This is a genomic window from Bradyrhizobium sp. SBR1B, assembly GCF_014198205.1.
In the GTDB taxonomy this organism is placed as follows: Bacteria; Pseudomonadota; Alphaproteobacteria; order Rhizobiales; family Xanthobacteraceae; genus Bradyrhizobium.
Map to the genome: position 1 here is coordinate 199399 of NZ_JACIHC010000012.1, position 49481 is coordinate 248879.

At 64.2% G+C, this 49481-nt stretch carries 52 protein-coding genes (1 of these 52 running past the window's edge); 35 read left to right on the forward strand and 17 right to left on the reverse strand.

All coding sequences use genetic code 11. The features are described from left to right. The 4 genes from GGD61_RS26785 to GGD61_RS26800 all read right to left on the reverse strand — a co-directional run. Positions 1–80, reverse strand: the 5' end (the start) of a protein-coding gene (locus GGD61_RS26785) for a beta-ketoacyl-ACP synthase (protein WP_018320950.1). The gene continues 1126 nt to the left of window position 1, outside the view; 80 of the gene's 1206 nt are visible here — the first part of the coding sequence; the start codon lies at positions 78–80; its stop codon lies beyond the left edge, outside the window. Next, positions 77–547 (reverse strand): 3-hydroxyacyl-ACP dehydratase FabZ family protein, encoded by a 471-nt coding sequence (locus GGD61_RS26790; RefSeq protein ID WP_018320951.1) that lies wholly within the window; start codon positions 545–547, stop codon positions 77–79. Before GGD61_RS26790 ends, GGD61_RS26785 begins: the two co-directional genes overlap by 4 nt. A gap of 10 nt (positions 548–557) precedes the next feature. Further along, positions 558–845 carry an acyl carrier protein gene (locus GGD61_RS26795; RefSeq protein ID WP_007592476.1) on the reverse strand — a complete coding sequence of 96 codons (288 nt, stop codon included), beginning with the start codon at positions 843–845 and terminating at the stop codon, positions 558–560. Positions 846–1068: 223 nt separating this feature from the next. Further along, a complete protein-coding gene (locus GGD61_RS26800) occupies positions 1069–1410 on the reverse strand; it encodes a hypothetical protein (protein WP_018320952.1) in 342 nt (113 codons plus the stop codon). 336 nt (positions 1411–1746) lie between these two features. On the opposite strand from GGD61_RS26800, the gene GGD61_RS26805 reads away from it, so the two are divergent. Both GGD61_RS26805 and GGD61_RS26810 read left to right on the forward strand, forming a co-directional pair. Then, positions 1747–2376 (forward strand): ParB-like protein, encoded by a 630-nt coding sequence (locus GGD61_RS26805; protein WP_183231573.1) that lies wholly within the window; start codon positions 1747–1749, stop codon positions 2374–2376. Positions 2377–2400: 24 nt separating this feature from the next. After that, positions 2401–3087: a hypothetical protein gene (locus tag GGD61_RS26810; protein ID WP_092252453.1), complete on the forward strand. Its 687-nt coding sequence runs from the start codon at positions 2401–2403 to the stop codon at positions 3085–3087. Positions 3088–3111: 24 nt separating this feature from the next. Here the strand turns inward: GGD61_RS26810 and GGD61_RS26815 are convergent, their stop codons facing one another. Next, positions 3112–3267 (reverse strand): hypothetical protein, encoded by a 156-nt coding sequence (locus GGD61_RS26815; protein ID WP_177236918.1) that lies wholly within the window; start codon positions 3265–3267, stop codon positions 3112–3114. A gap of 267 nt (positions 3268–3534) precedes the next feature. On the opposite strand from GGD61_RS26815, the gene GGD61_RS26820 reads away from it, so the two are divergent. The 6 genes from GGD61_RS26820 to GGD61_RS26845 all read left to right on the forward strand — a co-directional run bounded on the left by GGD61_RS26820 (position 3535) and on the right by GGD61_RS26845 (position 10502). Beyond that, positions 3535–3678, forward strand: a complete 144-nt coding sequence (locus tag GGD61_RS26820) for a hypothetical protein (protein ID WP_177236919.1) — start codon at positions 3535–3537, stop codon at positions 3676–3678. Between the two features lie 197 nt (positions 3679–3875). After that, on the forward strand, positions 3876–4043 hold the full coding sequence (locus GGD61_RS26825; protein ID WP_177236920.1) for a hypothetical protein: 168 nt from the start codon (positions 3876–3878) through the stop codon (positions 4041–4043). Beyond that, positions 4040–6616 (forward strand): HAD-IC family P-type ATPase, encoded by a 2577-nt coding sequence (locus GGD61_RS26830; RefSeq protein WP_092252457.1) that lies wholly within the window; start codon positions 4040–4042, stop codon positions 6614–6616. The genes GGD61_RS26825 and GGD61_RS26830 overlap by 4 nt, the downstream gene beginning before the upstream one ends. 452 nt (positions 6617–7068) lie before the next feature. Then, positions 7069–9138, forward strand: coding sequence for a TonB-dependent siderophore receptor (locus GGD61_RS26835; protein ID WP_312012741.1), 2070 nt, complete (start codon positions 7069–7071; stop codon positions 9136–9138). 5 nt (positions 9139–9143) lie between these two features. Then, entirely contained in the window at positions 9144–10289 is a 1146-nt protein-coding gene (locus GGD61_RS26840) for a PepSY domain-containing protein (RefSeq protein ID WP_183231574.1), read from the forward strand. 45 nt (positions 10290–10334) lie between these two features. Then, positions 10335–10502: a hypothetical protein gene (locus GGD61_RS26845; RefSeq protein WP_312012742.1), complete on the forward strand. Its 168-nt coding sequence runs from the start codon at positions 10335–10337 to the stop codon at positions 10500–10502. A gap of 3 nt (positions 10503–10505) precedes the next feature. On the opposite strand, the gene GGD61_RS26850 is transcribed toward GGD61_RS26845, so the two are convergent. Both GGD61_RS26850 and GGD61_RS26855 read right to left on the reverse strand, forming a co-directional pair. Further along, on the reverse strand, positions 10506–11021 hold the full coding sequence (locus GGD61_RS26850) for an MgtC/SapB family protein (RefSeq protein ID WP_183231575.1): 516 nt from the start codon (positions 11019–11021) through the stop codon (positions 10506–10508). A gap of 291 nt (positions 11022–11312) precedes the next feature. Beyond that, positions 11313–13052: an ATP-binding protein gene (locus tag GGD61_RS26855; protein WP_026202466.1), complete on the reverse strand. Its 1740-nt coding sequence runs from the start codon at positions 13050–13052 to the stop codon at positions 11313–11315. A gap of 417 nt (positions 13053–13469) precedes the next feature. Between GGD61_RS26855 and GGD61_RS26860 the strand changes: the two genes are divergently transcribed. Further along, a complete protein-coding gene (locus tag GGD61_RS26860; protein WP_092253046.1) occupies positions 13470–14438 on the forward strand; it encodes a catechol 2,3-dioxygenase in 969 nt (322 codons plus the stop codon). Here the strand turns inward: GGD61_RS26860 and GGD61_RS26865 are convergent. Further along, positions 14435–17956, reverse strand: coding sequence for a molybdopterin cofactor-binding domain-containing protein (locus GGD61_RS26865; RefSeq protein WP_183231576.1), 3522 nt, complete (start codon positions 17954–17956; stop codon positions 14435–14437). The two genes, GGD61_RS26860 and GGD61_RS26865, sit on opposite strands and share 4 nt — an antisense overlap. Further along, positions 17956–18438, reverse strand: coding sequence for a (2Fe-2S)-binding protein (locus GGD61_RS26870; RefSeq protein WP_183231577.1), 483 nt, complete (start codon positions 18436–18438; stop codon positions 17956–17958). The genes GGD61_RS26865 and GGD61_RS26870 overlap by 1 nt, the downstream gene beginning before the upstream one ends. A gap of 251 nt (positions 18439–18689) precedes the next feature. Between GGD61_RS26870 and GGD61_RS26875 the strand changes: the two genes are divergently transcribed. The 9 genes from GGD61_RS26875 to GGD61_RS26915 all read left to right on the forward strand — a co-directional run bounded on the left by GGD61_RS26875 (position 18690) and on the right by GGD61_RS26915 (position 27543). After that, positions 18690–20147 (forward strand): 6-hydroxynicotinate reductase, encoded by a 1458-nt coding sequence (locus GGD61_RS26875; RefSeq protein WP_183231578.1) that lies wholly within the window; start codon positions 18690–18692, stop codon positions 20145–20147. After that, positions 20144–21040, forward strand: coding sequence for a UPF0280 family protein (locus tag GGD61_RS26880; RefSeq protein WP_183231579.1), 897 nt, complete (start codon positions 20144–20146; stop codon positions 21038–21040). The genes GGD61_RS26875 and GGD61_RS26880 overlap by 4 nt, the downstream gene beginning before the upstream one ends. 15 nt (positions 21041–21055) lie before the next feature. After that, complete coding sequence (locus GGD61_RS26885) at positions 21056–21640, forward strand: amino acid synthesis family protein (protein WP_018320970.1); 585 nt, start codon at positions 21056–21058, stop codon at positions 21638–21640. Positions 21641–21719: 79 nt separating this feature from the next. Next, complete coding sequence (locus tag GGD61_RS26890) at positions 21720–22922, forward strand: ABC transporter substrate-binding protein (protein WP_183231580.1); 1203 nt, start codon at positions 21720–21722, stop codon at positions 22920–22922. 190 nt (positions 22923–23112) lie between these two features. Continuing rightward, entirely contained in the window at positions 23113–25002 is a 1890-nt protein-coding gene (locus tag GGD61_RS26895; protein ID WP_092252474.1) for an ABC transporter permease, read from the forward strand. Further along, the gene (locus GGD61_RS26900) at positions 24999–25790 is read left to right on the forward strand and encodes an ABC transporter ATP-binding protein (RefSeq protein WP_018320973.1); all 792 of its coding nucleotides are present in this window, start codon (positions 24999–25001) and stop codon (positions 25788–25790) included. Before GGD61_RS26895 ends, GGD61_RS26900 begins: the two co-directional genes overlap by 4 nt. Then, positions 25787–26491, forward strand: a complete 705-nt coding sequence (locus GGD61_RS26905; protein ID WP_018320974.1) for an ABC transporter ATP-binding protein — start codon at positions 25787–25789, stop codon at positions 26489–26491. The genes GGD61_RS26900 and GGD61_RS26905 overlap by 4 nt, the downstream gene beginning before the upstream one ends. 14 nt (positions 26492–26505) lie before the next feature. Further along, positions 26506–26961, forward strand: coding sequence for a MarR family winged helix-turn-helix transcriptional regulator (locus GGD61_RS26910; protein WP_092252476.1), 456 nt, complete (start codon positions 26506–26508; stop codon positions 26959–26961). 192 nt (positions 26962–27153) lie between these two features. Further along, the gene (locus tag GGD61_RS26915; RefSeq protein ID WP_092252478.1) at positions 27154–27543 is read left to right on the forward strand and encodes a hypothetical protein; all 390 of its coding nucleotides are present in this window, start codon (positions 27154–27156) and stop codon (positions 27541–27543) included. 10 nt (positions 27544–27553) lie between these two features. Here the strand turns inward: GGD61_RS26915 and GGD61_RS26920 are convergent, their stop codons facing one another. Together GGD61_RS26920 and GGD61_RS26925 are read right to left on the reverse strand one after the other, a co-directional pair. Next, the gene (locus tag GGD61_RS26920) at positions 27554–28243 is read right to left on the reverse strand and encodes a hypothetical protein (RefSeq protein ID WP_092252480.1); all 690 of its coding nucleotides are present in this window, start codon (positions 28241–28243) and stop codon (positions 27554–27556) included. Positions 28244–28368: 125 nt separating this feature from the next. Beyond that, positions 28369–29565 (reverse strand): amidohydrolase family protein, encoded by a 1197-nt coding sequence (locus GGD61_RS26925; RefSeq protein ID WP_018320978.1) that lies wholly within the window; start codon positions 29563–29565, stop codon positions 28369–28371. Between the two features lie 157 nt (positions 29566–29722). On the opposite strand from GGD61_RS26925, the gene GGD61_RS26930 reads away from it, so the two are divergent. The 6 genes from GGD61_RS26930 to GGD61_RS26955 all read left to right on the forward strand — a co-directional run bounded on the left by GGD61_RS26930 (position 29723) and on the right by GGD61_RS26955 (position 33131). After that, positions 29723–30496 carry a ferredoxin--NADP reductase gene (locus GGD61_RS26930; protein WP_092252482.1) on the forward strand — a complete coding sequence of 258 codons (774 nt, stop codon included), beginning with the start codon at positions 29723–29725 and terminating at the stop codon, positions 30494–30496. A 105-nt stretch (positions 30497–30601) separates the two neighbouring features. After that, positions 30602–30928, forward strand: coding sequence for a hypothetical protein (locus GGD61_RS26935; RefSeq protein WP_092252484.1), 327 nt, complete (start codon positions 30602–30604; stop codon positions 30926–30928). Between the two features lie 88 nt (positions 30929–31016). Continuing rightward, positions 31017–32285 carry a cytochrome P450 gene (locus GGD61_RS26940; RefSeq protein ID WP_183231581.1) on the forward strand — a complete coding sequence of 423 codons (1269 nt, stop codon included), beginning with the start codon at positions 31017–31019 and terminating at the stop codon, positions 32283–32285. 140 nt (positions 32286–32425) lie between these two features. Then, on the forward strand, positions 32426–32611 hold the full coding sequence (locus GGD61_RS26945) for a hypothetical protein (protein ID WP_092252488.1): 186 nt from the start codon (positions 32426–32428) through the stop codon (positions 32609–32611). A gap of 13 nt (positions 32612–32624) precedes the next feature. Beyond that, entirely contained in the window at positions 32625–32825 is a 201-nt protein-coding gene (locus GGD61_RS26950) for a hypothetical protein (protein WP_018320983.1), read from the forward strand. Positions 32826–32888: 63 nt separating this feature from the next. After that, on the forward strand, positions 32889–33131 hold the full coding sequence (locus GGD61_RS26955; protein WP_183231582.1) for a hypothetical protein: 243 nt from the start codon (positions 32889–32891) through the stop codon (positions 33129–33131). 37 nt (positions 33132–33168) lie between these two features. On the opposite strand, the gene GGD61_RS26960 is transcribed toward GGD61_RS26955, so the two are convergent. Beyond that, positions 33169–34419 carry a DUF763 domain-containing protein gene (locus tag GGD61_RS26960; RefSeq protein WP_092252492.1) on the reverse strand — a complete coding sequence of 417 codons (1251 nt, stop codon included), beginning with the start codon at positions 34417–34419 and terminating at the stop codon, positions 33169–33171. 128 nt (positions 34420–34547) lie between these two features. On the opposite strand from GGD61_RS26960, the gene GGD61_RS26965 reads away from it, so the two are divergent. Further along, on the forward strand, positions 34548–35690 hold the full coding sequence (locus GGD61_RS26965; protein WP_092252494.1) for a mechanosensitive ion channel family protein: 1143 nt from the start codon (positions 34548–34550) through the stop codon (positions 35688–35690). A 12-nt stretch (positions 35691–35702) separates the two neighbouring features. Here GGD61_RS26965 and GGD61_RS26970 read toward each other — a convergent pair whose 3' ends face one another. The 3 genes from GGD61_RS26970 to GGD61_RS26980 form a co-directional block, all read right to left on the reverse strand. Further along, positions 35703–36626: a PepSY domain-containing protein gene (locus tag GGD61_RS26970; protein WP_092252496.1), complete on the reverse strand. Its 924-nt coding sequence runs from the start codon at positions 36624–36626 to the stop codon at positions 35703–35705. A 189-nt stretch (positions 36627–36815) separates the two neighbouring features. Further along, a complete protein-coding gene (locus GGD61_RS26975) occupies positions 36816–37616 on the reverse strand; it encodes an ABC transporter substrate-binding protein (RefSeq protein WP_183231583.1) in 801 nt (266 codons plus the stop codon). A 10-nt stretch (positions 37617–37626) separates the two neighbouring features. After that, positions 37627–38607: a tripartite tricarboxylate transporter substrate binding protein gene (locus GGD61_RS26980; protein WP_092252500.1), complete on the reverse strand. Its 981-nt coding sequence runs from the start codon at positions 38605–38607 to the stop codon at positions 37627–37629. Between the two features lie 116 nt (positions 38608–38723). On the opposite strand from GGD61_RS26980, the gene GGD61_RS26985 reads away from it, so the two are divergent. From GGD61_RS26985 to GGD61_RS27020, 8 genes are all read left to right on the forward strand, one after another. Next, positions 38724–39434 carry a TetR/AcrR family transcriptional regulator gene (locus GGD61_RS26985; protein ID WP_092252502.1) on the forward strand — a complete coding sequence of 237 codons (711 nt, stop codon included), beginning with the start codon at positions 38724–38726 and terminating at the stop codon, positions 39432–39434. Positions 39435–39508: 74 nt separating this feature from the next. Continuing rightward, on the forward strand, positions 39509–40468 hold the full coding sequence (locus GGD61_RS26990) for an amidohydrolase (RefSeq protein ID WP_092252504.1): 960 nt from the start codon (positions 39509–39511) through the stop codon (positions 40466–40468). Continuing rightward, a complete protein-coding gene (locus tag GGD61_RS26995; RefSeq protein WP_092252507.1) occupies positions 40468–41352 on the forward strand; it encodes an amidohydrolase in 885 nt (294 codons plus the stop codon). The genes GGD61_RS26990 and GGD61_RS26995 overlap by 1 nt, the downstream gene beginning before the upstream one ends. Beyond that, complete coding sequence (gene dctA / locus GGD61_RS27000; RefSeq protein WP_183231584.1) at positions 41349–42653, forward strand: C4-dicarboxylate transporter DctA; 1305 nt, start codon at positions 41349–41351, stop codon at positions 42651–42653. Before GGD61_RS26995 ends, dctA begins: the two co-directional genes overlap by 4 nt. A gap of 64 nt (positions 42654–42717) precedes the next feature. After that, entirely contained in the window at positions 42718–43431 is a 714-nt protein-coding gene (locus GGD61_RS27005) for a PIG-L deacetylase family protein (RefSeq protein WP_092252510.1), read from the forward strand. Next, the gene (locus GGD61_RS27010) at positions 43428–44111 is read left to right on the forward strand and encodes a 4-carboxy-4-hydroxy-2-oxoadipate aldolase/oxaloacetate decarboxylase (protein ID WP_092252512.1); all 684 of its coding nucleotides are present in this window, start codon (positions 43428–43430) and stop codon (positions 44109–44111) included. The genes GGD61_RS27005 and GGD61_RS27010 overlap by 4 nt, the downstream gene beginning before the upstream one ends. A gap of 19 nt (positions 44112–44130) precedes the next feature. Next, positions 44131–45000: a hypothetical protein gene (locus GGD61_RS27015; protein WP_092252514.1), complete on the forward strand. Its 870-nt coding sequence runs from the start codon at positions 44131–44133 to the stop codon at positions 44998–45000. Beyond that, positions 45000–45914 carry a DUF1932 domain-containing protein gene (locus tag GGD61_RS27020; RefSeq protein ID WP_092252516.1) on the forward strand — a complete coding sequence of 305 codons (915 nt, stop codon included), beginning with the start codon at positions 45000–45002 and terminating at the stop codon, positions 45912–45914. Before GGD61_RS27015 ends, GGD61_RS27020 begins: the two co-directional genes overlap by 1 nt. Here the strand turns inward: GGD61_RS27020 and GGD61_RS27025 are convergent. Together GGD61_RS27025 and GGD61_RS27030 are read right to left on the reverse strand one after the other, a co-directional pair. Then, positions 45904–46251 carry a hypothetical protein gene (locus tag GGD61_RS27025; RefSeq protein ID WP_177236921.1) on the reverse strand — a complete coding sequence of 116 codons (348 nt, stop codon included), beginning with the start codon at positions 46249–46251 and terminating at the stop codon, positions 45904–45906. The two genes, GGD61_RS27020 and GGD61_RS27025, sit on opposite strands and share 11 nt — an antisense overlap. A 204-nt stretch (positions 46252–46455) precedes the next feature. Then, on the reverse strand, positions 46456–47697 hold the full coding sequence (locus GGD61_RS27030) for an amidohydrolase family protein (RefSeq protein ID WP_092252520.1): 1242 nt from the start codon (positions 47695–47697) through the stop codon (positions 46456–46458). Positions 47698–47840: 143 nt separating this feature from the next. Between GGD61_RS27030 and GGD61_RS27035 the strand changes: the two genes are divergently transcribed. Together GGD61_RS27035 and GGD61_RS27040 are read left to right on the forward strand one after the other, a co-directional pair. Continuing rightward, on the forward strand, positions 47841–48260 hold the full coding sequence (locus GGD61_RS27035) for a nuclear transport factor 2 family protein (RefSeq protein WP_092252522.1): 420 nt from the start codon (positions 47841–47843) through the stop codon (positions 48258–48260). A 160-nt stretch (positions 48261–48420) separates the two neighbouring features. Beyond that, positions 48421–49329 (forward strand): amino acid ABC transporter substrate-binding protein, encoded by a 909-nt coding sequence (locus GGD61_RS27040; RefSeq protein ID WP_018321001.1) that lies wholly within the window; start codon positions 48421–48423, stop codon positions 49327–49329. The last annotated feature ends 152 nt before the right edge of the window (positions 49330–49481 follow it).

Genomic DNA, 49481 nt, shown 5'->3' on the forward strand with positions numbered 1-49481 from the left:
CCCTCGCCGAGCGAGGTCGCGAGTCCAATGCCGGTGATCCAGACTTCGGTCTGGCCGGGCTTCGAAGCAGTGTCAGTCATGGCGATACGGCCTGTTGCGGAAAGCCGACGCGCTCGGCGACTTTCGTCATGTAGCCGCGCATATCCGCATTGGGGAAGGGGATCAGCGTGAAGGTCAGCGCCGAATTCGCGCGCAGCTTGCCGCCGACCCTGATCTTGGCTTCGGTCATGGCATAGCCGGAGCCTTCATGGACGAGGCTCGCCTCGATGCTCATGAGATCGCCTGGGAAGACCGAGCCGCGGACCTTGGCCTCCTTCACGGCGGCAAGGATCGGCATGCGCTCGAACTTGAACACGCCGAGTTGAAGCCAGCCCGAAGCCTGCGCCATCGATTCGATCAGGAGCACGCCGGGCATCAAGGGGTAACCCGGGAAGTGCCCCTCGAAGATGGTGCTCTCCTGCGGGACCTGCGCTTCGACGACGATCGTCTTCTCGTCGACCTTGAGGTCGACGATGCGATCAATCATGTGGAAGTATTCGAGTTGCATGACCGCGCGCTTAGGCGCTCGCGCCCTTGGCCGCAACCAGTTCGTCGATGCGGGCGCACAGATTCTTCAGCACGAAATACTGCTCGGTGGTCGCCTTGCCGTCGTTGACCTCCTGGGTCCACTTTTCCAGCGGGAGCTTGATGCCGAACTGCTTGTCGATCGCAAACGCGATATCAAGGAAATCGAGGCTGTCGATGCCGAGATCGTCAATGGCATGACTATCCGGCGTGATCGTGTCGCGCGGGATGTCGCAGGTTTCAGCGATGATCGTGGCGACCTGATCGAATGTGGAAGACATCACTAAGCCTTTGATATATTGCGGATATTTGTCAGATTATCCAGAGTGGCACGGTGGGTGGGCATCGCGCCCCTGATGACGCCCTCAAACCCCCCTCTGGCCGGGTCGAAAGCCCGTATATCGGAGCGCCGCCCTGAGTTCAATGGAGCCGGGCAGGCGGCGAGAGAGGGCTGGGGATGCCCCGCTGGAGTCCCTTGCCCGCCGGGGCCGGGGCGAGGCGGGCCTAGATATGTGGCGTCGTGATCTTGACGCAGTCGCGACGGCCCATCAGCACGCAATCCTGGGTCCGGCGCAGATCGGCGATGCTGACCGCGAGCCAAATTCCGATTGCGGTCAGCGCGATGGTAAAGGCCAGCGCCGCGATGTTGGCGAGCATGCGATGGCGGAAATCGTCCGGCTCGGCGCGGGGCTTCTCGTAGCGCGACAGGTCGAGTGGTTCGGGGGCGACTCGCAACGGCTGCACGGTGCCGCTACCGCGGTGGACCGTCGGGGAAGGCGAGGTGCGCGGCCTGAACTGGAGCACCCGGTGCTCGTCGTCAGAGCTTATGGGCCGCTGGGTAGTCATGGGGCGGGGATCACTCCGAAGCAGCGATTTTAGATAGCACACGGGATGAACGTGTTGCAGAAAATCTTCGCAATGCCAGCGTGCATTTGTGCGCTCGCACTATTTGTGCATGGACGGTGGGAAGCAACCGCGGAACCAGCCGTCGTGTCGGCGGCAGAGATGCAGGGGTTGCGCTGCAACACAGAGGTAGCAAGCCAAGGACTTCACGCCTTCGTTCCCCTCTACATCGGCTTGTGATCTCCGCGTCCTTCCGAACACGTTTTGCCGCCGCAAGGCCCATGTCATAGTCGGGGGAACCTGAACCGTCAGCTGCATCCATGCGAGGGGCCTTCGACCATGACCACGACCAACGCGCGTGAGCCGAGAGTGCACCCGGTCCCGATCCTGTCGCTCCGGCCGACGCAGATGACGGTCGGCATGCGCGAGGTCAAGGAGAAGCGCAAGCGCTGGCGCGAGCATGACAAGAAGAAGCAGGCCGATCTTCTCGGCAAGCACATGATCCCCGTCGTCTACGGCCCCGACGCGCGGTACTATGTGATCGACCATCATCATCTCGGCCGCGCACTGCACGACGAAGGCGTCAAGGAGGTGCTGGTGACCATCGTCGGCGACCTCCGCATGGTCGAGCGCGAGGCTTTCTGGGGCGTGATGGACAACAAGCGTTGGGTCTATCCTTACGACGCCAAGGGCGAACGGCGACAGTTCCGCGACCTGCCGAAATCGGTTGTCGATCTCAAGGACGATCCGTTCCGCAGCCTTGCCGGCGAATTGCGCCGCCTGGGCGGCTTCGCCAAGGACACCACGCCGTTCTCCGAATTCCTCTGGGCCGATTTCCTGCGCCGAAAAGTCTCGCGCAAGGCGGTGGAGGCTGATTTCGACAAGGCGATCGAGAAGGCGATGTCGGCGGCCAAGAGCAAGGATGCGATTTACCTGCCCGGCTGGTGCGGTCCGGAGGACGATGATTAGGCGCAGCGGGAATCGCGTGCTGTGATGCCTCAGCAGGGCGTTTTCATCTTCACGATGATGGCGGCAATCGCGCCGCTCATTGCCCTTCTCCGTCGGGATGGGCGGGCGCTGGGCTGGAGCTTGCTGGCCGTCGTTCTGGTGTGCTGGCTGGCCAGCTATCCATACTTGGTGCCAGTTGCGATCCTGCTCATCATTGCGTCGTTCGGATTGGCGTGCGGCGGATTGAGCTTGCGCCTGCCGGCCGTCTCAGCGGAGACGTCTCTCTGGATACGGACCATAGCGCTCTATTCGCTGTTCTTCGCCATTACCGGATATGCGCTGAATCTATTCCTCAGCTACAACTGGGCGCCTCCAAGAATCCTGGCGGAGCCGCTTGCCTCGCCTCTGAATGACCGTGATGGTCCAATGACGGCGACCCTGAATGCGCAGTTCCCGGAAGGGACCGACGAGGCAGTGTTGAGAGCATCCTTGCTGAAAGATGGTTTTTCGGACGTCGCGCGGCCGCGCCCGTTGTGCAGGTTGCCGGAGATACGGCCGGGATCGATGCGCCGCTACGGATCATGCCCTGCGGGTTCACGGGAGATGACTTACGAGTACCGCGGGCCGGTCAATTTCGTCTGCGGATCTACGCACGTCTCGGTGAAGTGGTCGGCCAATCCAGATGGAAAGATCGTGGGGCTCCAGGCGACCGGATATACCCCGTGCCTCTGAACGGAATAGGCGCCTGCGCTCCCGTCAGTCGCGCTGGAAGATCCTGGCGCCGGGATAGGCGCGGCGGGCGTAAGTGACCACGAGCGCGCGGTCCTGGGTGTCCAGGAAGGGCGTTCGGATCTGGTACGACCCGACGATGAGGTGCCACAGGCCATTGAGCTTCTGGATCACGATATTCATTTGAATAGTCCTTGATGACTCCCATTCCAGCGAATGCTGCTGGTCGCCGCAGTGCTCAGGATCGTGTCCGCGGATGTAGAATTCCCAACACGGCCGCGCTCCTCTGCAAAATACGTCGACCATTGTTAGTTGGTTACGGAATGCGTCCAGATAAGCCGGATCCCATCACAGGCGCTTGAGTGAAATCAATTTCCGCGCCCATGAAACCGTCCTGAAACAGAGCCGTCCCATCTCTATGGGGTAGACGAGCTCACACAGGAGGCGAACATGCGCCGTCTGGCTTTCGCAATTGCTTTGCTCGCGGTCGCTTCGGTCGGGATTTCGGCATCGTTTGCCGCAGTTCACCACGCCAAGTCGTTGACGTTCGCGGAGCGCTTTGCTCCGGCGCTCGAGTTGATGGCGAAGCGCTAGCGGCTGATCACTCCGACGTGGACATCAGGTCGCACCCGTCGACCGGCCAGGTGCGGCGATGGCCGAGTGAGGCTTGACCTGCCGCAAGTCTGCGTCGCTGTGACCGGTTAGAGTCTGCCTGCATGGTTGCAGAAGCAGCGTTGTGCCCCGACGTCGCGGGCCCGGGCTCCAAGTCATGCAAGACTGGAGGAACGGCCGTGAGCATCATCTTTCGCATCGTCTTTATCGTCGCCGGCGCGGTCACCGCGCTGTTCGTCGCGCGAGATGCCCTGAACTTCACCATCATCCAGACCTTCGTCGCCGTCCTGCTGGTGACAGCCGTCGTGGGGGCTGGAAGTCTCTGGAGCATGCGGCGGAAGACGTGAGAAAGACAGAAAGCGGCGGTTCGCCCGGGCTCAGCGAAACCGAGGCCGGGCTGCGGCTGCAGCAGGAAGGTTACAACGAACTGCCTCGGCCCGAACGGCGCACGCCGCTGCGCATCGTGCTCGAGGTGCTGCGCGAGCCGATGCTCGCCCTCCTTCTGTGCGGCGGGCTGGTCTACCTGCTGCTCGGCGACCTTCGCGAGGCGCTGCTCCTGCTGGCATTCGGCGCCATCTCCGTCGTGATCACGATCGTGCAGGAAACCCGCACCGAGCGCGTGCTGGAGGCGTTGCGAGAGTTGACCAGTCCGCGAGCGCTCGTGGTCAGGGACGGGGAGCGCCGGCGCATCGCGGGCCGGGACGTCGTCCGCGGCGATCTCCTCGTCCTGGCCGAGGGCGATCGGATTCCGGCGGATGCGGTGCTCGTCAGCGCGCGTGATCTGGCGGTCGATGAGTCCCTGCTGACCGGAGAATCGTTCCCGGTTCGCAAGCAGGCCCTCAACGCGCCGGTCGCCAAAGCTTCCTTGACTGAAAAGGCCGGCTTGGCTGAGCATCGCCCGGGCGGCGATGATTTGCCTTTCGTGTATTCGGGCTCGCTGGTCGTGCGAGGCGAGGGCCTCGCCGAGGTCAAGGCTACCGGCCCTCGCAGCGAGATCGGGAAGATCGGACTGTCGCTGCATGGCTTGCAGCCGGAGCCGCCGCGGCTGCAGCAGCAGACCGCACGGCTCGTCCGGCTTTGCTTTCTCGGCGGCGCGATGATCAGCTTGGCGGCCGTCCTGCTTTACGGAACGCTGCGCGGGGATTGGCTGCAGGCGATGCTCGGAGGCATCGCGATCGGCATGTCCATGCTGCCTGAGGAGTTCGCCGTCGTCCTCACGGTGTTCATGGCCATGGGCGCCTGGCGGATCTCGAAGGCGCGGGTGCTGACGCGGCGCGCGGCCGCGATCGAGGTGCTCGGCTCCGCTACAGTGCTGTGCACCGACAAGACCGGCACGCTGACGCAGAACCGGATGTCGGTTGCGGAGCTGAGGCTACGCGACGGGACGAGCGTGCGCCTCGTGTCTTCGCGACCGGCGTCCGTCGGAGCGGAGTTTTTCGAGCTGGCGCGTTGCAGTGCTCTGGCGAGCTCGCCCCAACCATTCGATCCAATGGAGAAGGCCCTGCACGCGTTCGCGCAGGCGAGCCTGCCGGAGGGTGATGAATTCCCGGGTGCTCGAACCTTGATCCGCACCTACGGCCTGCGTCCCGAGCTGCTGGCGATGACCCAGGTTTGGCAATCGTCCCAGGGATTGTTCGCCTCGGCCAAAGGTGCTCCCGAAGCGATTGCGCGCCTCTGTAAATTGGACGGTGCGGACCAGGACGCGCTGCGGGATGCGGTCGCGGCGATGGCGAAGGACGGTCTTCGCGTGCTCGGCGTGGCCGCAGCGACCTGCGAGGCTGAGATCCTGCCGAGCTCGCAGGAAGGTTTTTCGTTTCGCTTCCTCGGTCTGGTCGGGTTGGCCGATCCGCTGCGTCCGCACGTCCCCGAGGCGGTGGCCGAATGTCGTTCGGCCGGCATCCGCGTCGTCATGATCACGGGCGACTATCCGGCGACCGCCATGGCGATCGCCGGGCAGGCCGGGCTCGACGTCAACGAGGTCGCGACCGGTGAGCAGATCAAGCTCGCGGACGAGAGCGGGCTGGAGGCCCTCGTCGGGAACGTGAACGTGTTCGCGCGGGTCCTGCCGGAGCAGAAGCTGCGGATCGTTCAGGCGATGAAGCGCAACGGCGAGATCGTCGCGATGACCGGCGACGGCGTCAACGACGCGCCGTCCCTGAAGGCGGCCCATATCGGGATCGCGATGGGCGGCCGCGGCACCGATGTCGCCCGCGAGGCATCCTCGATCGTCCTGCTCGACGACGATTTCGGCTCCATCGTTGCATCGATCCGGCTGGGGCGCCGGATCTACGACAATCTCCGCAAGGCGATGGCCTTCATTTTCGCCGTCCACGTTCCGATCGCGGGGCTGGCCCTGCTTCCGCTGGTTTTCGGGCTGCCTCTGATTCTCGGACCCGTTCACATTGCGTTTCTGGAGCTGATCATCGACCCGGTCTGCTCGCTCGTGTTCGAAGCCGAGCGGGAGGAGCGCGATGTCATGATGCGCCCGCCGCGGCGCGCCGATGCGGAATTGTTCTCGTGGGCTTTGGTCGGCTGGAGCATCCTTCAAGGCGTCATGGCATTTGCCTTGATCGCCGTGATCTTCGTCGTTGCGCTTCGTTCCGGTATTCCACCCGACGAGGCGCGTACGCTGGCTTTCATCGCGCTGGTCGTCTGCGTCGTCGCGCTGGTGCTGGTCAACCGGTCCTTCAGCGCGTCGTTCTTGTCAGCCTTCTTCCGTCCGAACCCGGCTTTGCTCTGGATATTCCTGTCGATCGCGCTCGTTCTCGCCGCGGCCCTGTTCTGGTCACCCGCGTCCAGTCTGTTTCGTTTCGGCCCCCTGCACCTGGACGATCTGATGGTCACGCTCGGCGCGGGATTGCTGGTGCTCACGGTGCTCGAACTGCTGAAACCCATATGGGCACGACGCTTGCGATTCTAGATCGTGACGCGGCAGGTCGATCGCTCATCGCGGCGCGCGGCGGAATTCGTTCAGCGTCGGGAATTCGTGCAGCCAACGGAAGACGCCTGCGAGATGCTGACGTCGTTTCATTAGAACAGGTCTAGTCTACATAGATTCTACGACGTGAATGTCCGAAAGACTTTGATTGTGCGTTCGGAGTCTTTGCATGGTCGTCCCCGTAAATTCGGGGACTGGGAATGCTGGAATTTGTGTTTCACGCACGCGCAACGAAGCGCGGATGCGTGTCGACGTTGTGCGGTCTTCTCGTGCTTCCTCCGGCCATCGCCTTTGGCGGCAACGCGCAAGCCCAGGGCGTGAGTGGAGCATCGGATCTTCCGCCCGTCGTGGTCGAGCAAGGCCGCGCGAACAAGCGTCAGGTCACGACATCGCGCAGCTCGCGATCTGCGAGTGTCCGACGTGCGCGATCACACGTGGCAGGACAGGCTGCCGAGGCCGGTTCTCAGCCGGCCTCCGCTGCGGTGGAACGCGGTACGGATCCGGTGAAGGGGTTTGTGCCCGTCGTCAGCTCGGCTGCGATGAAGTCCGACACACCTATTCTTGAGACACCTCAATCCGTTTCGGTGGTCAGCCGCGATCGGCTCGATGCGCGCTCGGCCACGACGCTTGTCGAAGGATTGCAGTATGTTGCAGGTCTCGCCATCCAGCCGGGCGGCAAAGACCCGCGCTTCGACAACGTCTTCATCCGCGGCTTCGACAACAATGGCTACGGTGCCTATCGCGACGGGCTTCGTGAGGTCGGCGATCCCAACTTCTTGTCGCTGTTCCGCAACGAGCCCTACGGCTTCGAACGCATCGACGTCATCAAGGGACCGAGCTCGGTCATGTACGGGCAGGGCGCGCCGGGCGGCCTCGTTGACGTCATCAGCAAGCGGCCGCCCGAACGGGCCTTCGGCGAGATCGTCGGCCAGTTCGGCAATTACGACCACTTCCAGGGCGCTTTCGATTTCGGCGGTCCCGCGACCAAGGACGGTACGCTGCTCTATCGGCTGACCGGCGTGTTCAGGGATTCCGATGCGCAGATCGCGAACTTCTCGAATTTCGTGAAGGACAACCGGACCTATATCGCTCCGGCCGTGACCTGGAAGCCGACCAACGATACGACGCTGACCATTCTCGCCGACTACACGCACGATGTGACTGGAAATGCCTTTCCGCTGTCGATGGTCCATGTGACGGGCGGGAAGGTCACCGGCATCACGGCGTTGCCGGTGTTTCTCGGCGACCCCAGCTTCAACAAATTCGACCAGGAGCAGGAGCGCGTCGGCTACCAGCTCGAGCACCGCTTCAGCAACAACCTGATCTTCGAATCCAAGGCTCGTTATGGTCACACCGAACTCGACTATCGGTATCTGACGTTCATCGGAACTCCGCTCGATACGACCGCGGTTTTTCCGCGACGTTCGATGCGTATCCAGGAGCAGATCGACACACTGTCGACCGACAACCACCTGATCAGCAAGTTCAGCACCGGGCCGCTCCAACATACGGTGGTCTCCGGCGTCGACTATCTGACGTTCAACATGACGGACCGGACCTATTTCGGAGTTGCACCGCCGCTGAGCAAGATCAATCCCGTCTATGACCAGGCCATTGCGGTTCCGACTGCGCTCACTGCCCCCTCAGCGAACCAGACGATCGACCAAGTTGGCGTCTATGCGCAGGACCAGATGAAGATCCAGAACTGGATCTTCACGTTGGGCGGACGTTACGACGCCTCGGAACAGAACACCTACGTCTTGGCGACCAACAAGACCACCGATACCAAGGACACGGCCTTCACCAAGCGAGGAGCCGTCTCCTACGTGTTCGATTCCGGAGTGGCGCCTTACTACAGCTATTCGGAATCGTTTCTGCCGACGCCGGGCACGGACTTTGCGGGCAGCCCGTTCAAGCCGACGAGGGCGCAGCAGCATGAGGTCGGCGTCAAGTACCAACCGTCGCGGACCTTGTTGATGACGGTGGCGCTGTATGATTTGACGCGGCAAAACTCGCTCACGAGCGATCCATCGCATCTCGGCTTCTCGGTCCAGCTCGGCGAGGTGAATTCGCGCGGCTTCGAGTTCGAGACGCTGGCGCAGATCATGCCCGGGCTGAACCTGGTGGCGACCTACACCAGCCAGGATGTGAAGGTGACGCAAAGCACTGGCACCGACCTCGGTAAGGTGCCGACGCTGGTCGCCCGCCAGATGGCGTCGGCCTATCTCGACTACACTGTCCAGGGCGGCACATGGGACGGCTGGGGTCTTGGCGGCGGCGTCCGCTACAACGGGCCGACCTTCGCCGATATCACCAACACCATCGTCAACGAGGGTTACGTGGTGTTCGATGCCGGCCTGCATTATCGCCAGCCGAAGGGCGTCAACCTGGCGCTCAACGTGAAGAACATCGCCGATCGCGTCACGCTTGCCTGCACGGCGAACGGCGGCTGCCAATACACCAGCCCGCGCACCATCACAGGCACCGTCAGCTATCGCTGGTAGAGATCATGGTTCAGGCACGCACGATCCGGCTATGGTCGCGCATTCACACCTGGACGTCGCTGGTGTGCATGCTGTTCCTGCTGATGCTGTGCATGACCGGGCTTCCGCTGGTCTTCCACGACGAGATCGACGATCTGCTCGAGGATGAGATCGCGGCGCCCGCCATGCCGGAGGGAACGCCGCGTCTCTCGCTCGACCGGATGATCGCTGCGGCTCAAGCGCGCTTTCCGGGGCACTACGTCCTGCTTCTCAATCTCAAGCAGACGGAGCCGCTGGTGACGGTTGCGGTGTCTCCGACCGCTGTCCCGGCGCCGGGTAACTTCCATCGTCTAACGTTCGATGCGCGGACGGCCGAAATGCTCGGGGAGGAGGCTCCACATCAGAGCGTCATGGATTTCGTGTTGCGGATTCACAAGGACATGTTTGCAGGCCTGCCCGGCGAATTGTTTCTGGGCACGATGGGTCTTGTGTTCGCCGCGTCGATCATGTCCGGTGTGGTCGTCTATTGGCCGTTCATGCGGCGGCTCGATTTCGGCACGATCCGCCGGCGATCGTCTCCGCGCGCCAAATGGCTCGATACCCATAATCTCTTCGGCATCGTCACCGTGACCTGGGCGATGGTTGTGGGTCTCACCGGCATGATCAACACACTGGCGACGCCGCTGTTCGACCTGTGGCGCGCGCAGTTGATCCCGGTCTTGCTGGCGCCTCATCTCGGCAAGCCCGTGGCTCCGATCCCGTCGGTTCAGACTGCCGTCGAGCTCGTCCGCGCAAGATTTCCGGATCGTCTGGTCACCTCGGTGACGATGCCGACATCGGCACGCTTCGGCAGCCCGCAGCATCTGGTCGTCTGGACCAAGGGCGCGACGCCCTTCACGGCGCGCATGCTCCAGCCGATGCTCGTCGACGCCAATGACGGCAAGACCATCGTGGCCCCCGAGGTGCCCTGGTATCTGAAGACGCTTCAGGTCTCCCGCCCGTTGCATTTCGGCGACTATGGTGGGCTTCCGCTGAAGATCATCTGGGCGCTGCTGGACATCATCACGATCATCATTCTCGTCAGCGGAATCTATCTCTGGGCGGCGCGGCGAAAGTCACCGGCCCGCCGCAAGCCGCTCGACGCGGGCCGCACCGCGGCAGTCGGCACATAGCCCATGGTCACTCCCGTCTCGAACCAACCTCGGGTTCACAGAAGCGTGTGGGACGTCTTCCGCTGGCCTCTCCTCGTCGGCATCGTCTGCGGCGCAGGGCTCGGCCTTGCGCTGGTCGGAGACGATGTCTGGGACGCGCTTTCGTGGCTGGCGTTGTCGCTGCCGGTCGTTCTGGCCATCTTCTGCTGGCGTCGCGCGGATCAACCGCGCTGAGGTCTATGGATGCCGATCGGGCTCTGACAAATCGCGTGCTTCGATGTCGTGGCCGACGTCACGTCTCTCATCCTTGCCGCCAAGCATCCGATGCAGCCAGCGTTCGACGCGGCGGCCGATCGTGAGCAGCACGAAGGTGAACGCCAGCGCGACCACGACGATCTTCCATTGCCCGGCGCCGCACGCAATGCCGAGACAGGCGGCGAGGAAGGTGCAGGCCGCGCTGGTCAGGCCGCGCACGCGAAAACGGTCGCTCTCGTGGACGATGACGCCGGCTCCGAGGAAGCCGATGCCGGTCAGGATGCCCTGGATCACACGGCTCGTCGCATCGGTGATCTTGCCGGGCTCGGCGAACTGGACCGCGAGCAGCACGACGGCCGCGGTGGAGAGCCCGACGATGCCGAGCGTCTTCAGCCCGATCGGCTTGCCGTGCAGGTCGCGGTTCAGGCCGATCGCGCTACCGGCGAGCGTCGCGGTGCCGAGGCGCAGCAGGATTTCGGGCCAGTCCATTTCGGTCATCTAGTCACTTCTTCGGCACGCGTCCCATGCGTTCGAGCGTGGGTTCGTCATGTGTAGAACGTCGGCTTCGTACCGGCAAAACATAGTCGATGCGGGCGAGAGGCTCCAGAGGAGTCGTTACGTCTCGTGCCCCGGACGCAGCGCGGCGCTCCCGGCGATGCGAAGCATCGTCCGTTGCGGTGCCCTGCTGAGCCGGGGCCCAGAATGTCGGAGAGGAGGGTGTGCGCGGCGTGGGTCCCGGCTCTGCGCAGCAGCGTTTCACGCTGCAGCGCGCCCGGGACAGGAGAGTCTTTACCGCAGCGGCTTCTTCAGCAGCGAGAAGCGGTCCGGATCGAGCCCCATCGAGGGCTGCAGCATCGGGGCCTCGACATTGGAGAGCGTCTTGGCGGGCGGCGCCGAGAACACAGGGTCATTCGGCACGTCGCGCTGCGAGGTGGCGCCGCGCCAGCGTTCGAGCACGGCGCTGACGAAATGCATGTCGTGGCCGGAGGTGACCGAAGGCACGCTGCTGATGGTAGCCTCGCCGCGCGGCAATTGGTGCGGTGGCACCTCCTTGAAGCGCAACCGGGTCGGTAGTGCGACGCCTTCGCCGAAGGCCAGCACTTCACGCGTGCCGAGCGAGGGCACGAAGGAGAGCAGGTTCGCGGCGGCGTCCGACACAGCGGCGCGCAGCAGCGCCTGGTCGCGCTCGTTGGCAAGACGCATCGTGAACAGCGTATTGCACTGGGAGATGATGGTGGCGTCGAGCTCGGCCGGACGCTGGGTGATAAGGCCGAGATAGACGCCGTATTTGCGGCCTTCCTTGGCGATGCGCGACACCGCCTTGCGGGTCGGGCCGAAGCCGATATTGCGGTCGGCGGAGGCGTAGCGATGCGCTTCCTCGCAGACGAACAGCAGTGGCGAGACGCCGTCGCTCCACAGGCCGAAATCGAAGGCCATGCGGCACAGCACCGAGACGACGGAATCGATCACCTCGGCGGGGAAGCCGGCGAGCTGCATCACCGTCATCGGCTTGCCGTTCGCCGGCAGGCGGAACAGATGGCTGATGACCTCGGCCATGGTGTCGCCGCCGACATTGGCGTTGTCGAACATGAAGGCGTAGCGGGGGTCGTTGCGCACCGCTTCGATGCGCGAGATCAGCTTGTGATAGATGATGCGCGAGGAGCGGTTCTCGAGCTTGCCCATGCGCTCGTCGATCAGCGACATCAGGTCGACCAGGCGGTACGGCACCGGCGTGTCGACGGTGTAGCCGATCTGCTTGGGATCGATGCGCTTGAGACCGATGCGGTCGGCGTTCTGGTATTGGGTGTAGACGCCCTTGGCGAGCGGGATCACCTCGGCCAGGATGTCGAGCTCCTCGGGCACGCCGGCGCGGCCGCCGAACAGCACGTCGACGATTTCCTCGAAATTGAACAGCCAGAACGGCAACTTCAGGTTTCGCGGGTTGAGCACCAGCGCGCGGTCGCCGAAGCAACGGCCATATTCGTTGTGCACGTCGAGCAGGAAGATGCGCAGGTTCGGGCGCGCCTTCAGGATCTCGTTGAGCAGCAGCGACACGCCGGTGGATTTGCCGACGCCGGTCGATCCCAGCACTGCAAAATGCTTGGACAGCATTTCCTCGACATCGACATAGGCGACGACCGAGCGATCCTGCTGGAGGAAGCCGACATTGATCTGGTCCGAGCCGGTCGGCGCGTAGATCGTGCGCAGCTCCTGGCTGGTAATCAGATCGACGGAATCGCCGATGGTCGGATAGTTGGTGACGCCGCGCTGGAATTTCGGCTTGTCGCTGGCGTTGAGGATCTCGCCGAGCAGGTCGACCGAGGCAACCGCGATGTAACTGTCGCTGCTCGACAGGTTCTCGCAGGACACCTCGGTGATCATCGCGACGATGACCGAGCTGGCGCTGCGAATACTGACGAAGCGGCCGACGGTCGCCCGAACTTCCGAGATCGGCATCTGGCTTTCTGCCAGCAGCCCGACCCGGGCCAGCGATCCGCGAACCGAAATCACGCGTCCAAAGGATGTCACGATGAATGAACCTGGCGAGAGCGAGGGATTTGCCCGGACTATGCGCGGCCGTGGCTGCACAAACGGTTAAGCGCCAGGCGCGGGCACTTCGTTAAATCCACGACAATTCGGCCGGGAAGTTTGTTCCGATTGCATACTTGCGGGCGGAAACGGCGGGAGATCAGCGCTATTTCAGGCCGTTGGAGCCCAAAGACAATTAAGGAACATTTTACCATCCGGCCAGTCAGTCCATCGTTGGGGGAACGTCTTCCTTCGATCCAGGGGTGTTTGATTTGTTGACGGGACTTAATCATTTGTACATTAGTACAAATAGCTGGCGGGGCCTCGTGACCACCTTGGACGCATGAGCGCGTTGCAGCCTTGCTCCCGATGATGCGATTCGGTCGGCGGATCGCCAGCTGTGCCCCGGAGGAAAGCATGCAACCCGAACCGATCTTCGATCTCGCTCATCTCGGCCATATGGAGCTGCTGACGCCCAAGCCCGATGAGAGCCTGAAATTCTTCGTCGACGTCATGGGCATGACTGTCAGCGGCCAGAAGGGTGAGTCGGTCTACTTGCGCGGCTGGGACGATTACGAACGCTATTCGCTCAAGCTGACGGCATCGAAGACGTCGGGCATGGAGCACATGGCGCTGCGCGCGCGCAGCCAGCAGGCGCTGGAGCGCCGCGTCGCCGCGCTCAAGGGTTCCGGTTTCGACATCGGCTGGATCGACGGCGACATGGGGCAGGGGCCGACCTTCCGCTGCCGCGATCCTGATGGTCACATCGTCGAGCTCTATTATGAGACCGAATGGTATCAGGCGCCGCCCGAGCTGATGCCCGCACTGAAGAACCAGGCGCAGCGCTTTCCCGCGCGCGGCGTCAATGTCCGCCGGCTCGATCATCTCAACTGCCTCGCCGTCGACATCAAGGCCAACCGCGAGTTCTTCGAGAATTACCTCGGCTGCCGCCTCACCGAGCAGATCGTGCTCAATGACGGCCGTGAAGCTGCGATGTGGCTGACGATGTCGAACAAGAGCTATGACTTCGCTTATTCGCTCGACCATTCAGGCGTGCCGGGCCGCTTCCACCACGTCACCTACGCGCTCGACAGCCGCGAGGAGATTCTGCGTGCTGCCGACATCTTCCTGGAGAACGGCATCCACATCGAGACCGGCCCGCACAAGCACGCGATCCAGCAGACCTTCTTCCTCTACGTCTACGAGCCCGGCGGCAACCGCGTCGAAGTCGCCAATGCCGGCGCACGCCTGATCCTCGCGCCGGACTGGAAGCCGATCGTGTGGACCGAGGAGGAGCGCAAGAAGGGCCAGGCGTGGGGGCTGAAGACGATCGAGTCCTTCCACACCCACGGCACGCCGCCGGTGGAGGCGAAGAAGCACGGTTAGTGGATTGAATTGCGCACCCGCGCGATCGTCTCGCGGACGCCTGACCATGCCGGCTTGCCCGGCGCGAATTGCTGGCGCAGGAAGTTGACGAGCTCCTCCACCTGTGCGTCGCTCATGCTGTTCCGGAACGCCGGCATGTAGCCCAGATCGCTCGACACGGGCTCGGCGATGCCGTGCAGGATCACCTGCACGAGATTGTCCGATGTGGCGCTGTGCAGATTGCTGTTGAGCGCGAGCGAGGGCCGGCTGCCGAACAACGGCAGGCCGCCGACCTCGTGGCAGACGGCGCAGGCTCCCTGATAGAGCCGCGCGCCGGTGGACGAGGCGACGGTGACTTGCGTTGCGCCCTCGAGTTTTACCGCGAGCGCAGGCGCATCGACCGCGGCATCGTTGAACGAATTGAGATAGACCGCCATCGCGCGGATGTCCTGGTCGGGCAGGGCCTTGAGATCCCTGACAACGGGTGCCATCGGGCCGGCGGCGACGCCGTGATAGCGTGAATGGCCGGTGCGCAAATAGGCGAACAGCTCATCCTCGCTCCACGCGATCGGGGCGTGAGAGAGCGAGGTCAGCGGCGGCGCCTCCCAGCCTTCGGCGAAGCCACCGGCGAGATAGGCATTGCGCTGCTCGACGCCGAGCGCATTGCGCGGCGAGTGGCAGCCGCTGCAATGGCCGAGGCCCTCGACAAGATAGGCGCCGCGATTCCAGGCCTCGGACTTGGTGGGGTCGGGCTTGAATTCCTTTGCCTGGTGGAAGAGCGCATTCCAACCCGCGAGCAGCGGGCGCAGGTTGAACGGGAAGGCGAGCGTGTTCGCCGGCGCCGTCGCGCGCACTGCAGGCTGCGCCATCAGATAGGCATAGAGCGCCTGAAGGTCGGCTTCGCTTGTCTTGGAGAAGTGTGTGTAGGGAAATGCGGGATAGAGCTGCCGCCCGTCGCGATGCAAGCCGTCGCGCATCGCGCGCTCGAAGGCGGGATAGGACCATGCGCCGATGCCGGTCTCGACATCGGGCGTGATGTTGGTTGAATAGATCGTGCCGAATGGCGTCTCCAATGCGCGGCCGCCGGTATTGAGTACGCCGCCGATATTGGTGTGGCACTCCGCGCAATTGCCGAGCGCAGCAAGCTGCTCTCCCCGTGCGATCGTCGCGGTGGAATAGACCGATGCGTCGGGCCGGGCGATCGGCGCAATCGCGCGCCCCGGCAGAAGCGCCGCGCCGATGCCGATCGCGGCGGTGCAGACGGCAGCAATCGCAGCCAAGATGCCGGCGCGTTTGGCGAACGGATTCTCCCAGATGCGCGACGGCGGCGGCGCGGCGGGCGCGGGCAGGGCCTGCGGCACGGGCGAAGTTTCACCGTGCAATCCCCTCAGAATGCGTTCGGGCGTAAAGGGCGGCTCGCGAAAGCGCACGCCAGTGGCATCGAAGATCGCGTTCGCTATCGCCGCCGCGCTCGGGACCGAGGCGGATTCGCCGACGCCGAGCGGCGGCTGGTCCTGACGCGGCAGCATCAGCACGTCGATCTTGGGCACATCGGGGAAGGGGATGATCGGATAGGCGCCCCATTCGCGCGCCGCCACCGCGCCGCGCTCGAACGAGACTTCCTCCATCAGCGCGCGGCTGGTGGACTGGATGACATTGCCGTGGATCTGGTGGCGTACGCCGTCCGGATTGATCATCAATCCGGAATCCTGTCCCGCAACCACGCGCGTCACGCTGACATCGCCGGTCGATTTGTTCACCGCGACGTCGGCAATCCAGGCCGACCACGCCGCGCCGTAGCCGGGAAACTTGCTGTGGACGTAGAGCGCATAGGCAAAGCCGCGGCCGTGCACGATCTCGCCGTCCTTTTCTTCGCGCACCGGTCGCGGCGCCCAGCCCGCGCGTTCGGCCACGGCATTGACGAGATCGACGGCGCGCTGATCCTTGAGGTAGCGCAGGCGGTATTCGATCGGATCGACGCCGGCCTCGGCTGCGGCTTCGTCGATGTAGGATTCGTGGGCAAACGTGTTCGGCAGCGCCGAGACGCCGCGGAACCAGGAGGCGCGCACGATCGGCGGCATGTCATGGGCGACGACGCGCATGTGGTCGTAATCGTAGGGCGGGATCGCCGTGCGGTCGCCCATCTGCAGCACGGCAGGCTCGGATGGAATGCGACCGGTGAGCAGCAGCGCCAGCGTCGGCGCAGCGTTCGAGGGGTAACGCGTGGCGAGATCATACGCTGCGATACCGCCGTTCGCATCCAGGCCGCCATTGACGTCGATGAGCTGCGCGGTGCCCTTGGGCTCCCAGGCGTGCTCCTGCTCGCGTGTCAGCTGTACGCGGACGGGCCGGCCGACGGCGCGCGACAGCAGTAGTGCATCCGCGGTGACGTCGTCAGCGCAATTGCGCCCGTAGCAGCCGGCGGCCTCCAGCCGGATCACCTCGACCTCGCTCTCGGGGCGCTCGATCAGCAAGGCAAGGTCGCTGCGCAGCACGTGCGGATTTTGCGTGCCGGACCAGACACGGATATTGCCGTCCTGGAAGTCGGCAACCGCACAGGACGGGCCGATCGAAGCGTGCATCTGATAAGGCCACACGTAAGTGCGCTGCATCGGCTTGGCCGCGCCCGATATCGCCGGATCGACGTCGCCCTTGTCGATCAGCGTGCGTGGCGTTGATGGATTGGCGCGCAGCGCGGTTTCGATATCGGCGAGATCGGTCAACTCGGGCGTCGGCTTCCAGCTCACCGCAAGCTGCTCGGCCGCCCGAATCGCATTCTCCTCACGCTCGGCGACGACACCGACGAAATCGCCGATGCGCACCACAGCCACGAGGCCAGGAATGTCGCGTACTGACGCTTCATCGACCGCGATCAGGCTGGTGCCGACGAACGGCCCGGCATCGACACCGGCATAGGGCGGTCGCACCACGCGGCCGTGCAGCATGCCGGGGACGCGGATATCGTGCACGAAGGTCAATTCGCCCGTGGCCTTGGCGGGCAGGTCGACGCGCGGCGTCGACTGACCGACGATGGCATAATCGCCGACCGCTTTGACGGTGACGTCGTCGGCCAACTCCAGGCGGATCGTCTCGTCGCCGATCAATTCGCCGTAGCTGACGCTGCGGTTGTCGTGCCCGCGCACCAGGCCGTCTTCGATTCTGAGGTCCGCCGTCGGCAGCTCCAGCCGCTCGGCCGCGCGCGCGATCAGGAAGTGACGGGCTTGCGCCGCGGCCTTGCGCAGGGGCACGGCGGTGATCTGGATGGTCTCGCTTGCGATCGTCGCGCCCTGGTTCGGCACCACCGCAGTGTCGCCGAGCACCACGACGACGCGCGCAAAGGACACTTCCAGCTCTTCGGCGACGATCTGGCCGAGCGCGGTGCGGATGCCGGTGCCGAGATCGACATGGCCGTTATACGCGCTGATCGATCCATCCGCGGTGATGCGGATGAAAGTCTCGGACGTGAGTTCATCCACGGTGCGGACGACGACGAGCGAACCGGATTGGCGCTCAGCTCCATCAGGGGCAGGGGAGGCCATCAATCAACGGCCTCGGTGAGCTGGCCTGAAGCGCGCATCACGGCGCGCAGGATTTCGACATGCGTGCCGCAGCGGCAGAGATTGTAGCGCAGCGCCGCCAGCGCTTCCTGCTCGGTCGGCCGCGGGTTGATCGCGAGCAGCGCCTTGGTGGTCATGATCATGCCGTTGAGGCAATAGCCGCATTGCGCGGCCTGCTCGTCGATGAAGGCCTGCTGCACGAGGTCAGGCTTGTCGCGCGTGCCCAGCCCTTCGAGCGTCACGATGTCGCGGCCGGCGCAGCCACCGACGGGAATCACGCAGGAGCGGGCCGTCGTCCCATCGATCAGGACAGTGCAGGTGCCGCATTCGCCGAGGCCGCATCCATATTTCGGGCCGTTGAGCGCGAGATCGTTGCGCAGCACGTAGAGCAGCGGCGTCTCCGGCGCTGCAGCGACCTCGTGGATCCCCCCGTTCACGGTGAGGCGGATCGGTGTCTGCGTCATCCTCGTTTCCAAGCGCTCGGCCAAAGTCATGGCGAAAATCTACGTCGCGACGATACCGTTTGTACACAAACGTGCAAGCCATGCATGCCGCACTGCAGCGCGACTGCCTTCTTTGTGGACAGAGCGGATAGGCAAATGAGGTTTTATGCAGCAGCCGCATCTTTTGCGCTGCACCGCCGCTTGACAGCCATCCGGGGCGCGCGCAACATCGTTCGTATACGAATGATAACCGCGGTCTCGCTGGCTCTGACATGGTGATGGAAACGACGAGCGCTGCTATCGACAAGATCCGCTGCGATGCCTGTCCGGTGATGTGTTACATCAAGCCGGGCGCGGCGGGAGCCTGCGATCGCTACGCCAACCACGACGGCAAGCTCGTCCGCGTCGATCCGCATGTGATCCTGGAGCGCACCGTCTCGCATGGCGGCAAGCTGGTCCCGTTCAGCCGCACCGAAGATTGGGACGGCAAGATCGTCCACGAACCTTCGACCTTTGTGACCGCGATCGGTGCGGGCACGACCTATCCCGATTACAAGCCGGCGCCGTTCATCGTCTCCGCGGAGGTCGACGGCGTCGACATGGTGACTGTCGTCACCGAGGGCATCTTCTCCTATTGCGGCATCAAGGTGAAGATCGACACCGACCGCTATCTGGGGCCGGAGACCGCGACCGTGCGCGCGCAGGGCGAGGCGGTCGGCCATGTCACCACGAGCGAATACGGCTCGCAGATGCTGTCGCTGGGCGGCGTGCATCATCTCACCGGCGGCTCCAAGAAGGAGGGCCGCATCACCTGTGACACGCTGATGGCTCTGGCCAATTGTAAGGCGGTCGAGCTGACCATCGACGGCGGCGCGAGCGTCGTCGTCCAGGCCGGCCAACCGCCGATCGTCAACGGCATGAAAGAAGAGCGCATGCGCGTCGGCTGCGGCTCGGCGACGATCGGCATGTTCGCCAAGCAATGGCACGGCAAGGTCGACGAAGTCGTCGTGGTCGACGACCACATCACCGGCGTGCTCTCGGAGCATCAGGCTGGCAAGCTGCTCGACATCGCCGACACCGGCATCAAGATGAAGGGCCGCCGCTCGACGCCCGGCCGCTATTTCCAGGTCGCAGATCCCGGCACGGGGTGGGGTGGCACCAACATCTCGGATCCGCTGGCCATCCTCGGGCCGTTCGATGCCAAGGAGGCAAAACCGGGTCTCTCGATGCTGATGGTCTCCACGACCGGCGAGCATTCGTCTTACTACGTGCTTGACGAGGCCCTGAAGCCGGTCGAGACCGAGATGCCTGACGACCTGAAATTCTCGGTCGAGCGCATCCAGGAGAATTGCGAGCCGGCGCTGTGCACGGTGCTGTTCATGGCCGGTGCCGGCGGCTCGCTGCGTGCCGGTGTCACCGACAATCCGGTGCGGCTGACGCGCTCGGTGAAGGACGCGCTGACGCGCGTCACCAGCGGCGGCGCACCGGTCTATGTCTGGCCGGGGGGCGGCATCACCTACATGGTCGATGTGACGCAGATGCCGGCGGGCGCGTTCGGCTACGTGCCGACGCCGGCGCTGGTCGCGCCGATCGAGTTCACGATGAAGCTGTCCGACTACGCCGCGCTCGGCGGGCACATGGATTATGTGAAGCCGCTCTCCGAGGTCCAGAACGGCGACGACGTCCGCCAGCTGCCCTGGCAGAACCCGATCCCGGGGCCTCGGGCATGACAAGGCTCCCGCAAATCGCATTGCTGTCTGATGGCCGGCGGCTGCATTTGCAGGATGGACCGATTGATCTGGTCGTTGAGGCGAGGGGGCGCACGGACGATGTGCGTGCAGCCTATGAGGCGGCTGTGCGCCGCTTCACCGGACTGCTCGACGAGCTCTGCGCCGAATTGCCGGAGCTGCGCACGGCCGCCGGGAATCGGACTTCGCTGAAGGGCGTGGTGGCCCGCCGGATGCATGCCGCTGTCGCACCCTATGCCTCCGATTGCTTCATCACGCCGATGGCGGCTGTTGCCGGTAGCGTGGCGGAGGAGATCATGGTCGCCATGCTGGGCGCTGCGACGCTGGATCAGGCCTATGTCAACAATGGCGGCGATATCGCGCTTCATCTCGGCAAGGGCGAGCATTTTTCGGTCGGCCTAATGGACCGGCCCGATCGCGCCGGCGTGATGCGGACGATGAGGGTTGACGCGGATGACCCCGTGCGGGGCATCGCGACAAGCGGCCGGCACGGCCGCAGCTTTTCGCTCGGCATTGCCGATGCCGTGACGGTGCTGGCGGCAACGGCGTCGCACGCCGATGCGGCTGCCACGATCATCGGCAACGCTGTCGATCTGCCCGGGCATCCCGCCATTATCCGGACGCCTGCAAACGAGCTGCAGTCCGACAGCGATCTCGGCGAGCGTCTCGTGACGCGCGACGTCGGCGAGTTGTCGCAGGACGAGATCGCGGTCGCGCTCGAATCTGGCGCGGAATGTGCACGCCAATTGTTCGATCGCGGATTGATCGAGGGTGCCGTGGTGCGGCTTTGTGGTGATATGCTTGTCATCGGACCTAAGGATATAGAAGAGCAACGAACGCGCCCGCTTGTGCTGGAAAACGCGGTCTGTGCCTGAACGGGGAAGCGAAACATGAGCGCGATCATCCGCAAGATCGTCACCGTCGTCGAAGAGACGCAGATGGAGATGGGCCGCCAAGTCTCGCCGCCGACCCGGCGTGCCGCGGCGATCGCAGTCATCGAAAATCCCTTTGCCGGACAGTATGTCGAGGATCTCTCGCCGCTGATCGCAATCGGCGAGGAGCTGGGCGAGCTGCTGTCGAAGCGCGCCGTGGCGGCGCTCGGCATCGATGGCGCGAAGGCGCAGAGCTATGGCAAGGCCGCGGCCGTCGGCGAGAACGGTGAGCTGGAACATGCCGCCGCGATCCTTCACCCCAAGATGGGCGCGCCGGTTCGCAAGGTGCTGAGCAAGGGCGCAGCATTGATCCCGTCGTCGAAAAAGCGCAGCGGGCCGGGCACGACGCTCGACATTCCGCTGGGGCACAAGGACGCCGCGTTCGTGCGCAGCCATTTCGACGGCATGGAAGTGCAGATCAACGACGCGCCGCGTGCCAACGAGATCATGGTCGCGGTCGCCGTCACCGACAGCGGCCGTCCGCTGCCGCGAGTCGGCGGGCTCACGGTTGCGGAAGTGAAGGGCGAGGACGGTCTGAGATAGGGCTCGAAGCGGGAGGCGGGCACAGCCTCTCCGATGAGATCACGCAGAAGACGTAAAGAGTTCAAAACTGGAGGTTGGGATGCGAGCAAGAAATTACTTCGTCGGCGCGGCCTTCGCGCTTCTGGCGGGCGGCATGGCTCATTCGGCCCTGGCGCAGGACATCAAGATCGGCGAGATCAACAGCTATTCGCTGCTGCCGGCGTTCACCGAACCCTATCGCAAGGGCTGGCAGCTCGCGGTCGAAGAGATCAACGCGGCCGGCGGCATCAATGGCAAGAAGCTCGTTGTGATCTCCAAGGACGACGGCGGCAAGCCGGCGGACGCGCAGACCGCGGCGAACGAGTTGGTGTCGAGCGAGGGTGTCGCGATGCTGACGGGTACGTTCCTGTCGAACATCGGCCTTGCCGTCAGCGACTTCGCCAACCAGAAGAAGGTGTTCTTCCTCGCGGCCGAGCCGCTGACGGATGCCGTGACCTGGTCCAAGGGTAACAAGTACACTTTCCGCCTGCGTCCCTCCAACTACATGCAGGCGGCGATGCTGGTGGAAGCAGCCGCAAAGCTGCCGGCCAAGCGCTGGGCGACGATCGCGCCGAACTATGAGTACGGTCAGTCCGCCGTTGCCGTGTTCAAGAAGCTGATGTCGGAGAAGCGCCCTGACATCCAGTGGGTCGACGAGCAATGGCCGCCGCAGGGCAAGATCGACGCGGGCCCCGTGGTGCAGGCGGTTGCCGCCGCCAATCCCGAAGCGATCCTCAACGTCACCTTCGGTGCCGACCTCGTCAAGCTCGTGCGCGAAGGCAACACCCGCGGCCTGTTCAAGGGGCGCGAGGTCGTCTCCTTCCTGACCGGCGAGCCGGAGTATCTTGATCCGCTCAAGGATGAGACGCCCGAGGGCTGGATCGTCACCGGGTACCCCTGGTACTCGATCAAGACGCCCGAGCATGACGCGTTCCTGAAGGCGTACCAAGCCAAGTACAACGACTATCCGCGCCTCGGCTCGATCGTCGGCTACCAGACCATCAAGGCGGCCGCCGCGATCCTGGCGAAGGCGGGCTCGACCGATCCGGAGAAGCTGATCGCTGCCGCGGAGGGACTGTCGATGCCCTCGCCATTCGGCGCGATCACCTTCCGCAAGATCGACCATCAGTCGACGCTCGGTGCTTTCGTCGGCAAGACCGCGCTGAAGGACGGCAAGGGCGTGATGGTGGATTCGGCTTACAAGAAGGGCGCGGACTATCTGCCCAGCGATGCCGAAGTCGAGAAGCTGCGTCCGAAGGATTGATGTCTTCCTTCTCCCTCGCCCCGCTTGCGGGGAGAGGGGGAGCCTCCGCGAGGGAGGTGACAGCGAGCCTTGCGGAGACTCCCCCTCACCCGAACTTGCGCATCGCGCAAATTCGACCTCTCCCGCGCAAGCGGGGAGAGGTGAACCAAGACCCGCGTGCCGCGGCATGCAACACCAACCCGGACCGCCGATGGCCTTTTACGTCGTACAGTTTCTGACCGGTCTCGCCAGCGCGGCGTCGCTGTTCCTGGTGGCCTCGGGCCTGTCGATCATCTTCGGCGTGACGCGGATCGTGAATTTCGCGCATGGCGCCTTCTACATGATCGGCGCCTACATCGCCTTCACGCTGACGGAGCGCCTGTCGGGTGCCTTCGGCTTCTGGGGCGGCATCGTGCTCGCGGCGATTGCCGTGGCGCTGATCGGTGTGCTGGTCGAGATGGTGCTGCTCCGGCGCATCTATCACGCGCCGGAGCTGTTCCAGCTGCTCGCAACCTTCGGCCTGACCTTGATGGTCGAGGATCTCGTGGTGCTGATCTGGGGGCCTGACGATCTCGTCGGCCGTCGTGCGCCCGGATTCAAGGGGGCGATCGATTTCTTCGGCCAGAACATCCCGAGCTACGACCTGTTCCTGATCGTGCTGGGCCCCGTCGTGCTCGGCATTCTCTGGCTGCTGTTCCAGCGCACGCGCTGGGGCGTTTTGGTGCGCGCGGCGACGCAGGACCGCGACATGGTCGCAGCCCTCGGCGTCAATCAGAAATGGCTGTTCACGTCCGTGTTCGCGGTCGGTGTCTTCCTCGCCGCGCTGGGCGGCGCGCTTCAGATCCCGCGCGATGCCGTGCATCACGCGATGGATCTGCGCATCATCGTCGAAGTCTTCGTCGTGGTCGTGATCGGCGGCCTCGGCAGCATCGTCGGCGCGTTCGTCGCGGCGGTGCTGGTCTCCGAGCTCAATGCCTTCGGCATCCTGATCTTCCCGAAGATCTCCATCATCCTGGTCTTCCTGGTGATGGCGGTGGTGCTGATCGTGCGCCCCTGGGGCCTATTCGGCAAGCCGGAGGCGCCCGCGCGCAAGACGCCCGGTCTCACCGTCAATCCGTGGCGGCCGCTGACGCAGAACGAGCGGCTGATGGCGCTTGCCGCGCTCGTGATTGCAGCGACGCTGCCGCTGTTCGCCGGTAACTACGCGCTGACCGTCGGCTCGGAGATCGCGATCTTCGTCATCTTCGCCGTCAGCCTGCACTTCCTGATGTCGGTCGGTGGGCTCGCGTCCTTCGGCCATGCCGCTTATTTTGGCCTCGGCGCCTATGGCGTCGCTTTCCTCGCCAAGATGGCGGGGCTGCCGATGATCGTGTGCCTGCTGCTCGGGCCGTTGCTCGGCTGCATGGGCGCCGCCGTGTTCGGCTTCTTCGCCGTGCAGCTCTCCGGCGTCTACTTCGCCATGCTGACGCTCGCCTTCGCGCAGATCGTCTGGTCGATCGCGTTCCAATGGGTGAGCGTCACCGGCGGCGACAACGGCATCTTGGGCGTCTGGCCGGAAAAATGGGCGGCGAGCCCGTCGCACTTCTACTGGTTGGCGCTCGGCGTTGCTACGCTGGTGACCATCGCGCTGCGGGCGATGGTGTTCTCGCCATTCGGCTACGCGCTAAGGGCGACGCGCGACTCTTTGCTGCGCACCGAGGCGATCGGCATCAATGCCAAGCGCATCCAGTGGACGGCCTTCGTGATCGCAGGGACGACCGCCGGCATCGGCGGCGCGCTGTTTGCCTACCTCAAGGGCAGTGTCTTCCCAGACAATCTCGGCATTTCGCTCTCGGTCGATGCGCTGGTGATGGTGCTGCTCGGCGGTGTCGAGACGGTGTCCGGCGCGGTGATCGGCGCCATCGTCTACAAGGCCTTGAACATCTGGCTGGTCAGCCAGACCGATTTGTCGAAGCTCGTGCTCGGCGGCTTCATCATGTTGATCGTCGTCGTCTTCCCCAAGGGCATTGTCGGCATGCTGGAGATGCTGGCGCAGCGCCGCAGGAAGGCATCGCCGCCGGGGTCTCCCTTGCTTGCCAAGCCGATCGAGTCTGCCGAATGAGTGTTGCACCTCCACTTCTCGCCGTTGAAGGCTTGACCAAATCGTATGGCGGCATCCACGCCGTGCGCGGCGTGTCGTTCTCGCTGCGAGCCGGCGAGATTCTGGCGCTGATCGGGCCGAACGGCGCGGGAAAAAGCACCTGCTTCGACATGCTCAACGGCCAGAACAAGCCCGATACCGGCCATGTTCGCCTGCTCGGTGAAGAGATCACGGGCAGGAAGCCGCGGGAGGTCTGGCGGCTCGGCGTCGGGCGCACCTTCCAGATCACCGCGACCTTCGCCACCATGACCGTGCGCGAGAACGTGCAGGTCGCACTAATTTCGCACGGCAAGCAGCTGTTCAATCTGTTCGGTTCGGCACCGAAGTTCGACCGCGGCGAGGCCGGCCGTCTGCTCGAATTGGTCGGCATGGGCGGCTATGCCGATCGGCCCTGCGGTGAGCTTGCGTATGGCGACCTCAAGCGCCTCGAGCTTGCGGTGGCGCTCGCCAACCAGCCCAAGCTGCTGTTGATGGACGAGCCGACCGCCGGCATGGCGCCGCGCGAACGGGTCGACCTGATGCGGCTGACCGCGAGCATTGCGCGGGAGAAATCGATCGGCGTGCTCTTCACCGAGCACGACATGGACGTGGTGTTCGAGCACGCCGACCGCATCATCGTGTTGAATCGAGGGACGTTGATCGCCGAGGGCACGCCAGCCGAGGTGCGCGGCAATCCGCAGGTGCAGGCGGTCTATCTCGGCGAGGGCCTGGTCTACGATGCCCGCCATCGCGAGGGAGCATCAACATGAAGCTCACCGTCGAGGGCCTCAACAGCCATTATGGCCCGGCGCATATCCTGTTCGACATCGGCTTCGAGGTCGGCGAGGGCGAGGTGGTTGCGCTGCTCGGGCGCAACGGTGCCGGCAAGTCGACGACGTTCCGCTCGATCGTCGGCCTGGTCGCGCAACGAACCGGCCGCATCATGTTCGAGGGCAAGGACGTCTCGGCCAAGCCGACCCACGAGATCGTGCGCGAGGGGCTCGGCTATGTGCCGGAGGAGCGCCGGATATTCACCGACCTGACCGTCGAGGAAAATCTCGAAGTGGGCAAGCAGCCCAAGCGTCCGAACGCGCCGCATTGGACGCGCGAAAAGCTGTTCGCGCTGTTTCCAAATCTCGGCGAGATGAAGAACCGTCCCGGCGGCCGCATGAGCGGCGGCGAGCAGCAGATGCTGACGATTGCGCGCACGCTGATGGGCAATCCGTCGCTGGTGCTGCTGGACGAGCCCTCGGAGGGCCTGTCGCCGAAGATCGTGGAGCAGATGGTCGACGCCATCCTGACCATGAAGAAGGAGGGCGTCAGCATCGTCGTCTCCGAGCAGAATCTGCATTTCGCGCGGTTGATTTCCGATCGCGCCTACATCATCGAGCGCGGCCGCATCTGCTTCGGCGGCACCATGGCCGAGCTCGACGCGCGTCCGGATATCCGCGACGCGCATCTGTCGTTGTGAGAGGCGGGGGACGGGTGGCGAGAAGTGTCGCGGTGAAGAAGGGCGTCAAACCGGCAAAACCGCCTTATGTGCTCGACGAGCAGGTCGGTTTCATCCTGCGCCAGGTCTGGCAGCGCCACAGCTCGATCTTCTCCCGCGATATCGGCACCAATTTGACGCCGACGCAGTGGGCGGCATTGTCGAAGCTCGCCGAGACCGGGCCGTGCTCGCAGAACCAGCTCGGCCGGCTGACGGCGATGGACGTCGCGACGATCAAGGGCGTGATCGATCGGCTCACGGCGCGTGGCCTGACCGAGACCAGCCAGGATCCCGAGGACGGTCGGCGGCTGCTGGTCAGCCTGACGCGCGCCGGTCAGCAGCTTTCGGAGAAGGTCGCGCCGAACGCGCTCGCCATCACCCGCGAGACGCTGGCGCCGCTCGACACGAAAGAGCGCGAGATGCTGATGACGCTGTTGAACAAGCTGCGGTGAGGGTGCCGTAGGCGGTCTCGTAGGGTGGGCAAAGGCGCGAAGCGCCGTGCCCACCACTTCTCAATGGTGGCACGCTTCCGCCGTCGCTCTTCGAGCTATGGCGGACAAGTCGCTTTGCCCACCCTACGGCAGTTGAACAAGGTGCGGGCACGGGCGACTAACCTCGATAAAGGACTTGTCGAGGTATTAGTTATGAGAGTCGCCACGAAATTTGTAATGCTCCTCACTCTCAGTGCGGCGCTGGCGGGCAGTTGCGCGCCTGCCTTTGCCGCGCAGCCCTACGAGGGCTTCTGGGCGTCCACCAAAAAAGACTGCCGCGATGACGACAGCCCCAACCGCATGAGCATCGAAGGCGGCAATCGCCTCTACTGGTACGAGACGCGCTGCCGCGCCAGCGAGATCGCCGCCGACGGAAAGCTCGGCTGGAAGATGAAGCTCGCTTGCGAAGGCGAGGGCGAGAAGTTTCGCTCCAATCCCCGGGTCTCCATCGCCGTGGACGGCAAGCTGGTGATGGACAACGGACCGGTCGGGCAGGCCAAGCGCCAGACCTATGTGCGATGTGAGATCACGAAGAAGCGCTGATCTTGAATGCTTACGTCTTGCCCGGCCATTTGGCGCGGTAGCGGATTTCGCTGCCGTCGGCGAGCCGCCGCCAGGTCCCGAACCCCGGCGTATGCGGCGCCCGGGCCGTCAAGTCGATCGGATAGATTCGGCTCGGTTGGCCCTCGATATTGACAGCGAGCTGCCGGTGCGAGGTTCGAAACGCGAGCTCGACTTCGCCTGCGATGACGGGCTGGTCGCCGTCACGATAGAAGGCGGCCGGGGTCACTTCGCCCGGCATCGTGTTGAGGTCGGTCTGCAATTCGATGGTGATGCCCTGGGCCGATGTCGGCACCGCGACCCCGGCCGGAAAACGGACCTCAAATACGAGCAGGGGATTGCCGCCGTTCCGGTTGAGCCATGGCGTCGCAGTCGCATAGGCGTAGGCGACGTAGATGCCGATCCCGGCGACGCAGAGCAGGACGACGACGCCGAGAGACTTCAGGCTGTTGCGCGCGATGCTGCCATTGCCTGCGTCGTGGCCTGAACGCCTCACCAGCCAGTTGGCAAACACAGCGCCGGCGATCGCGCCGATGGGGGAGTAAACGAACAGGCCCAATAGACCCGAGGTGATCGGGTCCGCGCGGTTGCCGAAATCGAACAGGGAAAACAGCACAAAGATCGCGACATAGCCCGCCACCGCGCCAGCAACGCCGACGGCTATTCGCGATGAGTTCTTCATGTTTCCCTCGATCGTCCAGCAATGAAATGCCGCCGCCGGGGGCTGCCTGCGTTAGACGCAGCAGGTCGCAGACTTGTTCAACGCCATCGAGGGGCGATGCCGAGCGGTGTGCCGCTCCGTCTGCGTCACTTCGCCACCACCTCCGGCACTTTCCCCGCGGGCGGCGTGTTCCGGCTGCGCTGGGTGCGCACGATGCCGTCGATGATAGTCATGCCGATGCCCGGGAGGTCGCCGAGCTGGACGCTCTCCAGGATGTTCTTGCCTGGCGAGTGTTGGGCCTTGTCCATGATGACGAAGTCGGCGGAACGGCCGACTTCAATGAGGCCGCAATCGAGCTCGCGCATCCGGGCGGTGTTGCCGGTGGCGAGACAGAACGCAAGCTCGGCCGGCAGCTCGCCGAGCGAGGACAGCATCGAGACCATGCGCAAAATGCCGAGCGGCTGCACGCCGGAGCCGGCGGGCGCGTCGGTACCGAGGATGACCCGGTGCAGATCGCCCATCTCGCGCGCGGTGCGCAGCGTGAACAGAGCGGAGCGCTCGTTGCCGTTATGCACGAGCTCGAGGCCGCGCTTGCAGCCCTCGCAGATGCAGCGGATCTGATCGTCGGGCAGGGCGGTGTGACCGCCGTTGATGTGGCCGACCACGTCGGTATCGGCCTCCAGCACCACGTCCTTGTCGATCAGGCCGGAGCCGGGGATCGAGGGGCCGCCGGTGTGGATGGTGCTCTGGATGCCGTATTTGCGTGCCCAGCCGACCATCTTGCGTGCAGTGGGACCGTCCTTGACGCCGCCGAGGCCGACCTCGCCGAGCAGCTTGACGCCGGCGGCGGCCAGCTCCTTGAAGTCCTCCTCGACCATCTCGCATTCGATCACCGGCGCACCGGCGTGAACCTTCACGCCGCCGGGGCGCAAATTCCAGAATGCGCGCTGCGCAAAGATCGCCATCGCCTTCAGCCCGACGACGTCGCGGGGGCGGCCGGGCATGTGCACCTCGCCGGCGGAGATCATGGTGGTAACGCCGCCGTGGAGGTTGCTGTCGATCCACCCGATCTGGTTCTGACGCGGCGTCCAGTCGCCCGCCACAGGGTGGACGTGGCTGTCGATCAGGCCCGGCGCGACCGTGGTCCCGTTGGCCTCGACGATCGTGGTCGCGCCTTCGATGTCGATGTCCTTGAAGCGGCCGATCGCGGTGATCTTGCCGTTCTCGGCGACGATGGTGTCGCCATCCAGGATCGGCTTTTCCAGGGCGCCGGACAGGATCAGGCCGATATTCCGGATCACGAGCTTCGAGGGTCCGGTGGCCTGGGGTGCGTCATGCGCCATGGAAGGGGCTCCTTATTCCTAACTGCAACGCTTTCGATCTTGGGCAGCCTTGACCGCGGGATCAAGCAGGATTATTCATTAGTATACGAATGATCGTGTACAAACGACGCATAGCTGCCCGCCTCGGAACCGCATTGGAAGCGACAGGGAAGGTGAGATGAGCAATTTCAACCAGGAAAGCGTTTTGAGCGTCCACCACTGGACCGATACGCTGTTCTCCTTCAAGACCACGCGCAGCCCGACTTTCCGCTTCCGCAACGGCGAATTCACCATGATCGGGCTCAAGGTCGGCGAGAAGCCGCTGCTGCGGGCCTACAGCGTCGCCAGCGCCAATTACGAGGACACGCTGGAGTTCTTCTCGATCAAGGTGCCGGACGGTCCGCTGACCTCGCGGCTCCAGCATTTGAGGGAAGGCGACGAGATCATCGTCAGCCGCAAGGCCACCGGCACGCTGGTGATCGACAATCTGGAGGAGGGGCGCAACCTCTACCTCATCGGCACCGGCACGGGCCTTGCGCCGTTCTTGAGCGTGATCAAGGACCCCGAGACCTATGAGCGGTTCGAGAAGGTCGTGCTGTTGCATGGCTGCCGGCACGTCAAGGAGCTCGCCTATGGCGAGATGATCACCGAGACGCTGCCGAAGGACGAACTGATCGGCGAGTACATTCAGAATCAGCTGATCTATTATCCGACCGTGACGCGTGATCCCTTCCGCAACCGCGGCCGCATCACCGACCTCATCACCACAGGCAAGCTGTTCGCCGATATTGGCCTGCCGGCGCTGGAGGCCGCCCACGACCGCGTCATGATTTGCGGCAGCCCGGCACTGGTCGCTGATACCCGCGTGCTCCTGGGTGAGCGCGGCTTTATCGAGGGCAATCACGGCGAGCCGGCCCAATTCGTGGTCGAAAAGGCCTTTGCCGAGCGCTAACGCGCAATTCTAGCTTGAGAAGACCGCATTTTCGCCGCGTGGGGCCCGTTGCGGCGCCGATTCGGCGCTTGATACACTGTGGGAACGAATCAGCGGAGTTCCCACATGGTTGCGGACAGCGACAGCAACATCGCCTGGCACCGGGTCCAGTTGAAGAAGAACCGCGCCGAGTTGAAGGCGCTGGAGACGGCGCGCTTTACGATGGGCGAGATCGCCTCCTCGAAGCGGAACGGCCAGACCCAGAAGGCGATCGCGGAACTCAAGCGCAAGATCGTCCAGTCCGAGCGCGTGATCGCCGATCACGACAAGCGCACGCGCCGTCCGCTCGGCACCGACATGCAGAGCCTCAGCAACGGCAGTTGGAGCCATTGGGACGCCTATACCAACCAGCAGCAGCGCAAGACCGGCCAGCGCTCGCCGGGGCGTGGATAGATCGCCGTCTCCTCGCGCGGGTTCCGACTTGCGGGTTGGCCCGCGCATACCATCTGGGTGAGACGCCAACAATCACTCCGGTGATCCCATGACAGCGCGCCTCGATTTTACCAGCGAGGCCTTCTTTCGCGATCCGCCCAAGGCGATCGCGGCGTTGCGCATGTCCGGTCCTCTCGTCGCGACGCGATTTCCTCTGGTCGGCGATGTCTGGATCACCACGACCCATGACGCGACGGCTCAGGTGCTGAAGGACGGCGCTACCTTCACGCTGCGCAAGGAGGATGGCGACGTTGCGGCTCTGCGCTGGTGGATGCCGAGCTTCGTCAGAACCATCGCCAACAACATGCTGACGATGGACGAGCCTGACCATACCAGGCTCCGCAGCATCGTGGACGAGGCCTTTCGCCGTCGTGCCATCGTCGCGATGGAGCCGCGCATCCGTGCCATTGCCGACGGCCTGGCCGACGAGCTGTTCGCGGAGGGACGGCCAGCCGATCTAATCCAGCGCTACGCGCGCATCCTGCCGCTCGCAGTGATCTCCGAGCTTCTGGGATTGCCTCTGGCCGACCGGCCCAAATTCATCGCCTGGGGCAACGCGATGTCCTCGCTGACGAATGTCGTCAGCTTCTTCCGCTTGCTGTGGGCGTTCCGAAAGATGCGGAGCTACCTGGAGCAGCAATTGCAGGCCGCGCGCGTGCAGGGCGGCGAAGGCCTGATCGCCGAACTGGTCCAGGTCGAGCGCGAGGGTGCCCGGATCACGCCGGATGAAATGGTCTCGATGGTGTTTCTGCTGCTTGCAGCCGGCTCTGAGACGACCACGCATCTCATCAGCGGTTCCGCCTACGAGCTGCTCAGAAGTCCTGGCCTCCGCAATTGGCTGGAGCAGGATTGGAGCCGCGCCGGTCTCGCCGTCGAGGAGTTCCTGCGTTTCGTCTCCCCGGTGCAATTTTCAAAACCGCGCTATGTGCGGCGGGACGTCGAGGTCGAAGGCGTGCGTCTGAAGAAGGGCGACCGTGTCATGGTGATGCTCGCCGCCGCCAATATGGATCCGGCGATGCATGATCGTCCCGAAAGCCTCGATCTCGAGCGCAAGCCGAACCGTCACCTCTCGTTCGGGACGGGAATCCATTTCTGCCTCGGCCATCAGCTTGCGCGGATCGAGGCGGCCTGCGCGCTGGAAGCGCTGTTCGTGCGCTGGCCGAAACTTGGTCTGGCCGTCGACCCCTCGCACATCCATTGGCGCAAGCGCCCGGGGATTCGCATGATTGCGAAGCTTCCCGTCACGGCCGAGATCCACGGAACATTTGCCGCTGCGGCGCCAGCGATGGCTGATCGTTCTCCCGTGCGGGCGGAGTGAAGCTCTCTCCTTCGGCAAATCGTCGCTGACCATGATCCGCTCGGAACGGCCTGCGGCGCTTGCTGTTGTCCACCGGGACCTGAGGCACGCGACGGAACAGTTCCGGGCCCAGAAGTCCCATCTCTCGAAGAGGTTGGATCATGACCAGCAAAATGCCGAATGTTCCGCCGGCCAATCAGAGCCGGAAGGGAACTGGCGACACCAAGCAAACATCGGCCGATCAGACTCCGCGCGGTCAGCAGCGCGCGGAAAATCCGGACCAACAGGGACAGCAAGGCAACATCAGGCAGAACACGACCAATCAGGGATACCAGCAAGACCGTTGAGGAGGCGACATTCATGTCGACATCCACCAAGACACCCAACAGTATTCGCCAGGGCGGCCCCGGCGCATCGCATGAGAACGCGAAGGCGCCGCTGGAAGTGAAGAAGCCGCCTGCGGACGATGAGCAGCGAAGCCACAGCCGCGTCTCCGGTGGTGGAGGCGAGCAGGATTCCCATCACCGCCACGATGCGGCCGGCAAGGGCGGCGGCAGATAGACCACAGCAGCCGCCGCGACCAATGCCGGTACAACGGACCTACCGAGCCAAGAGGAGAGACTGATGCCAAGTGGGCACGGCAGCAAGACGCACTTCAGATCCGGCATGCATGGCAAGGGCGACGGCACCGGTGCATTGACCGATGTGCCCAAGGAGAAGATCGGCGATAACATGGTCCTGTCCAACCGCGACAAGGCCCAGCATTCGGACATTCGCGGCATGGACGGCAAGTCCATTCAGACCGAACAGTATCAGGATCACGCAGCCAACCGGCTCTACGAGACGCCGGAGACTGATGAGACCTGAGAGGGGCGTTCCTCCCGCTGAACTCGCGGACCGGTCTTCAGCCGGTCCGCTTTTTTGTCGGCACGAGGTCGCGCTCCCAGCCGAACACGGAGCGGCCGTCGAGGTCGGGTGAGGCCGCACGCTCGCCGGCGATATAGGTCTCGACCGACGGGCCGCGCGCGGTGCGTTCCAGCCGACGCGCCTGGTCGTCGAGGCGCCTGATCGCCTGCATCTCTTCGTCACGTCCGAGCTTGGCGCTCTGGATCGCGCCCTTCAGCACGCGAATGGTCTCGTCGTAGACCTTGATCGGGACAGGGTAGGGATGCCGATCCTTGCCGCCATGGGCGAGCGAGAAGCGCGCGGGATCCTTGAAGCGATAGGGCGCGCCGTGCACGACCTCGGCGACCATCGCCAGTGAGCGCACGGTGCGCGCGCCGACGCCGGGCGTCAGCAGCAGCTCCGGGAAATCGATCGGGCCGCGCTCGGCGGCTGCGGCGAGGGTGCCGTGCAGGCGCCGCGCGAACACATCCTTCGGCCGGACATCGTGATGCGCGGGCATGATCAGATGCGGCAGCATGGCCTGCGCAGGCTCAGGCGCAGTCCCGGTGAGCCGCTCGAATTCAGTGAGGATGCGATCGGGGCCGAGATCGCTGAGGAGCTCGAGCTGCGCGTTGCGCGAGACATCGGCGCGGTGGTCGGTCAGATTGACGATCTCGCCTTGTTGCGGACCGTCGATCGCGCTGTGCGGCGTATCGACAAAGCTCTTCAGCGCCTCGGAATGCCAGTGATAGCGGCGGGCCTGCCGCTTGTCGCCGTTCATGCCCTGCTGCACCACCGTCCATTTGCCGTCGGCGGTCACGAAGAAGCCGTGGAGATAGAGATCGAAGCCGTCCTGCACGGCCGCGCTGTCGACCTTCGCCACCAGGCGGCTGGCGCGGGTCAGCTTTGCGCCGTCGAATCCGACGCGGTCGCCGAGCTGCATCAACTCGTCCGGCGTCTTGCGCGAATGCTGGCCGCGTCCGCCACAGACATAGATGCCAAGCTCATCCTGAAGCGGCCCGAGCCCGCGCTTCAGCGCGCCGATTACGGATGTGGTGATGCCGGAGGAGTGCCAGTCCATTCCCATCACGGCGCCGAACGACTGGAACCAGAATGGATGCGACAGCCGCTGAAGAAACGCATCGCGGCCGTAATGATGCACGATCGCCTGCGTGACGATCGATCCGAGCGAAGCCATGCGGCTCGCAAGCCACGGCGGAACCCGCCCGGTGTGCAAGGGAAGATCGGCGCTGCCGGTACGTCTGGTCATCGTGCCCCTAAATTAGCGCAGTTCGGCGACGGTTGCATCTGCGGAATGCTGCGTTGCACGAGAGAGGGGAGCCAAGCCGGCCGGGAGGCGTTGAGCGGGCTACGCAAATGCAATGACGGGGACAATCGATGAATCTGCAGGCCCTGATGGCCGACATCGACAGGATGTTCGGCTGGATACCGTCGTGGTTTGTCGGCCTCGGTCTGGTTCTCGGCGCGATCTTGCTTGCGCTGTTCGTCTACCGGGTCGCCGTATGGCTGCTCGCGCGCGCCTTCGGAACCCGCCTTCCGCTGCTGAGCGTATTCATCGATCGCACCGCGGGCCCGGCCCAACTGGCGCTTTGCCTGGCGGCCGTCGCATTGGTCCTGCCGCTTGCCCCGCTCGACGACATGATCCGCACGCCGCTGATGCGCCTGTTCGTCGTGGCCGTCATCGCCCTGATCGGCTGGATCTCGATCCGGGTCGTGGACATGAGCGCGGCGCGGTACTTGCAGAATTTCCGCGATGTCACCGAGAATTTCGTCGCGCGCAAGCACGTCACGCAAGTTCGCGTGTTCAAGCGGGTCACCGATACCATCATCGTCGTCATTACGGTGTCCACCGCGCTGATGACGTTCGATTCGGTGAGGCAATACGGCGTCAGCCTGTTCGCCTCCGCCGGCGCGGCCGGCATCATCGTCGGTCTTGCCGCACGGCCGCTGCTCAGCAACCTGATCGCCGGCCTGCAGATTGCGATCACGCAGCCGATCCGCATCGAGGATGCCGTGATCATCGAGAACGAATGGGGCTGGGTGGAGGACATCGCCTCGACCTATGTCGTGATCCGGCTGTGGGACTGGCGCCGCATGGTGGTACCGCTGTCCTACTTCATCGAAAAGCCGTTCCAGAACTGGACCCGCGACACCGCCTCCCTGATCGGCGTGATCGCGCTGCACGTCGATTATCGCGCCGACGTGCCGCGCATCCGGCGTTGGCTGGAGGATGCCGTGAAGCAGTCCAAGCTCTGGGATGGCGCGGTGGTCAATCTCCAGGTGATCGACGCGGACTCCCGGACCATCGAGCTACGTGCGCTGGTCAGCGCAAGAAACGCGCCGCAATCCTGGGACCTGCGCTGCGAGATCAGGGAAAAGCTCGTCGCCTTCATCCGCGACGAGATGCCGGAGGCGCTGCCGCGCGAGCGCGCGATCCTGATCCCGTCGGCCGACGATGATGCCGATCTCCTGCGGCCCGTCGCGCGGCCGGAGAAGATGCGGGCGAGCGCGCATAATTGACCGTCCGAGCGATCAGCGGGCGCCGACCACGGCCGCGCCAGCCTGGCGGTCGGAGCGCGGTCGCCGCTTGCGCAGTTTACGTCGGGCCCAGATCAGGAGACCGGTCGACAGCAGCGTGAGCAGCGCGATCGACGTCACCACATTGAGCGACGAGGCGATCAGGGCCGACCAGTTTCCCTCATGGATCAGGCGCGGCCAATTGCGTGGCAGTGGCGTGACCTCCGATGAATTGACGGCATAGGCGCGTAGTTCTCCTCCGTCATAGATTCGCGCCATCATGTGGCCACCGCGCATACCGATCGAGATCACGTGCGTGAGATCGTGGGAGGCCGCGACCATGCGTATCGCGTCGGGCAGGGCGAGGGGACGGCCGCTGCCGGCCGGAACGCCTCCGCTCTGAAACGTCAGGCCGAACGCCATGCACAGGCCGGTCAGCGGGCTCAACAGGACGAGCGGCAGCGCGAACCAGGCCGTGCCCTTGTGCCATCCGGAGAGCGTGTTGCGCAGCCGCGGCAGTCCCATGAGGCTGCCGAGCAGGATCAGGATGACCATGGCGATGGTCGAGCTTGTCACCAGCCACGCCTGGCCGAGCAGCCGTTCATGCGTGATCCGCGCCCACCGGAAGAGATCGGTCGGGCCGGAGCTGGCCGCAGCGGGTGCGCCGGTCACGAGGTCGATGGCCGGCGCGCCGGAGCCTTGCAGCGTCATCCGCTGGCTAGCCGCATTGATCGAAAGCCCGCGCGCCTTGTTGTGTGCATCGTACGTCTTCACCAGCTCGACGACGCGCGCGGCATCGATCGCCGGACCGCCGATGCCATTGACTTGCATCAGCGGCTCGAACGCCAGGATCAGGCCGGTGGTGATGATCGCGAACAGGGGAAGCGCAAAGACCAGCGTGATCCAGCGATGGAGTGTCAACAACAGGGGTTTGTTCATTCTTCGGTCTCCGGCGATCTTGGCACTGGTCGCCTAGCGCAGCCCCGAAGACAAATGACGCTTTGTCCACCTTGCCGCGTTGATTTGCAGCAAATGGACGCGAGGCTATCGCGATGCTGCGATCGCCAATCGTTCGCAGGTTTTCGAGAGACTGCAGCAGCTGCGTCGTGCGGTCTCGCTCGGCGAGACCTACTCGCGCGTTACCTTCATCGCGCCGCGCAAGCCAGCCTGACGTTGGATCGTCTCCAACGCGCCGGACGACTGTTTCTCCGCAACGAAGCTGTTGAGCAGGGACAGCGCCTCTTCGCGTCCTCTGGGGATCGCGATGGCCATGTGCTCCAGGCCCCAATTGCCGTCGAGAATCCTTGCGCCCGGCATCTGGTCGGACATTTCGAACAGCGTCGGCTTGTTGGTCGCGTAGAGATCGATCTCACTGCTCCCGAACATCGCGATGGCGGCCTTGACGCTTGCGGCGGGAACGATGGTCGCGTTCTTGAATTTTGTCGGCAGCGTGCGCTCGGAGGTCGAGCCTTTGGTGACGCCGATCTTCACACCGGGCTTGTCGATGTCCTCGACCTCTCTGATCGGCGAATACGCCGGGACGAGAAAGCCGAGCTCGATTGCCAGCACGGGCCGGCTGAAGCTCACCTCGTTGGCGCGGGCCGGCGTGGCGTTGGTCACGGTGAAGTCGATCTTGCCATCGTGGATCGCGCTGACGATGTCGGCAACGCGCTCGAACCTGACATAATCGACGCCAACGCCGAGCCGCTGGGCGAGCTCGGCGCCGAGATCATAGGCGAGGCCGTGCGGCTTGCCGACGGCATCCGTCACCATCGAGGTCGGGCTGCCCGGATAGATGCCGACGCGCAAGCTGCCGCTCGGCGCCAGCAGCTTTGCCTCGCCGTCGGCGCGCGCGGACGCGCCGAACAGGCTGATGATTGCGGCCACCAAGAGGGCGGTGCGGGCGAGGCGTCCAGAGAAGGCCCTCATGCAAAGAGCCTCACTGCGCGCGGATGTTGGCCGCCTTCAGCACCGGCTCCCATTTGGTCGCCTCGGCGCGCATGTAGGCGTCAAACTCCTTGGCGGAGGAGCCGACCGGAGCGGCGCCGATCTTGCCGAGCGTCGACAGCACGTTTGGATCCTGCAGCGCCGCCTTCAGATCGGTCTCGAGCTTCGCCACGATCTCCGGCGGCATTTTTGCCGGACCAAGCACGCCCCACCACACCGAAACGTCGTAACCGGCGACGCCGGATTCTGCGACGGTCGGGACGTCAGGTAATGCCTTGGAGCGCTCGGCCGAGGTCACGGCAAGTGCGCGCACCGGACCGCCTTCGAGCTGTCCGATCGCTTCCGCGAGCGGATTGATGCTGAGCGGGATCTCGCCTGCGATCACGGCCGTCAGTGCCGGCGCGCCGCCCTTGTAGGGGATCGCGACGATCTTGCTGCCGGACATGTGCTTCAACAGTTCGCCGGCCAGATGCGCCGAGGTACCGTTTCCGGACATGCCGTAAGATAGCTTGTCCGGATCTTTCTTCGCCGCAGCCAGGAGATCGCCGAGCGTCTTGTAGGGGCTGTCCTTGGCCACCACGATCGCGAGCGGTGAGGAGGCGACTTCGGTGATTGCGGTAAAATCCCTGAACGTGTCGTAGGGCACGCTCGGATAGATGAACTGGTTGAGCGGATGGCCGCTCGCGACCAGGATCAGCGTGTAGCCGTCGGGCGCGGCCTGCGTCAGCGCCTGCGAGGCAACGATGCCGCCGGCGCCGGGACGATTGTCGACTACCGGCTGCTGACCCCAGGACTTGGCCAGCGCCTGGCTCAGCGTGCGCGCGAGCACGTCGACCGCGCCACCGGCCGCGTAAGGTACGAGGATGTGAACCGGCTTGCTCGGATAAGTGTCGGCGGCCTGCGCGGCGCTGCCCGCGAGCAGCAAACCGGCGCCCAGCATCAATCCGCCGATTGTCTTGTTCATACCCAGCATTTTCCCAGCACTCCTTGCGGGCGCACGCATCCTTGCATCGGTCTTCCAGGCCGTCCGGACGCCGCCCATGGTTTTTGTTGACGAGACCTGATCTTTTGTACGATAGTACAAATCACATGGTACGCAAGCCCACCAGCAAGGAAACGGCCCGCAAGCCGAACATGCGCGAGGCAATCCTCGCCGCGGCCGAGGAGCTGTTCGCCATCAACGGCTTCAACGCCGTCTCGGTGCGCGACATCGCGCAGGCTGCCGGAGCCAATCCCGGCAGCGTGACCTATCATTTCAAGACCAAGGACGGCCTGCTGCTGGAGATCTACCGGCGCCATTGCGGGCCGATGAATTTGCGACGTTCGGAGCTGCTCGCCGCCGCCAGGCGGGTGCGCGATCTCCAGGACCGGCTGGAGGCTGTGGTGCGGGCCTACGTCGTGCCGGCTTTCACCTCGGGCAGCGACCTTGCCGGCGGCGGTGCGCGCTTCACGCGGCTGCGCGCCGTGATGTCGGCCGAGGGCAACGAGGTCGCGCGAAAAATCATAGCGCAGACCTTTGACGACACCAGTCACGCCTTCATCGATGCGATCCACGAGAGCTTGCCGCACATTCCGCGCACCGACATCGTCTGGCGCAGTCACTTCCTGCTCGGCGCACTCTATTACTCGTTGGTGACACCGGATCGCGTCTCGCGCCTGTCGCGCGGCGAGGCCGATGGCGGCGATGCCGCCAGCGCTATCGAGCAGCTGGTGCAGGCCACGGTCGCCTCATTCCAGGCGCCGCCGCTCGATCATGCCGCGCCGGCGCGGCGGCGGCCGGTCGTCAGCAGCAAGACTTGAAAGAAGCCACCCGAGGGGAGGCGCGTAACAGCGCTTCCGCTCGCAGGCGGACGGTGTGACAGGGTGTTGGGAACATGAACAGGCGGGAGTGCTTGCATCTCTTGACCGGACTGGCCGGTGCGGCGCTTGCGAGCGAGGCGTGTGCGCAAGGCGCAGAGCCGAAAGCGATGTCGACGATCACGCCGCCGGACCCAAATCCCACGACGCCGTTGTTCAAGCTGCCGGCAAAATCCTGCGACAGCCATACCCACATCTTCGGGCCGGCGTCGCGTTACCCCTTCGCGGAAAAGCGCCCCTACAACACGGCTGATGCGCCACTGGAGGCGTTTCGCAGCGTCCACGAGACAATCGGCGTCGAGCGCTGCGTGATCGTGAATGCGACCGTGCACGGCACCGACAATCGCGTCGTCACCGACGCCATCGCCCAGAGCGAGGGGGCCTATAGGGGCATCGCCAACGTCAATGACGAGATGACCGAGAAGGAGCTGGCGGCGCTCGACAAGGCTGGCATCTGCGGCTGCCGTTTTGCCTTCCTCAGGCGTCTCGGCGGCGTCGGCGATATGGGTAAGTTCCAGCGCATCGTGCACCGCGTTGCCGAGCTCGGCTGGCACATCGACGTCTATTTTGAGCCGGGCACGATCGCCGAATTCGCAGGCCTCCTGACTGCGCTGCCGACGCCTTATGTGATCGATCACATGGGCACGGTGCAGGCCGGGAAGGGGCTTGACGATCCCGGCTTCACCGCGCTGCTCGACCTTCAGAAAAAGGACGAGAAGTGCTGGGTCAAGATCACCGGGCTCGAGCGCGCCTCCGCCGTCGGCAAGCCGTTCCACGATGCGGTGCCGTTTGCCAAGGCGCTGATCGACAACGCGCCCGATCGCGTGCTCTGGGGCACCGATTGGCCGCACCCTAACGTCAAGGTCATGCCGAACGACGGCGAGATCGTTGACCTGATTCCGCTCTACGCGCCCGACGCAAAGGTCCGGCAAAAGCTGCTGGTCGACAATCCCGCACGCCTGTTCAAGTTCACCTGATGACGATGATGTACACTCCCACCATTCCGCCGCCCGATCGGAACACGCGCACGCCGAAGTTCAAGCTGCCAAAACTGTCCTGCGATGCGCACTGCCACATCTTCGGGCCCGGCTCGAAATACCCTTACGCGCCTGACCGATCCTACACGCCGCCGGATGCGCCGCTGGAGGATTTCCGCGCGCTGCATGCCAAGCTCGGTGTCGAGCGCGCCGTCATCGTCAACGCCAGCGTGCACGGCACCGACAACAGTGTGGCGCTCGATGCCATCGCGCAGAGTAGCGGCGCCTATCGCGCAGTCGCCAATATCGACGACACCATCACCGAGCGCGGGCTTCGTGCGCTGCACGAGGGCGGTTTTCGCGGCTGCCGCTTCAATTTCGTCCGCCATCTCGGCGGCGTCCCTGACAAGGGCGTGTTCGATCGCGTCATCGCCATGGTCGCGCCGCTCGGCTGGCACATCGACCTGCATTTCGATGCGATCGACCTGTTTGATTATGCCGACATGCTGGCAAGGCTGCCGCTGAGCTACACCATCGATCATATGGGACGGGTGAAGGCCTCTGAGGGGCTCGACCAGTTGCCGTTCAAGATTTTGATCGAGCTGATGCAGCGCGACGAAAAATGCTGGGTCAAGATCTGTGGCTCGGAGCGGGTGTCCTCCAGCGGTCCGCCCTTTACCGACGCGGTGCCGTTCGCGCGAAAGATCGTCGAGACCGCGCCCGACCGCGTCATCTGGGGCACCGACTGGCCGCATCCCAACGTCAAGGCGATGCCGAATGACGGCGACCTCGTCGATCTGATCCCGTTGTTCGCGCCGGAGCCGGAGTTCCAGCAGAAGATCCTCGTCGACAATCCGGCGCGCCTGTTCGAGTTCGACCGATGACGGCGATCGCGATCGACAAGCCGCGCGGGCAGCCCTGGTGGAGGGAGCTCTGGATCCAGGTGCTCATCGCCATGGCGGCCGGCATCGCGCTTGGGATCGCCAGTCCGGAGGCGGGCGCCAAGATGCAGCCGCTCGGGGATGCCTTCATCAAGGCGATCCGGATGCTGATCGCGCCGATCATCTTCTGCACCGTCGTGCACGGCATCGCGCACATGGCTGACATGGCGCGGGTCGGGCGCGTCGCGGTGAAGGCGATAGTTTATTTCGAGATCATGACCACGATCGCGCTGATCATCGGTCTCATCGCGATCAACCTGCTCAAGCCCGGCGTCGGCATGAACATCGATCCCGCCAGCATCAATGCCAGCGCGATCGAGCCTTACGTCAAGCAGACCAGCGTCATCGGCTTCGTGCCATTCCTGATGAACATCGTGCCCGCGACGTTCATCGGCGCCTTCGCCGAAGGCAACATCCTCCAGGTGCTGTTCATCTCCGTCCTTTGCGGCTTTGCGCTGGTGCAGCTCGGCGAACGGGCCTTGCCGCTGGTCCATCTGATCGATATCGCCGCTAAGATGGTGTTCGCCGTCGTCGGCTTCGTGATGTGGGCGGCGCCGATCGGTGCATTCGGCGCCATCGCCTTCACGGTCGGCAAGTTCGGCGTGGGATCGCTGGCCTCGCTCGGCAAGCTCCTCGGCGGCTTTTATCTCACCTGCCTGGTCTTCGTCGTCGCGGCGCTCGGCCCCGTCGCGCGGCTCTGCGGCTTCTCGCTGCTCAAGCTGATCCGTTACATCTGGGAAGAGCTGCTGATCTGCATCGCTACGACGTCGTCGGAGACGGTGCTGCCGCGGATGCTGACCAAGCTGGAGAAGGCGGGCTGCGAGAAGAGCGTGGTCGGGCTCGTGATCCCGACCGGCTACTCCTTCAATCTCGACGGCACCTGCCTCTACCTTGCCGCGGCCTCGGTGTTCCTGGCGCAGGCGACCAACACGCCGTTCGGGCTTGCCGAGCAGATCGAGCTCTTGCTGATCCTGCTGGTGACCTCCAAGGGCGCGGCGGGGATCGCGGGCGCCGCCTTCGTCGTGCTGGCGGCGACGCTGTCGGCGACCGGCACCATCCCGGTGACGAGCGTGGCACTGGTGCTCGGCATCCATCGCCTGATGTCGCAGGGGCTGACGCCGACCAATCTGATCGGGAACGCGGTCGCGACCATCGCGATTGCCAAATGGGAAGGCGCGCTCGACGGCGAACGGTTGAGGCGCGTGCTCGACGGCGAGGAACAAGCGGCCGCTGCGATCCGATGAATTGGCTTCCGGCGCGACGCAGGCGGCTTATGATGCTTACGAACAAGAGAGGGGAGTTTCTCCCATGAAGACAGGTCTCGTCATCACCGCCCATCCCGGCGATTTCGTCTGGCGCGCCGGCGGCGCGATCGCGCTGCATGCGAAGAAGGGCTATCGCATGAAGATCGTCTGCCTGTCCTTTGGCGAGCGCGGCGAGAGCCAGTTTGCCTGGAAGGAAAAGGGCGCGACGCTGGAATCGGTCAAGGCCGGCCGCAAGGACGAGGCGGAGCGGGCGGCAAAGCTGCTAGGCGCGGAGATCGAGTTCTTCGACTGCGGCGACTATCCGCTGAAGCTCACGGAGGCGCATTTCGACCGCATGGTCGACATCTACCGCGAGCTCAATCCCAGCTTCGTGCTGACCCACGCGCTGGAAGACCCTTATAATTTCGACCATCCCAACGCGGCGCATTTCGCCCAGGAGACGCGTGTGGTCGCGCAGGCCATGGGCCACAAGCCCGGCGTGCAGTACAAATATTCGGCGCCACCGGTGTTCCTGTTCGAGCCGCATCAGCCTGAGCAGTGCAACTACAAGCCGGATCTGCTCCTCAAGATCGATGAGGTCTGGAAGGAGAAGTACGAGGCATTCCAGATCCTCGCCGCGCAAAAACATCTCTGGGGTTATTACGAGCGCGTCGCGCTCAACCGCGGCATTCAGGGCAGCCGCAACACCGGCGTGCCCATGACCTATGGCGAGGCCTATCAGCGCCTGTTCCCGACGGTTGCGGAGGAGCTGGCATGAAGCCGGTCGTCGTTCGCAACATTGAGCGCGCCGATCCCGCCAACATGGCGGCGTATGGCGTCTCGACCGTGCACGAGGCTTACGGGCGCATGGGTCTGATGAAGCCCTATTTGCGCCCGGTCTGGGCGGGCGCGTCGATCGCCGGGCCCGCCGTCACCGTATTGGCGCAGCCCGGCGACAATTGGATGATCCATGTCGCGGTCGAGCAGTGCAAAAAGGGCGACATCCTCGTCGTCGGCTGCACCACCGACAATACCGATGGCATGTTCGGCGAATTGCTGGCGACCTCGCTGCAGGCACGCGGCGTGCAGGGGCTGATCATCGATGCCGGCTGCCGCGACGTCAATGCGCTGCACGAGATGAAATTTCCGGTATGGTCGCGCGCTGTCTCGGCCAAGGGCACAGTCAAGGCGACGCTCGGCTCGGTCAACATTCCCGTGGTCTGTGCCGGCGTCAATGTCGATCCCGGCGACATCATCGTCGCCGATGACGATGGCGTCGTCGTGGTCCCGAAGCGCTACGCCGCCGAGGTTGCCGAGAAGGCGAGGAAGCGCAACGCTGACGAAGGCGGCAAGCGCAAGCGCCTTGCCTCGGGCGAACTGGGTCTCGACATGTACGGCATGCGCGAGGCGCTGGCGAAGGCCGGGCTCGTCTATGTCGACAATCCCGAGGACGTCTGAAGATTAGCGGAGCGGGCGGATGGATCGTCTCAAGCTGAAGGCCGTGCTCGGCAATCATCCCCACGTGCAGGCCGTGAAGAGCGGCGCGCTCCGCTCCGATCTTTTCGATCTCGACTTCATCACGTACACGCCGACCAACACCGCGTTCAAGCCGATGGTGCGGGAGCAGGCCTTCGATGTCTGCGAGATGGCGATTGTCACCTATCTGATGGCGAAAGCCCACGGCAAGCCGCTGGTGCTGCTGCCGGCGACCATGCTTGGGCGCTTCCAGCATTCCTATGCGCTCTACAATCCCACGAAGGGAACGCTCGGACCGTCCGATCTCGAAGGCAAGCGCGTCGGCATCCGCTCGTTCACGACGACGACCGGCGCCTGGATCAGGGGCATTCTCGCCAACGATTACGGCGTCAATCTCGACAAGATCCGCTGGGTCACCTTCGAGGATCCGCACGTCGCCGAATATGTCGACACCACCGAGCGCGCCCCGAAGGACAAGAAGATCCTGCAGATGCTGCTCGACGGCGAGCTCGACGCAGTTCTCGGCGAGACCTCTGATAGTCCCAGGCTGAAGCCGCTGTTCCCGGATCCGGCCGCGGAGGCCGCGAAATGGTACGCCAAGCGCGGTGTCGTACCGGTCAATCATCTCGTGGTCGTGACCGAGCAACTGGCGAGAACGCGTCCCGGGATCGTTGCGGGCGTCTATGATCTCCTCAAGCAGGACAAGGCGCAGGTGGGGCCTGCGGCAACGCCCGACCTTGTCCCGTTCGGGATCGAGGCCAACCGGAAGCCGCTGGAGTTGATCGTCGACTACGCATTCCAGCAGGCGCTGATTCCGCGCCGCTATGCGATCGAGGAGCTGTTCGACGAGACGACACGAGGATTGAACTGATGGTGGATCCGAAACGATGGCAGATCGGGCTTATCGGCTATGGCGAAGTCGGCAGGATCCTGGCCGAGGATTTGCGCCAGCAGGATATCAAGGTCTCGGCCTATGACATCAAGCTCGGAGGCGAGCAGGGCGCTTCGCTGAAGGAGCATGCGATAAAGTTTGGTGTGACGCTGGCGGCGTCGCACGCTGAGCTGACCGCGAAATCGGACTTCATCATCTCCGCGGTCACAGCAAGCCAGGCCGTTCCGGTGGCAAAGGCCTGCGCCGCTGCGGTCAATCAGGGCACTTGGTTCCTCGATTTCAACTCGGCATCGCCCGGCGCCAAGCAGCGCGCCGCTGCGCTGATCGATGGCGGAGGCGGCCGCTATGTCGAAGGTGCCGTGATGACCTCGGTGCCGCCATATCGCATCAAGGTGCCGTTGCTGCTCGGCGGTCCCGGCGCGAGCGAGTTGGAGCCGCTGCTCAACGCGATCGGCTTTGCCGCCAAGGTTGCCAGCGACAAGCTCGGCGTGTCCTCGGCCGTGAAGATGTGCCGCAGCATCATGATCAAGGGCCTGGAGGCCATGGTCATCGAGAGTTTTACGACCGCGCGGGCCTATGGGGTCGAGGATGCCGTGCTGGCCTCGCTCGCGGAGACCTTTCCCGCGATCAACTGGGAGAAGCAGGGCGCCTATTTCTTCCAGCGCGTCATCGAGCACGGTCGCCGGCGCGCCGAGGAGGTGCGTGAGGTCGCCGAGACCGTGCGGGAGGCGGGACTGACACCATGGTCCGCGCTGAGCACAGCCGAGCGTCAGGCCTGGGTCGCTGATCTCGCCGATGAAGGGCTGTTCGGCGCCAGGGGCACCAAGGAGTTTGCGCGCAGCGCTGATTGGCGTACCGAGGCAGATCGAATCCTGAGCAAGATCAAACGCTGACGCCGAACGCGTAGGTTGAGCTCAAAACCCTGCCGCGGTCGCGATAGTTCGAGATTTCGTCACGGGCGAGCTCGATCAAGTCGGCCAGGCACTTGGCCTCGCGGACGACCTGCTCCTTGGCGGGCGCGGTGCGGAACTCTGCGAGAATCATGCGGATGCACTTGTCGGCAGTATCCAGCGTCCAGAGCGCGCGGGTCATGTCGTCCTGCGTGTGGATCGCCGAGATATCGAGGCCAGATAGGACTTCGCCGATTCCCTTCAGGCGCTTGACGGCCGTTTCCGCCGGCGAGTCGGCCCGAATGGAGCGATAATCCATGCTACTGAATGCGCTGAACATGTACATGCTTCCCCACTGAACAGGTCGTTCAGTGCGCCCCTTTAATATGATCCGGGCGGCCTGTTGTGCAATGCGCACAGCTACGGTCCGGGATTCTACCGGGCTCGGATCTGAGGACGGATCGGCCGCAAATTGGTACGAAACGGTCCGACGATCAGCCGTGTTCCCGACGATTTTACCGTTGGAGAGTGGACCGGAACGCGTTCAGGCCCCAGGCCGGAACAGCGCGGGCCGCTGCCGTGCGAACGTCTGCCGGCCATCCTTGAAGCCCATCATGACGTCGGGCAGCTCGGCGATGGCGAAGCGGCTGTCTTGCGTATCAAGCACGATGAGATCGGCGGGATTGCCGACCTTGATGCCGTAATCGTCGAGGTTCATCAGCCGCGCCGGCAGCTCGGTCACGAGATCGAGGCAGGTGTCGAAATCCCTCACCGAGGCGTGCGCGACATTGGCGTAGAAGTTCGCCATCCGCAGCAACGAGGCGTCGCCGAACGGCGTGAAGGGATTGAGCACGTTGTTGGTGGCGACCGAGCAAACCACGCCGTCGCCCGCGAGCTTGTGGGCGAGGGTCAGCCCGCGCGGTGCGTTGTGGGTGGCGTCGCGCCCCATCAGATAGAGATCGGTCGCGGGCAGCACCGTGACGGCGACGCCGGCTTTCGCCAGTTGCACCGTGGCCGTCTTCATCCGCTCCGGCGGCAGGGCCGAGAGCTTTGTCGCATGGCCGATCGTGACGCGGCCGTGATAGTTGCGCCGCTCGGTCTGGCGGCAGACCTCGTCGAGATGCCACCAGGAAGGATCGAGATCAAAGTCGAGATGGAGATCGACGTCGACGTCGAACTCCTGGGCGAGATCGAAGATGCGCGCAAGATGCGCGGTCGGATCGGTGTCGGTATAGGGACAGCCGCCGATCGTCTCGCCGCCGTCGCGCAGCGCTTGGACCAGGAGCTCCTCAGCTCCGGGATCGTTGGTTAGCCCCTCCTGCGGGAACACGCAGAGCGACAGGTCGAGCGCCCATGCATAGTCGCGCTTCAGCGCCTTCACCCCCTCGAAGCTTCGCAGACCAATCCGCGGATCGATTTCCACATGCGTGCGCATGCGCGTCGTGCCATGCAGGATCGCGCGTTCGAGCACCTTGGCGCCGCGCGCGTAAACATCCTCGACGGTGAAGTCGCGCTTCACGGCTGACACAGCCCGGATGGCGTCACCGAGACTGCCGTGATCGTGGCCGCAGCGGTCGAGCAGACAGGCCTTGTCGAGATGGATGTGGGTGTCGACGAAACCGGGCAGGGCGAGGTGACCGCCGATATCGACCTCGACCGCTTCGCAGGCGAGTTTTGGCTCGATCGCGGCGATCCGGCCGGCTTTCACGCCGATGTCGACAGGCGCGGCGGATGATCGCAACAGTGCGTTACGGAAGATCAGGTCGAAGGCGGGCTGGGTGATCATGGCTCTTGCGGACGGAACTTAGAGCAATCGGCGGGGATCGGCGGCTCCAGATTGCCGGCAGTGTAGCGAGGCAAGTGTGCAAAATATATGCATGGATTCCGCGACAGTGGCGGTAATATTCCGCGAATCCGGGAGAGCCTGCCATGTCCGTTGCCGCCAGAGCCGAAACTGCTGATTTATCCGACGCCGCGATCGTGGAGGCCTATCTCACAGCATCGATGATCCCCGATCCCGACGCTGCGGCCACCTATATGGCGCCGGGCACCGTCATTACATTCACCGGCGGGCGCGAGTTCGATCATCCGCGCGGCCCGACCGGCTTCAATGCCAAGCGCTACCGCTGGGTCAAGAAGAAGATGGACCGGTTCGATGTCTGCCCCGGCGACGGCGAGACCGTGGTTTACAGCGTCGGCACCCTCTACGGCGAATGGAAGGACGGCACTCCGTTCGAGGGCAACCGTTACGTCGACCGCTTCGTGGTGCGCAACGGCAAGATCACCAAGATGGATGTCTGGAACGATAGCGCCGAACGCATCCTGGTCCAACGCGGCATCGACGCGTAATATCCGTCTCGGCACGGGCGGAGCCGAACGGCCGCTCGTCATATCGAAAGCTGCGATAGCTGATAGGCGCGAGCCCGTCTGGCGGCTGGCCTGCGCCTGCGCTATCAAATCCCGCGATCGCGCCCGGGATGGAGGCGCGAGCCCCCTTTAGGAGCAGCCGATGCGTCTACCCACCGTTATCCTGGCCCTGACATGTCTTGCGGGCGCAGCTTCAGCCGAAGATCTGTCGGGCACGCTCCAGAAGGTCAAGGAGACCAAAAAGATCACCCTGGGCTATCAGGAAGCCTCGGTCCCGTTCAGCTATCTTGACGGCAACCAGAAGCCGGTCGGCTTCGCCATGGACATCTGCCTCAAGATCGTCGACGTCGTGAAGAAACAGCTGGGCATGCCCGACATCGTCGTCGACACGCTCGCCGTGACCTCGTCGAACCGGATCCCCTTGATGGTGAACGGCACGCTCGACCTGCACTGCTCGGCGACCACCAACAACGCCGACCGCCAGAAGCAGGTCGCCTTCACCAACACGCATTTCCTCAGTGCGACGCGGTTCGCCGCCAAGAAGGCCGCAAAGATCAACACCATCGACGATCTCAAGGGCAAGGCGGTCACGGCGGTCGCCGGCTCGGTCAACCTGACGCAGCTCGCCAAGGTCAATACGGAACGCAATCTCGGCATCAGTCTGATGCCGGCGAAGGATCAGGCCGAAGCCTTCCTGCTCTTGGAAACCGACCGCGCCCAGGCCTACGCACTCGACGACGTGCAGCTCGCGGTCGCGATCGCGCGCTCGAAGGAGCCGCAAGCCTTCATGATCAGCGAGGAGGCGTTCTCCAAGCCGGAGCCTTACGGCATCATGCTGCGGCGGGAGGATGCGCCGTTCAAGGCGCTCGCCGACCGCGCGACTGCGGAGCTCTATGCAAGCCCGGAGATCGAGGTGCTCTACAAGAAATGGCTGCAGTCCCCGACGCCGCCGAACGGCCTCAACTACAACGTCCCGATGTCGCCTGCCCTGCGCAACGCCTTCAAGAAGCCGAGCTGGAGCGCCGATCCGGACGTGTATCTGGCGAACTGAGGCGAGGGCGCCGAGGCGCCAGCAGATCGCGGGCTTCGCGCTGCCCATTATTGCGCCTCTCCCCTTGTGGGCCTGTTGCGTAATCCGCCAGTTGTGATTCCCTAGGGCAAAGCCTTGGGGGAATGACGATGGCGGTGAAGCGGACAGGACAG

Excerpts from the sequence above, each read along its gene's own strand:
- GGD61_RS26840 (WP_183231574.1), top strand. The coding sequence starts at position 9,144 with ATGGTTCAGGCACGCACGATCCGGCTATGGTCGCGCATTCACACCTGG.
- GGD61_RS26900 (WP_018320973.1), top strand. The coding sequence starts at position 24,999 with ATGAGTGTTGCACCTCCACTTCTCGCCGTTGAAGGCTTGACCAAATCG.
- GGD61_RS26815 (WP_177236918.1), bottom strand. The coding sequence starts at position 3,267 with ATGAATATCGTGATCCAGAAGCTCAATGGCCTGTGGCACCTCATCGTC.
- GGD61_RS27005 (WP_092252510.1), top strand. The coding sequence starts at position 42,718 with ATGAAGACAGGTCTCGTCATCACCGCCCATCCCGGCGATTTCGTCTGG.
- GGD61_RS26975 (WP_183231583.1), bottom strand. The coding sequence starts at position 37,616 with ATGAGGGCCTTCTCTGGACGCCTCGCCCGCACCGCCCTCTTGGTGGCC.
- GGD61_RS26955 (WP_183231582.1), top strand. The coding sequence starts at position 32,889 with ATGCCAAGTGGGCACGGCAGCAAGACGCACTTCAGATCCGGCATGCAT.
- GGD61_RS26890 (WP_183231580.1), top strand. The coding sequence starts at position 21,720 with ATGCGAGCAAGAAATTACTTCGTCGGCGCGGCCTTCGCGCTTCTGGCG.
- GGD61_RS26875 (WP_183231578.1), top strand. The coding sequence starts at position 18,690 with ATGGTGATGGAAACGACGAGCGCTGCTATCGACAAGATCCGCTGCGAT.
- GGD61_RS27015 (WP_092252514.1), top strand. The coding sequence starts at position 44,131 with ATGGATCGTCTCAAGCTGAAGGCCGTGCTCGGCAATCATCCCCACGTG.
- GGD61_RS27040 (WP_018321001.1), top strand. The coding sequence starts at position 48,421 with ATGCGTCTACCCACCGTTATCCTGGCCCTGACATGTCTTGCGGGCGCA.
- GGD61_RS26935 (WP_092252484.1), top strand. The coding sequence starts at position 30,602 with ATGGTTGCGGACAGCGACAGCAACATCGCCTGGCACCGGGTCCAGTTG.
- GGD61_RS27025 (WP_177236921.1), bottom strand. The coding sequence starts at position 46,251 with ATGTTCAGCGCATTCAGTAGCATGGATTATCGCTCCATTCGGGCCGAC.
- GGD61_RS26790 (WP_018320951.1), bottom strand. The coding sequence starts at position 547 with ATGCAACTCGAATACTTCCACATGATTGATCGCATCGTCGACCTCAAG.
- GGD61_RS26850 (WP_183231575.1), bottom strand. The coding sequence starts at position 11,021 with ATGACCGAAATGGACTGGCCCGAAATCCTGCTGCGCCTCGGCACCGCG.
- GGD61_RS26870 (WP_183231577.1), bottom strand. The coding sequence starts at position 18,438 with ATGACGCAGACACCGATCCGCCTCACCGTGAACGGGGGGATCCACGAG.
- GGD61_RS26995 (WP_092252507.1), top strand. The coding sequence starts at position 40,468 with ATGACGATGATGTACACTCCCACCATTCCGCCGCCCGATCGGAACACG.
- GGD61_RS26895 (WP_092252474.1), top strand. The coding sequence starts at position 23,113 with ATGGCCTTTTACGTCGTACAGTTTCTGACCGGTCTCGCCAGCGCGGCG.
- GGD61_RS26985 (WP_092252502.1), top strand. The coding sequence starts at position 38,724 with ATGGTACGCAAGCCCACCAGCAAGGAAACGGCCCGCAAGCCGAACATG.
- GGD61_RS27010 (WP_092252512.1), top strand. The coding sequence starts at position 43,428 with ATGAAGCCGGTCGTCGTTCGCAACATTGAGCGCGCCGATCCCGCCAAC.
- GGD61_RS27020 (WP_092252516.1), top strand. The coding sequence starts at position 45,000 with ATGGTGGATCCGAAACGATGGCAGATCGGGCTTATCGGCTATGGCGAA.
- GGD61_RS27035 (WP_092252522.1), top strand. The coding sequence starts at position 47,841 with ATGTCCGTTGCCGCCAGAGCCGAAACTGCTGATTTATCCGACGCCGCG.
- GGD61_RS26800 (WP_018320952.1), bottom strand. The coding sequence starts at position 1,410 with ATGACTACCCAGCGGCCCATAAGCTCTGACGACGAGCACCGGGTGCTC.
- GGD61_RS26810 (WP_092252453.1), top strand. The coding sequence starts at position 2,401 with ATGCCTCAGCAGGGCGTTTTCATCTTCACGATGATGGCGGCAATCGCG.
- GGD61_RS26795 (WP_007592476.1), bottom strand. The coding sequence starts at position 845 with ATGTCTTCCACATTCGATCAGGTCGCCACGATCATCGCTGAAACCTGC.
- GGD61_RS26960 (WP_092252492.1), bottom strand. The coding sequence starts at position 34,419 with ATGACCAGACGTACCGGCAGCGCCGATCTTCCCTTGCACACCGGGCGG.
- GGD61_RS27030 (WP_092252520.1), bottom strand. The coding sequence starts at position 47,697 with ATGATCACCCAGCCCGCCTTCGACCTGATCTTCCGTAACGCACTGTTG.
- GGD61_RS26860 (WP_092253046.1), top strand. The coding sequence starts at position 13,470 with ATGCAACCCGAACCGATCTTCGATCTCGCTCATCTCGGCCATATGGAG.
- GGD61_RS26980 (WP_092252500.1), bottom strand. The coding sequence starts at position 38,607 with ATGCTGGGTATGAACAAGACAATCGGCGGATTGATGCTGGGCGCCGGT.
- GGD61_RS26930 (WP_092252482.1), top strand. The coding sequence starts at position 29,723 with ATGAGCAATTTCAACCAGGAAAGCGTTTTGAGCGTCCACCACTGGACC.
- GGD61_RS26880 (WP_183231579.1), top strand. The coding sequence starts at position 20,144 with ATGACAAGGCTCCCGCAAATCGCATTGCTGTCTGATGGCCGGCGGCTG.
- GGD61_RS26970 (WP_092252496.1), bottom strand. The coding sequence starts at position 36,626 with ATGAACAAACCCCTGTTGTTGACACTCCATCGCTGGATCACGCTGGTC.
- GGD61_RS26950 (WP_018320983.1), top strand. The coding sequence starts at position 32,625 with ATGTCGACATCCACCAAGACACCCAACAGTATTCGCCAGGGCGGCCCC.
- dctA (WP_183231584.1), top strand. The coding sequence starts at position 41,349 with ATGACGGCGATCGCGATCGACAAGCCGCGCGGGCAGCCCTGGTGGAGG.
- GGD61_RS26940 (WP_183231581.1), top strand. The coding sequence starts at position 31,017 with ATGACAGCGCGCCTCGATTTTACCAGCGAGGCCTTCTTTCGCGATCCG.
- GGD61_RS26925 (WP_018320978.1), bottom strand. The coding sequence starts at position 29,565 with ATGGCGCATGACGCACCCCAGGCCACCGGACCCTCGAAGCTCGTGATC.
- GGD61_RS26805 (WP_183231573.1), top strand. The coding sequence starts at position 1,747 with ATGACCACGACCAACGCGCGTGAGCCGAGAGTGCACCCGGTCCCGATC.
- GGD61_RS26965 (WP_092252494.1), top strand. The coding sequence starts at position 34,548 with ATGAATCTGCAGGCCCTGATGGCCGACATCGACAGGATGTTCGGCTGG.
- GGD61_RS26885 (WP_018320970.1), top strand. The coding sequence starts at position 21,056 with ATGAGCGCGATCATCCGCAAGATCGTCACCGTCGTCGAAGAGACGCAG.
- GGD61_RS26945 (WP_092252488.1), top strand. The coding sequence starts at position 32,426 with ATGACCAGCAAAATGCCGAATGTTCCGCCGGCCAATCAGAGCCGGAAG.
- GGD61_RS26905 (WP_018320974.1), top strand. The coding sequence starts at position 25,787 with ATGAAGCTCACCGTCGAGGGCCTCAACAGCCATTATGGCCCGGCGCAT.
- GGD61_RS26865 (WP_183231576.1), bottom strand. The coding sequence starts at position 17,956 with ATGGCCTCCCCTGCCCCTGATGGAGCTGAGCGCCAATCCGGTTCGCTC.
- GGD61_RS26915 (WP_092252478.1), top strand. The coding sequence starts at position 27,154 with ATGAGAGTCGCCACGAAATTTGTAATGCTCCTCACTCTCAGTGCGGCG.
- GGD61_RS26920 (WP_092252480.1), bottom strand. The coding sequence starts at position 28,243 with ATGAAGAACTCATCGCGAATAGCCGTCGGCGTTGCTGGCGCGGTGGCG.
- GGD61_RS26820 (WP_177236919.1), top strand. The coding sequence starts at position 3,535 with ATGCGCCGTCTGGCTTTCGCAATTGCTTTGCTCGCGGTCGCTTCGGTC.
- GGD61_RS26990 (WP_092252504.1), top strand. The coding sequence starts at position 39,509 with ATGAACAGGCGGGAGTGCTTGCATCTCTTGACCGGACTGGCCGGTGCG.